The organism is Phormidium tenue FACHB-1050, from assembly GCF_014696925.1.
Taxonomy (GTDB): Bacteria; Cyanobacteriota; Cyanobacteriia; order Pseudanabaenales; family Pseudanabaenaceae; genus Pseudanabaena.
This window is the reverse complement of sequence record NZ_JACJQY010000036.1, coordinates 1-57,671: the sequence shown is the minus strand read 5'-3', so window position 1 is coordinate 57,671 and position 57,671 is coordinate 1. Positions and strand designations below refer to the sequence as shown.

Here is a 57,671-nt window from a genome sequence, read left to right as displayed (position 1 = left end):
TTCAATTTTACCGATCGCAAATGATGAACGATCTTTCTCATTAAAGAAATCAGATTGCTCTTTTGGGAAAAAATCATAGACTGATTTGCCAAGTGCTTGCTCTTTACTACAGCCGAATATGAGTTCGCAGGTATTATTCCACAGCAAAAATTCACCAAATCTTTCTTTTCTGCCATTTTTAACGAATAGAGCTACTGGTAAATTTTCAATAATTGCTTCTAAAAAGTTACGTGCTTTTGTCAGTTCCTGTGTTCGTTCCCGTACACGTTGCTCTAGCTCTGTATTCAATATTTGTAAATCTTCAAACACCTGCATTCTCTCTAGTTCGGCAGAAGCCCGTGCTCCAAAGATACGAAGTAATAGTTCGGCTCGTTTTGGATTAGCTAAAGGCTCGTGATTTAATACGCAAATCACCCCAATCTTCTTACCTGCTGAATTTTGTAGGGCCATTCCCATATAATTATCAGCATCCATTTTTACTAAATCCTCGTCAAGAGGAAATAGCTGTTTTAATCTGGAAGAGCAGGTGTAGATTCCATTTTGAAAAGCAGAGCCGCATGGAGTATATGCAATTGGATAGGTAAGATTAGGCTGAATCTGTTTGTCAGCATACCACGCTACAGTTTCTAGATTTTCTCCACACACCTTGGTAATGAAGACATGGGAAACATCAAGGGCGATCGCAATATGCTTAACTAATTCTGGGAAAAATTCTTGCCCAGTAACCGCCGCCGTACCTTCCAATAAACTTTGGAGTGCTAATTCTGATTGTTTGCGATCGCTAATATCTCTAACTAACAGTAAAACTTCATCATCTGTATAAGGAACAATTCTCACTTCTTCAGTTTGGTTTTTACCATCTACTAATACCTCTTGCTCATAAATTTGAATATCCCCAGTTTCCAGAGACTCATTGATCATCTTCATTCTTTGTTCTACTACGTTAGGAGATAGATTCTTATCTAGATGTTTCCCAACAAAGTCTTCTGCTTCCCCAAAGACTTTAAAGCTATCTGTACTATGGAATTCAAGATAAGTTCCATCTTTATGGATTCGCATGATTAGATCGGGCAAAGCTCGAATTAAGGCGGCTTTATGGGATTCACTTTCTCGTAAAGCTATTTCAGCAAATTTGCGATCGCTGATATCACGACCCACGATCAAAACTTCCTCCTCGCCACAAGCTACCACCCGACATTCTTCAATTTGTAAGAGTCCCCCCACTAAAATCTCTTGCTCGTATATTTGTATTTTCTTTGTTGTTAAAGCATTATGAATTGCATTCATACGTCTTGAGGCTAATTCAGGAGGGAGAGTATCATTTATATGAGTACCGACAAAGCCTCCAGCTTTTCCAATTACTTTGAAAGTACTAGTCGAGTAGAAATCAAGATATATCCCTTCTCGACTAACCCGCATCACTAGATCGGGCAAAGCTTCGATCAAGGCTCGTTGTTTTTGTTCGCTTAGCCTTATTAATTCTTCATTCTTCTTGCGATCGCTAATATCAGAGACTGAGCCAACAAATCCGACGACATCACCATTAAGATTGCGTTCAGGAACGGCTTGTACAAAGCCCCATTTGATTGAACCATCAGGATTGAGATATCGATGTTCGATGCAATATTCGACATTATGTCCCAGATTTGACTGTTCGACAAAGTTTGTCCAAGCTTCATGCATCCAGACGCGATCGTCGGGATGTAAGTTTTTACCCAAGCCATCACCTAAATTTTCTTCGCTATTAAGTCCAGTGATTTGGAGGGTTTTGGCATTGGCATATGTGCAATTTCCTTTAGCATCGTTGCTAAAAATCCCTACGGGACTAATTTCAGAAATTATACGATAGCGTTCTTCGCTAATCTGTAGTTGTTGAGTGCGATCTTGTACCTGCTTTTCCAAACTGGTATTTAGATCTTCTAGCTCTAACTTGGCTTGTTCGAGATCTAAGTATTGTTGCTCGATTTTGCGAGCTTGCTGATAACTCCGTAATGCCTCAGATACCGTTAGTTGCAGATCTTGTTTATTCCATGGCTTTGACATAAACCGATATAGACTACCCCGATTGACTGCATTCCCAACTTCTTCGGCGCTCGCTTGCCCAGTGAGCATAACTTTGAGGATTTTAGGATAGCGATCGTTCAGTTCAATCAAGAACTGATCGCCTTTCATTCTAGGCATTATCTGATCCGCGATCACAAGTGGCATCTCTATCCCATTGCTTAGAAGATCTTCTACAACCTCTATAGCTTCTTCTGCACTTTCCGCAATTTCAATCATAAAATCAGGAAAATCTTGCATTAATTGATTTCTAAGGGTCAAGAGAACATTACGTTCATCATCAACACAAAGGATGGTTGGTTTGCTCATTGCTAATCTCCAAAATCAAAATTGACGAAAATCTAAGCCTGCTGTCTCCACAAAAACATATAGGACTTACGAAAAAGGACGAAATGTAGGGGCAATTCATGAATTGCCCCTACGAAAAAATGTGGGTTTTAAGGCTTTTTTGCGTAAGTCCTAACATAGTGATTCATTGACTTTGACTTTTTATAAAAATGTTTTTTCTTCGTTGCACAGCACTGTAATTAGATAGTAATACCAAAATACAAAATGGCGTAGCCATTTTGCGAATTAAAAATCCTTACTAGGTTTGTTTTTTAATTCACAAAAGTTTAGCCACACTTTTGTGAATTGGTATAACTCAAGACCTCAATGGTATGCTCACAGTAAAGCAACTGCCCTGACCAAGCTGACTGCTTAGATCAACATAACCATTATGTAGTTCGACGATTTGCTTTACTATTGCAAGCCCTATTCCTATGCCTTCATAATTACGGTTAAGCCCACTGTCAATCTGTAAAAATGGTTGAAATAGCCTGTTGTGATCGCTAGGGGCGATGCCCAGCCCAGTATCAGTAATTGCAAAATAAATCCAAGAGTTAACATTCAATACTTCCTGATTATCAGCTACCTGCTCTAACGAATCTGATGTCTTAGTAGCATTAGAAGAGGATACAAGCTTACTTGGTGCTCGGTCTATCTTTACATTCAAACTGACCTTGCCACCAGTGGGGGTGAATTTAATTGCATTATTAAGTAAGTTGATTAATACTTGCCTGATCTGAATCGGATCGGCTTCAAAGAATTTTATGTCTGTGGATATGTTTAGCGTGATTTGAATTTGCTTTTTGAGCGCCTGTTGATTTACATAGTCTAAACTGGAATTACATAAATCGGCGATCGCTACAGATTCGATATCAAGTTTCACTAAATCTGTTGTAAGTTTTGATAAATATAGAATGTCATTAATCAATTTCAGAAGATGGTTACCACTACTTTCAATGATGGAGATCGCCTCCTTTTGACGAGGGTTGATCTGACCATAAATTTCTTCAAGCAAACATTCTGACACGCCTAAAATCGAGTTAAATGGTGTCCGTAATTCATGACTCATCATGGCAAGAAACTCGTCTTTTAATTTAGAAATGCTCTTGAGTTCTACATAAGCTCTCTCAAGATTTGCATTTAACTCTATTAGTTCTAGATTAGTTTGCTCAAGGGCTAACTGATGTTTGACAAGTTGTTTCTCTTGCTCATATCTCCGCAAAGCTTCGGCTACTGTTAGCCTCAAATCTGTTTCGTTCCAAGGTTTAGATATAAAACGATAGAGTTTTCCTCGATTGACGACATTGCCAATATCTTCAACATTGGCTTGCCCTGTTAACATTACCTTGAGGATTTCAGGATGGCGATGATGGAGTTCGATCAAAAACTCATCTCCTTTCATCTTTGGCATAATCTGATCAGCAATTACTAGAGCCACGTCACCCCCATTAGATAATATTTCCTCAATAACTTCTAACGCTTCATCTCCACTTTCTGCGATTTCAATCTTGCAATCTGAGAAAAAATGCATTAACTGGTTTCTCAGCATCAGCAGAATATTACGTTCATCGTCAACACAAAGAATAGTCAGTTTATTCATCATATGTTTCTAAAGTCGGAGTTGATAAAATAGATAATTTTAAATGCAGTAGTTATTTAATTTAAGAAATCATTTAAGAATTACTCCTTAGAAACTATTTAAGAATTACTTCCTGCGGTCAAAAACTCTAAGAGATCCCCCTCAATCCCCCTTAAAAAGGGGGAGGAATTTGATTCTCCCCCCTTTTTAAGGGGGGCTGTGGGCGGATCTGTACAAGTCTTAAATGGCTTCTCAATCTTGAGTGGAACTAATTTCTAATCGCTGGTTTGTGCTTTCAGGTAAAGGAATAATAACCAAAAACGCGACCCCTCCGCAATGATTTCTGGCATGAATATTACCATCATGTTTCTGCACAATTTGGCGCACAATATCTAAGCCCAGTCCACTGCCTTCACCTCTGGGCTTGGTTGTAAAAAATGGCTCAAATAGTCGCGGCATTACTTCATCAGGAATAGCCGCACCTGAATTAGTAATTTCAACCACTATTTGCCCTGCTTGGGTTGCGATCGCTATTTCTAAAGTACCCGTTTTATCGATCGCATAAATAGCATTGTCGATTAAATTAACCCACACCTGTGTAAGTGCATCTGGGTCACAGAGAAGATCTGGTACTGGCTCATATTTACGAATTACCTCTATTCCTTGCTTCAGACGATTTTGATATAGGGTTAAGGCAATTTCGATGCCATCGCTAATTTGGATCAGGCTTTTCTCCCCAGCTTCACTGCTGCGATGGCTGTAGGTTTTGAGTGCAAAAACTATCTTTGCGGCGCGATCGACTTCCTGTTGAATGCTAATGGCATTCTGGCTTTGTTGTACCAGCCTATAAGCTACCTGTAAAATTTCATCGCAATCAGGCGCTTCCAGAAGGGGCTGATAGGCTTCTAGAGATGTTTCTATCCGCAGGAGGGTAAGTTGAATGGCGATCTCTTGGGACTCAACCAGCCCCAAAGCATCCAGTTCTGTTTGCAATCTTCGTCGCAGTTGTCGTTCTTCTTTGGTTGAGAGAGACTGCTGTTGCTGAAGTGAAGTATTTACCAAAGCGATAAAAGCAGCTTGTTGTATAGGATTTAGGCGTTGCATTAATATTGGCAACTGTGGCAGTAAAATGTTCAAAGTAGCGATAATATTGCCTGTGGCACTGCGAATTACTCCCAAAGGCGTGTTGACTTCATGGGCTACGCTCGCAGTAAGCTGTCCTAATGCAGCCATTTTTTCCGATTGAATCAGTTCAGCTTGGGTAGCTTGAAGATTCACTAAAGTCTGGGAGAGTTCCTGGGTGCGTTCTTCCACTTTCTGCTCTAAGGTTTGGGAATATTCTTCCAGTTTGAGAAATGAGCTTTCCAGTTGTTGCGCCATATCATTAAAAGACTTGGCTAACTCTCCCAATTCATCATCACTTTCAGTTGATAAAGATTGATGCCATTCTCCATTGGCAATCTTCTTAGCAGCTTCATTTAAGCGCAGAGTCCGCTTGACAATGAGCCATTGCGCTAACCAACGCACGATGATGATCGTTGAGGCTAAAATGATCAGGAAAATTCCTAAGGCGATCGCTCTGCCAAGGTTTTTAGCTTGAACGATCGAACTGGCATCTAATTCGATCGCTAAAATTCCCTCTAAGCGACCAAATTGATCTTTGATGGGTGCATACCCATACAACACAGGTTTATCATCTCCATTCTTTAACAAATCATTCTCAACTTTGGGTTGAGATAGGGTTGCACCTTCCTTTAAGAGGATTGGCGTTAATTCTTTGAGACTTTCTCCCACTGATACTGATTGTTTAGAGTCGGGATCGTAATGTAACACAATGTTGAATTTCCCCTTACCTTGCGGACGTAGAGTATAAATGCGTTCGACCCCTTTAGTAGTAGCTTGAACTGTTTGGATTCGTTTGAGATTAATTGTATAGTAGGGCTTATCCGTATCCTTGGAGCTTAAGGTGAGTGAATGATAGTCGCTGTCAATTAGCGGTACTGTTAAACTCAGCAAATCTAATAGGCGATCGTGCATTGCTTGCTGATGGGCTGTCCGAAATTGCCAGTAAAGAGTGGTAGTGAGTGCCCCAGCCATCAGGGCAATTAAGCCTGAGTAAGCCACAACAACTTTAGTACTGAGATTCCAACGAAACATCACTATTCTCCCTGTGATTATTCAGCTCCTAAGCTGGATCGGTAAGCTTTTAGTTGAGACGCTCGACCGACGCGATCTGTTGTTTTCTCCCATTCTTGCTCAATTTGTTGCATTGTTTCCTGACGAGTTATTTTCCCTGCAAGAAATTTCGTTAGAGCCTTATCCAAAATTTCTCGCTGGTAAAGAGCGTTTTCAGGAACGCGCAGATCTAGTACCATGTTCGGATTTTTCAAACTCACTGAAATCCCACCCAAGTATTTACTAACAGCCGCCTCTTGCATACCCGCCTTCAACCAATTTTCGCGGTTCGTAAACTGCGAAATGCGGTATGGATTAAAGCCTGTAATGCCAATCGTGACATCAACATTTGCTTGTGCAGGTTGACTAATGTAGGAAATCAGCGCATAGCCAGCTTCTTTAACGGCGGGTTTGACAGCAGCATTAATCCCTCCAACCCATCCCCCGACCGCCCCATAGGGAGCATGGTTGACTCCATCAATTGCATAGGGACAAAGAAATTTGTCACAAGCTGCTAATTTGCCCGTTTTGCGATCGAGAACTTGTTGGCTACCTGGCAATACTAATGCACCGAATTTATCAGGGATTTTCGAGATGGCTGGATCGATCGCCAACGTCCCCGTATCCCCCCAATCTAGGGTCAGCGCACAGCGTCCATCCATAAACAGCTTTCTTGCACCATCGAGATTCAAAGTTAATTCGTCTAGTGGTGCGTATTGAGTCGTTTCTTTATAAATATCAAGCGCTTTAGCAAAAGCCTCGTTATTCACTAATGGCTTCATGGTTTCACGGTCAAAAAATCCGCCCTGTTGCGTTCCTTGAGTTTGGAGAAACGAACTAGCGACTGACCAAAAAAGTTGATGGTTGACATGCTTTGGCTGTTTAGCCATGCAGGAACCATAGTCTGGTTGCCCATCAGCATTGAGGTCTTTCCCATGAAATTTTTTGGCAACAGCTACATAATCATCCCAAGTTCTTGGGGGGGTTACTCCTGCTTTTTCTAATAAATCCGTGCGATAGTAAACCATGTGAAAGTCTCCATCCACTGGAACAGCATAAATTTGTCCCTGATAAGTAGCGGTAAAATCTCGAAAAAAGGGTGCTATATCATCCCATTGCAGTTGGCGATCGGCTTTTACTAGAGGTGTTAAATTTTCTAGGTATCCTGGTACGACAAAGTCAGCCATCCATTGAGGTGAGAAAACTACGACATCGTACTGATTAGTTTTGTTAGCAAACTCTCGCTGCATGGACGGAAAGACATCTTTGAGCGGCAGCTTTACCATATTGACTTTAGCACCCGTCAATTTTTCAAATTCCCTTGCTCGGCGCTCGACTCCTACGCCAATTGGTTTATCAAAGGTAGCAACTGTGATCGTAATTCCGTCAAATCTTTGCTGTTTTGCTAGAGTTTCTATTTGATTTTCAGTTTGAGTTGTTTTAGAAGTTGGATTATTGGAATTACAACCAACTCCATTGAACAGTAAAAAGCTAGTCACAAGCGAGGTAAAGATTCTACGATAATTAGCATTGATGCTACCAAACATTTTTATAAGCCTATATGATGAGTTGATTCCAGAAGTGTTGCAAGATAGCTTCAAGTTCTCAAAAAGGTATGCGAAGGTTAAATTCTCACCTAAAAACAGGGCTTACTCGCTACGGAAGTGAAAATTAATTATATATCAATGCAAGAGATAGCTAGGACAAATCAAAAACCAAAAGATGAGTGGCGGCGCGAAGCGCCGCCACTCATCTTTTGGTTTTTATGTCCTAAGCAAGGCTTACATTGAAAGACAGAGATTCAGGTGTCAAGGAAGAAGTCAAAAGGTAAACTTATATTGAATTTAGTCTTTCCTATTTGGCTACTTGCTTGAATATCACCGCCATGTTTCTGCACAATTTGGCGCACTATGTCTAAGCCCAGTCCACTGCCTTCACCTCTCGGTTTAGTTGTAAAAAATGGCTCAAATAATCGCGGCATTATTTCATCAGGAATAGCCGCACCTGAATTAGTAATTTCAACCACTATTTGCCCTGCTTGTGAGGCGATCGCAATTTCTAGAGTCCCCTCTTTCCCGATCGCATAAATAGCATTGTCAATTAAATTAACCCAAACCTGTGTAAGCGCATCTGGGTCACAGAGAAGAGATGGGACTGGCTGATATTTACGAATCACCTCTATTCCTTGCTTCAATCGGCTTTGGTAGAGCGTTAAGGCGATTTCGATGCCATCACTAATTTGGATCAGACTTTTCTCCCCAGCTTCACTGCTGCGATGGCTGTACGTTTTGAGCGCAAAAACAATCTTTGCGGCGCGATCGACTTCCTGTTGAATGCTAATGGCATTCTGGCTTTGTTGTACCAGCCTATAAGCTACCTGTAAAATTTCATCGCAATCAGGCGCTTCCAGAAGGGGCTGATAGGCTTCTAGAGATGTTTCTATCCGTAGAAGGGCGAATTGGTCGGCGATCTCTTGGGCATTAGCAGTTCCCAAAGCATCCAGTTCTGTTTGCAATCGTCGTCGCAGTTGTCGTTCTTCTTTGGTTGAGAGAGACTGCTGTTGCTGAAGTGAAGTATTTACCAAAGCGATAAAAGCATCCTGTTGTTTAGGATTCAGGCGCTGCATTAATAAAGGCAATTGTGGCAGTAAAACATTCAAAGTAGCGATAATATTGCCTGTGGCACTACGAATCACTCCTAGAGGTGTGTTGACTTCATGAGCCACGCTAGCCGTAAGCTGTCCTAATGCTGCCATTTTTTCCGATTGAATCAATTCAGCTTGGGTAGTTTGCAGATGAGCTAAGGTCTGAGAGAGTTCCTGAGTGCGTTCTTCCACTTTCTGCTCTAGGGTTTGGGAATATTCTCCCAATTTGTGGAATGAGCTTTCTAGTTGTTTTGCCATTTTGTTAAAGGTTTGGGCAAGGACTCCCACCTCATCCTCAGTCATGATTGGTGCGGTTTGGTTTAGCTCTCCCTCAGCCAAACGTGCGGCAGTAGCATTAATCGCCAAAATCGGGCGGGTGATTTGGCGGGAAAACAGATAAATGGCGATGAGAAGTATGCCAGAAGATAAAAAGCCCAAGATCAGAATATTAATGGCTAAGCGATCGGCTGGCGCAAAGGCTTTATCTTGGTTGATTTCGGCGATTAATGCTAAGTTTTGGGAAGGCAACCACCAATAAACGCCGACTACAGGAATTCCTGCATAGTTGTTATACAAGCCAAATCCACTCTGTTGCTTGATCGCTTGATCGATACCATCGCTATTCACCGCTTTTGTTCGTGACGGATCTTTAGGTTCCACTTGATTGCCAGCCACAAAAATGGTTTTAGTCCCAGCTTTGCCAATTAGATAGGTTTCGCCCGTCTCCCCCAACCCCGTATTATCGCGAATCAATGCGTCAATGTAATCTAGATTAAAATCGGCAGTCACAGCTCCCATTTTGACATTATTTTCATCAAAAAGTGATGTGGTGACAGTTATGGAAACTTTGTTGGTGCGTGGGGAAATATAAAAATTAGGGACAACTGTATCAATGCGATCGCTTGTAAAGTAGGTGGCAGGATCGCCCAAGGGTAAATAGGTTCCTTCAAGTTTAGAATCAGTGGAAGAGAAGATCACAAAACCACTATTTCGAGTAACACGAATGCTGCCTAAGTTTGGCTTCACAATACCAATGCGCCCAATATTTTTTTTGAGATTAGCGTAAGCTTTCTGATAAGCAGGTTGACTGGGATCGGCAGCCAACATTTGACCTAGTAACTCTTGAATTTCTACATCTTGGCTGACTACCAGAATGTCTCGCAACTGATTTTCTACCCACTTTTGGAGTTGCAAGGATTTTAGTTGTGTTGCTAAAGTGAGGCGGTTGACGACTTCCGTTGATAGAGAACTGCGGGCGTGAAAATAAGAGCCAATAGCCACTACGCTTACGGTAATAACTGATAAGCCTGAGAAATAGCTAACCATTTGTCTGAGTAAACTGCGCTGCAACCATCGTTTCATCATATTCAAACTTTTTTCTCCGCTAACTGCAAGATATCTTGAATTTTGGTGATTGCCCAATCTGCCGATTCCACCACCGAGGCTTTGTCTTGCACCACCTTGAGAACTGTTTTTGCCCAAAGCTGTTGATTTTGCACCTCACTAAAGGCTGAATGCATCACCTCATAAGGAACATAGCTAGGACGGGCAAATATATTCAACGCTGATGCAAGATGGGGATCGTTCGGCTCATTCCAAAAAGGATCTGTAAATAGCTCAGGCATCACGGGGAAAACCCGTCCCTTAAAGCTTTTGAGTAAAGACATTAAGTTATCTGGACGCACTAGATAACTCAAAAACTCTTTGGCTAGCTGTGGATTCTTACTATTTTTAGGTACGATCGCTTGCTTCGTTCCCTTGCGCGTTAGCAATTCATCACCATCCACTTTTAGGGGGCGATCGAGCGTCACAATCTGACGATATCTAGCGATCGCATCGCGATCGTATTGAGGATGCCTTAACTTTTGGGTAAGGGGAATAGACATCGTCAGATTCTGAGTCATTAAGATTTCACTATTTAGGAAGCTGTTATTATTTCCTGCTCCTGTCCATCGCGCTGATTGAGGTGGCGTATATCCCTGCAAATAAAAGCTGGTAAATTCTTGCAGCGCGGTTATAAATTGCTGACGATTTTCTGGCTTTCTTAAGAGAAATTCTCCCGACTCACTAACCACATTAACGTTGTGAGCATCCATAAACATCTTCAGGGATGTATAGGTATCAAACCCGATCGCCGACATACATAATCCGACCCCATAAATCTGCGATCTCCCCTTGGATCGCAATTCCTTTTGAGACATCCGCCAAAATTGCCAAAACTGATTCCATTCTCGCGGAATATCCTGTTGGGACAAGCCAATCTCCTCAATCATACTTTCCCAATAGTGAAGGTAATCATCGGATTGCCACAATGGGAGCGCGTAGTAGCTGCGTTCTTTACGAACTTGATTGTGATAGAAAACATGGGAGAGGGCAATACTTGTATATTTCTTTTGAATGGGAGCGATCACATCCGTAAGATCGACTAATTGATCATGCCAAGCAAATTTGGGTGCGAGACTAGCATCTACGCCCACGGAGTAAACAATATCAGGAATTTGGTTAGATTCCGATTGACTTATAAAATTTGTTAACTGTTGATCGATAAGCGGAATGGGCAGTAATTTCAAATCAACAACTTTTCCCGATGTTTGTTCCCATCTGCGAATGAGTTGATTAATTTGTTCATTTTCCTCTGGTAGAAAGCCCTGTTCCCACCAAATCAACAGATCAGCATTGCTCAATGGCTGTCCAATACTGGTATTAGTCAGATGTTTTGACTGGTTACAGCTTGCCATTCCTAAGCCCAAAGCCCCTAGGGAAATCTGGTTAAAACGTCGTCTATTTAACATCAGCGACTCCCATTGACCTTGACAAAGGTATCATTACTGCAAAGGTAGTTCGTCCAGATTGGCTTTGCACTTGAATCTCTCCATCATGTTTCTGCACAATTTGGCGCACTATATCCAAGCCCAATCCACTGCCTTCACCTCTCGGCTTGGTTGTGAAAAATGGCTCAAACAGTCGTGGCATTATCTCATCGGGAATTTTTGTACCTGAATTAGTGATTTCAACCATTACTTGTCCTGCTTGGGTTGCGATCGCTATTTCTAAAGTACCCGCTTTGCCGATCGCATAGATGGCATTGTCAATTAAATTAACCCAAACCTGTGTAAGCGCATCTGGGTCACAGATGATATCGGGGACTGGCTCATATTTGCGAATCACCTCTATCCCTTGTTTCAGGCGGCTTTGGTAGAGCGTCAGGGCGATCTCAATGCCATCGCTAATTTGAGTCAGACTCTTCTCACCAGATTCACTGCGATGACTGTAGGTTTTGAGCGCGAAGACGATTTTGGCAGCGCGATCGACTTCCTGTTGAATGTTGTTGGTAAATTGATATTGCAATACCATGTTGTACGCTACCTCCAAGATTTCAGCGCTGTTGTCTACTTGCATGATTGATTCATAAACTGGCAAGTCATCTCCTGTCTGCATTAGGGTAAGCTGCATGGCTATGTTCTCAGAATTGACAATCCCTTGAGATTCTAAAAACGCTTCAATCTGTCGGCGAAGTTTGCGTTCCTCTTTAGTTGAGAGTGTCTGCTGATTTTGGAGGGATGTATTTACTAATTTGAGAAATACTGCTTGCTGTTGGGGTGAAAGGCTTTGGATCAACTCTGGAAACTTTTGGAGAGAACTCTGAAAGGCTGAGATAATACTACTAGCTGCGGCGCGGATTACTCCTAATGGTGTATTAATTTCATGGGCTATACTAGCGGTGAGTTGTCCTAGGGCTGCCATTTTTTCCGATTGGATTAATTCGGCTTGGGCAGTTTGAAGGTCAGCTAAAGTCTGAGAGAGTTCCTGAGTGCGTTCTTCCACTTTCTGCTCTAGAGTTTGGTAAAGTTGGGCATTTTCTATGGAAATCGTAGCTTGAGAACAAATAAGGTTTAATACTTCAAGCCGATCGCTAGTGAATGCACCTACAGTTAAATTATTCTCTAAATATAAAACGCCTAGCAACTTTCCCTGCTTCAAAATGGGCGTGCATAGAATGCTTTTGGGTTGGTGTTGGATGATGTAGCGATCGCTCGCAAACTGCTTGTTTTCCCTCGCATCGGCTAAGACTAGAGGCTCTAAACTGCGTTTAACCCAATTTACCAAACTCCTTGCCACATCTTGACTTAGTTCTAGAGATATCGGTGTGGATAGGATTTGCGGCTGCTGTCCAGATGTGCCGAGAGCGGCGATCTGTAACTCCTCTTCGACTTGTAGCAGTAAGACACACTTTTCTGCGCCCGCATTGACGATCGCAATATTAAGAAGCTTCCCCAAAAGCTTATCAAGTTCTATTTCACTAGAAATCGATTGAGAAGCATTAAGGATTGTGGCTAAATCGAGTGTAGCTAAAACTCCACTGGTGGTATGGCTAGAAGACTTTGCCAAAAAGTCAGGGACAGGAGCATTTTGCCGAATAGAAGCCAGTAATTTTGGATATCGAGTCGCTAAATCGTTAACCTTAGCAGTTGCGCCCCATCGGATGTAGCAATAATAAGCTTCAACCATATAGACTTGAGCGATTTTGTCTCTACCAAGATCGAGGTAAAACTTGGCGGCAAGTTCGTTCGCAAGTGCTTCTTCTTGGGTGTAGTCGTTCTCTTTAGCACCAGCGATCGCGCGATCGTAAAGTTCTCCCGCTTGGTTGGGCTTACCCAAAACGCGCAGATTTTCCGCTTCCACTAAAAGCAGCTTGTGTTGATAATTCATGGGAGCCGATTTTGCCAGCTTTGCCAGAAGTTTGATATCGGTCTTGACTTTAGTAAGAGCTTCTCTCTGTTCGGCTTTCCCTAGATTAGGATAAAGTGCTAACCTGACCAAAGCATCATAAAAATAGAGCAGCGTTTTGATAAACGTTCCATCAATTGATTCTAGTCGCGCCTCAATTATGGCGATCTGTTCCAGTGCTAGCCTAGGTTGATCGAACAAGAAGGCTAGATGGAGTTTGCGAAAACTGTTTTGCACCTGTAGCTGGCGATCTTTTGAGGCGATCGCAGTTTCATCAAAGAACTGACCAACGAGTTGGCAAACATCCTCAGTTTCGGTGATGAGATTTTCTAAGCCCTGACAGTTGAGCGCGAATACATCGGTCATGGCGCGTTGCTTGAGCTTTTGCAAATCTGCACGACTAGCGATCGCATCCCTTTGCAAATCCATGAGATTCTGCCCCGTCCAATAGGCTTGGGTAAAATAGACACAGAGACTATAGGCGGCATATTCAATATCCCCAACTTCCAAACTCACTTGATAGGCTTCCAATAATATTGGCGATAAGTCGCGAAGGGGTTCCTTACGATAGGCAATAAACCTCTGCCACAGAAATAGGGTCGGAGCTAAAGCTGCTCTTGAGGAGGTCTGGTGGCATAGGGCGATCGCGGCTTTACCAATGGCATAGCCTTGATCGATGCGTCCCAGACGCTCACAGAGCAAATAACCATAAATCGTATAAGCCATCGAAGATTTTGGGATATTGCCATAACGCAGATAGAGAAAGAGTCCAATAAATGTCATAAATGGCAGAATCTCTGGCATTCCACTTGCGGAAGCTGCACCCATCGCATTTAGCAGGTTACAGGCTGTTAATTTATAGGGATCGGACATGGCAGGCAATTTGAGCAAATCCTGTGGCGATTTACCAGCCATGCGATAGAGCGTCGCCAAGAATCCTAGAATCGTTCGCAGTTTGGATAGATTTTTGGGAAAGCGCACACCAAAAATGGATAGAATCTTACGGGCATAATCCACCGCCGCCCTTACTTGATTTTGGGCTACTAACGCCAAAATCTGAATTTCGTAAAATTTCGCCCGATCTAGGTGATTCCTAGCATTTTGCAAGCCGATCGCCATTACCATTGCCATGCGATCATATTTATGGGCAAGATAGGCGACTTCGACGGTGAGTTGATGCAGTCCGAGACTGAGGGCATACTGGTTTTGCCAAGATTGCGCTGATAAAAGTTGTAAACCCACATCGAGATAACTCATCGCCGCTTCGTAAGCGGTGGCGCTCCTTGCTTTTGCCCCAGCCCGCCAGTTAAGATAAGCCAGTTCTTCACGCTCTCCTGAGTCACTAATCAGAGATATGCCCCGATTAAGTTGATTCACAATCTGGAATTGTGGCAACTCGCGATCGCTATGGGGTGTACGCGCCAAAAGCAATCGACCGATATTTAGGTGGACGACTTCTTTTTGAGAGTCTGGGATCAGAGAATAGGCTGCTTGCTGGACGCGATCGTGCAGGAATCGATAAGAGCAGGAACTAGAATCATCAATTTGGAATCCAGAAGGATTTTCTTGAACAACTTCGGAATCCATTTGAAAGAATTTGTAGATTTGATTGAGAGGAACGATCAAACCCTCGGCTAGTGCTCTCCATAATGCAGCAGCAGTCTCTATTGGCGATCGCTCAGACACAATTGCTAAGGTCTGCAAATCGAACTGTGACCCAATACAGGCAGCTAGCTTTAGCATGGCTTGCGTATTTTGAGGAAGCTTCTGTAACTGTTGCGCCATAAAGGCTACGACATCATCAGTTAAACTTTGAAGCTTGATCTGACTGAGATCGCATTGCCATCCACCTTGGCTGCTTTCATCAACTACATGGAACTGAATGAATCCTTCTTGATGTAGGCTTTTCAGAAATTGGGTGGTAAAAAAAGGATTGCCTTGGGTCTTGAGATATACCAAGTCGGTTAGCGGCTTTGCATAGGCGCGATCGCAACTTAAGGTGTCTGCCACTAATTGATTGATATCGGCTTGACTGAGGGGTTGCAAGGCGATCGTCTCAATCTTTATCCCTGCTTGTTTCAAGCTATTAACTGTCAGCATAAATGGATGTGCCAAAGATACTTCGTTATCTCGATAGGCTCCCAAAATCAAGAGATGTCCGACATCCTGCATCAACAATTGCAAGAGGCTTAGAGAAGCCGAATCCGCCCATTGAAGATCGTCTAGGAAGATGGTTAGTGGTTGGGATGTCGTAAAAACTTGAATAAACTTCTGAAACAGGTTATTAAATCGGTTCTGGGCGGCACTAGCAGACAATTCGAGAGCAGCAGGTTGATGTCCAATAATTAGTTCTAGCTCAGGAATTACCTTGATCGCCACTTGACCGTTCTCACCCACGGCTTCAAGAATTTTGGTTTTCCAATGGGCTAGTTGGCGATCGCTTTCATGCAACAATTGTCCAATCAAATCGCGAAAAGCTTGCACAAATCCTGAAAAGGGAATATTCCGATTGAACTGATCGAATTTACCTTTGATGAAATAGCCCCGTTGTTTGACAATGGGCTTATGAACTTCATTCACCACCGCAGTTTTGCCCACCCCTGAGAATCCCGCTACAAGCATCATTTCGGCTGCACTGGAACTAGAACTGACGCACTCAAAGGCAGCTAGCAAGGCTGATACTTCTGCTTCTCGTCCATATAGTTTTTCAGGAATTGTGAAGCGATCGCTTCGATCCCTTGTCGCAATTTCCAAGGATGAAATAGTTCCCGTTGCATTAAATTGATTGAGCAAAAATTCAAGGTCATACCTCAAGCCTAAAGCACTCTGATAGCGATCTTCAGCATTTTTTGCCATTAGCTTAAAGATGATTTGAGCGATCGCTAAAGGAATCTCTGGTTTCAATTCGCAGACTAAAGGCGCAGGCTTGGCTATATGGCAATGCAGCAGTTCTAGGGGATCGTCCGATGGGAATGGTAACTGCCCAGAAAATAGTTCAAATAAGGTCACACCCAAGGCGTAGAAGTCAGTACGGTAGTCGATTCCACGATTCATCCGTCCTGTTTGCTCTGGTGATATATAGGCTAATGTCCCTTCTAAAACGTTGGGGCTGACAATCTCTGCGGTTTCTTTGGGCAGTAGAGAGGCAAGGCTAAAGTCGATCAGCTTAATTTGTTTCGATTCAGGATGGAGCAGAATATTAGCGGGCTTGATGTCTTTATGAATGACACGCTGCTGGTGCAGATCGTGCAGAATTTCGGCTAGTTGAATGGCGATCGCTAAACAGTCCGCTAGGTTCAAAGAATGTAAGGCAATATATTCTGATAGAGCCGTACTGCGATCGTCAGGCATCACCAAGACAAAGCCATTGCCATAGGATTCTAAACTCAGGGGCGGGACAATCCCAGCCAAATCGAGATTTTTGGTAATTGTGTAGTGGTTACGCAGGTGAAGCAGATCTTGCATTGAGGGGCGATCGCTTCTCATTAGTTTCAATACCACGGGTAGAGTATCTTTAAGCTGAATCCCTCGGTAGACTAAGGTTTTAGCACTAGTATGAAGTTCTTCAGTCAACAGGTAGCCGTCAATCCGAGGGAAGCGATCGCTAGAGTTCATGTTTTGTGGATTCACAGCAGTTCTTCCTTCCTGTCCTTGAGATCGCTAGGCAATGGAAAGCAAAGGCTAAAAGTCGTTCGTCCCGATTGACTACTTACTTGAATCTCTCCATCATGTTTCTGTACGATTTGACGCACAATATCTAAGCCCAGTCCACTGCCTTCGCCTCTAGGTTTGGTTGTAAAAAATGGCTCAAATAGTCTCGGTATTATTTCGTCAGGAATTGCCGCACCTGAATTAGTAATTTCAACGATTACTTGTCCTGCTTGCGGCGCGATCGCTATTTCTAAAGTACCAGCTTTACCAATAGCATAGATGGCATTGTCAATTAAATTAACCCAAACCTGTGTAAGTTCATCTGGATTGCAGAGAAGCTCGGGGACTGGCTCATATTTGCGAATTACCTCTATTCCTTGCTTCAATCGGCTTTGGTAGAGCGTTAAGGCGATTTCGATACCATCACTAATTTGAATCAGGCTTTTCTCTCCAGCGTCACTACTGCGATGGCTGTATGTTTTGAGCGCAAAAACAATTTTGGCGGCGCGGTCTACTTCTTGTTGAATGCTGCGAATACTCTGATGTTGTAAAAACAGTTTGTAAGCCACCTGTAAAATTTCGTAACAGTTCGGAGCTTGCAGAATAGATTGATAAAGATGTAGATCGGAATCTAATTGCATCTGACTAAGTTGATTGGCGATGCCACTAGCATCAGCAATACCTTGGCTGTCTAGTTCGCTTTGCAGTTGTCGTCGCAGTTGTCGTTCTTCTTTAGTAGATAGGGATTGCGGTTTCTGAATTGCGACATTCACTAGAGCGTTAAATTCTGCTTGCTGTTGAGAAGTTAAGCTTTGCATAATTTGGGGCAGTTGCTGAAGAGAGAAATTGCTTGCCGCGTTGATATTGCCTGTAGCTGCACGAATTACGCCTAGAGGGGTATTGATCTCGTGGGCGACGCTGGCAGTGATTTGTCCCAAGGCTGCCATCTTTTCAGATTGAATTAGTCCTGCTTGGGTGGACTGGAGATTGGATAGAGCTTGCGAAAGCTCTTGGGTACGCTCTTCTACCTTCTGTTCTAGCGTCTGGGTATATTCTTCAAGTTGTTTGGCTTGTTGTTGGAGTTGGGCTTCCGCAGCTTTGCGATCGCTGATATCTGTGTGAGTTCCCAACATCCGTAAGGGTTGATTTGACTCATCCCATTCAACAATCTTGCCTAGGGAGAGAACCCATTTCCAGTCACCGTTTTTGGTGCGTTGTCGAAATTCTACGATGTAATTAGCAATTTCTCCATTCACATAGGCTAGATAAGTACCTGCAACTCGCTCTAGATCTTCTGGGTGCAGCCGCTCGATCCACTTGGCATTTGTTTCATGAAATTCGGCTGGATCGTACCCTAGCATGGTGGCATATTCAGTGCTGACGATCGCTTCGCCAGTTTGCAGATTGAGATCGTATAGTCCTTGATTCGCCGCCATTAGTGCTAGACGCAGGCGTTCTTCGCTATCTCGCACATCTTCCTCAGCTTTTTTGCGATCGCTGATATCACGCATAATCGTTGAGAGGTATTCCAGTTCGCCTGTTGGGGCTTTATGCGCCATCAAGACTTGCGATACAGGAATCTCTTGTCCTTCTGGAGTCAATATTGCTGTTTCTCCAGTCCAATAACCTTGTTGAACTGCTTGAGGGATTGCTTTTTGGTAGAGTAGATCTAAAGCCCATTGAGAATGAAAATCCTGTATCTGATGACCTGCCAGTGATGCGCTTTGCTCAATATTTAGAAGTTGGCGTAATCTTTGATTTGTCCAAGTAATTTCACCATCTGGACTAGCAGTACCAATATAGTCTGAAGACGCTTCTAGAATTTTTAACAAACGAGTTTGTTCTTTTTCTAGATTTTTGCGATCGCTGATATCACGCAAAATCCCTTGTAACCCGATCGCACTTCCATTGACATCAAAGATGGGGGTCATATTTAGTGTTACCCATAGATAACTACCATCTTGGCATAGGTGACGAAATTCTATGTTTTGATGCTTCTCTCCTTGCTCTAGAGCCAATCTAGCAGGCGCAATAGCCTCTTCTAAGTCGTCAGGATGAATCAATTTTGCCAAGGATTGTCCAACCCATTCATCAACGGGAAACCCAAACATGGTCTGAAATTGGGGAGAGAGATAAGTAAATATGCCGTCGGAATTTGCAGCCCAGATCATGTCATTGGCTCCTTCCACTAGCCTTCTAAATTTATTTTCACTCTCACACAGTGTTTGATAGAGTTGGGCATTTTCTAAGGAAATCGCAGCTTGAGAACAAATTAGGTTTAAGACTTCAAGGCGATCGCTAGTAAATGCTCCTATGGTCAAGCTGTTTTCTAGATATAAAATCCCAATTAATTTGCCTTGTTTCAGTATGGGCATACATAGAACGCTTTTAGGTCGATATTTGAGGATGTAGCGATCGCTTCCAAACATTGCATCTTGTCGTGCATCATTCAAAACTAAGGGTTCTAAACTACGCTTGACCTGATTGACGATACCAATCGCCATATCTTCACTGTGTTCTATGGATATGGGAGAGGAGAAGATTTGCGAAGGTTGTCCAGATTCTACGAGCGCGACAATTTGCAACTCTGGTTCTGAATGCAACAGTAAGACGCATTTATCAGCTCCAGAATTAATATTGGCAATATTTAGGAGCGCCTCTAAGAGCTTTGAAAGCTCTATCTCTTCAGAAATTGCTTGCGATGCTTTTAGCAGAGTCGTTAAATCGATTGTTTCAGAGGTTCTACTAGAGGAGTGAGTAGATTTTTTTTGGAAAGAGCCAAAGGAGTCTCGAAGAGTAGGCGCAAGTAGTTGGGGATAGCGGTTTTCGAGGTCGGTGATTTTAGCGGCTGCCCCCCAGCGCACATAGCCATAATAGGCTTCAGTCATATAGACTTGAGCGATTTTTTCTTTACCCCAATCCAGATAAAACTTCGCGGCGAGTTCGTTGGCAAGCGCTTCTTCTTGGATATAACTGTTTTCCTTTGCACCTGCGATCGCGCGATCGTAAAGTTCGATTGCTTCTAGTTTATTCCCTAATATATGTTGTCGTTCTGCTTCTACTAAGTGAAACTTGTGTAAATGATTCTTCGGAGAATTTTCTGCCCATAGCTTCAGTTTCTCTTGATTGGTTTCGATTCTTTCAAGACATCGAGTACGCTCTATCTCATTCAATGAGGGATATAACTGTAAAAAAGTCAGAGAACTATAGAAGCAATTAATCGTAACAACAATTGTCCCAACCATACTGCCTGCATAGGACTCCAATATCACGATATACTCTGCGGCTAAATGATATTCACCAAATAAATAGCAGAGAATCATTTTATTGCTATATAAGTAGCAAAGGGCTGCATAGTTATTAGCCTCTCGAAGCAGTGGCAGTTCATACACTTCAGCAAAAACTTCACCTTCTAACTGATAGGGGCGAGCAGACTGTCCGAGCAAGTTCAGCACAGTTTGATAATAGATAGCATGGAAGCCCAGTGTCGTTCGTTGTTTAAGCTGCGAGATTGACTGAAAATAGGTTTTCATCTCTACAACGAGGGATGATAATTCTTGTCCTGCGTAGTATGCCGAGGAACAATAGAGTGCAGCATTTAACGCACTACTCTCTAAATCCCCTGTTTCTAGTCCTATTAGATAAGCTTCTCTGCAATAGGGTAGCGATATCCAAAGTGGTTCAGTCCAATGACTAATAAAACTATGCACAATAAAATAGGTGCGACTTTTACCGCCCTTTAACTGGAATCTCTCAAGAGCGTTTAAGGCAAGTTTTCCAAACTGGTATCCTGCTTTAAAATCACCCATAACTCCACAAAGCAGTATTCCATACTCAGCATAAGAGAAGGGAGAAATCTCACAATTACCAACGGTAATTAACAACTCGATCTGCTTAAAAATCAATAATGACAACAACATTGGATCTGATTGGAAAGCAGAGGGTGTCATTTGCGTGAGGATTCGCATTTTAGTTAGCTGCTCTGGATCATTCATCAGAGGGGAATCTAACAAACCCAAGATGTCACTATTCATCCATAAACTTTTAGTATTCTCTGCAACTTGTTGAATATAGGCAGGAGTTGGTTTCTCTGGAAAATATACTCCTAATAAAGCAAGTAATTGCAATCCAAGATTGAGCGAGTCCCATAATTTACCCTGCGCTTTTATCCCCAATATTTTGAATTCGTACACTCGCATTCTATCGATTAGATTTTGAGTCTGAGAAAGTACGATCGCAACATATTGCTCCATTTGCTCGTAATTAGTACTCAAATAAGCAACTTCTGCGGACAACTCATAGATCGTTCTAGTTAATTCTGGTCTAGTGTTCCAGCTATCTTCTGACAAAAGTTCGATGCAGATTCCTAAATACTGAATTGCAGCATCATAAGCAGTTGATGTTTTAGCCTTTTGAGCCGCTATTAAATTCAATTGAAACAGTTGTTCTCTCTCTGCGCCTTGGGGCATGAGACTGCAACCAATATTCAAATGGCTGATAATGACAAAAATTCGATCTTGTATTTCTTCTGCTAAAGCATTTCTCAGTAGCAGTTGACCAATCGTTAAGTGAGTGAACTTCTTTTGTGCTTCAGGGATCAAAGAATAGGCAGCTTGTTGAACGCGATCGTGCAGGAATTTATAAGTTGCATTCGCATCAGTTGGCACAATAGCATTCGTATCAGTCTGCGTAAAGAACTTATAGGCTTCCGTCATAGGAATAACAAACCCTTCTTCTAATGCTTGCCATAGTGCCATTGCTGCACTTTCTGGAGACTGTTGCGAGGCGATCGCTAAGGTCTGCAAATCAAACTGTGCGCCAATACAAGCCGCCACTTTGAGAACATCCTGAGTTTCTAAAGACAACTTCTGTAATTGGCTTGCCATAAACTCCACCACATCATCAGCATGAGTCAATCTCGCTTTTGCGATATCGCAATGCCAATTATGCAAATCCCAATTAAAAGTAATGCTCTTTTCTTCATACAGAGCCTTAAGCAACTGCACCGAGAAAAAGGGATTTCCTGCGGTCTTTTGATACACCAATTCTGTCAAAGGTAAAGCGCTGGGCAAGTCGCAAATCAAGGTGTCGGAAATCCATTGATGTATGTCGGCTTGGCTCAATGCTTTTAGGGTAATTGTGTTCACCGTTAAGCCAGTCTTGATCATTTCTGATATTGTCATCATCAATGGATGAACTGGCGACACTTCGTTATCTCGATAGGCTCCCAACATCAATAGATATCTTGCATCTTGCATTAACAGTTGCATTAATTTTAATGAAGACAAATCAGCCCATTGCAGGTCATCCAAAAACATGACAAGGGGATGTTCGGGCGTGGCGAAAACTTGAATGAATTTTTGCAGTAGTAAGTTGAATCGATTTTGGGCTGCATTTCCAGATAGTTCAATTACGTTAGGTTGACTGCCAATAATTCCTTCTAGCTCTGGGATAACCTCAACGATGACTTGTCCGTTCTCTCCCACCGCGTCAAGGATTTTGGTTTTCCATACCTTGATTTGAGCATCACTCTCACTCATCAGTTGTCCGATCAAGTTGCGAAAAGCTTGGACAAAAGCTGAGAAAGGGATATTGCGATTGTATTGATCAAATTTACCTTTGATGAAGTAACCATGTTTCTGGACTATTGGTTTATGGACTTCATTAATGACGACGGTTTTGCCGATACCTGATAATCCCGCCACGAGCATTAGTTCAGAATGACCTTGAGAGACTCGATCAAAAGCACTCAATAAAGTTTTAACTTCTGCTTCGCGTCCATAGAGTTTTTCGGAGATTGTGAAGCGATCGCAAAGATCCCTTGTGCCAATAGCAAACTCAGTGATGCTTCCAGTCTGGTTAAGCTGATTCAGACAGACTTCTAGATCATGCTTTAAACCCAATGCGCTCTGGTAACGATCCTCGGCATTTTTTGCCATTAGCTTAAAGACAATTTGGGCGATCGCCTCTGGGATCTCTGGTTTTAATTCGCTTACAAATGGTGCAGGCTTAGCAAGATGACAATGCACTATTTCCAAGGGATCGTCTGACTTAAATGGCAATTCTCCTGTCAATAGCTCAAACAAAGTTACGCCTAGAGCATAAAAGTCACAGCGATAGTCGATCCCCCGATTTATCCGTCCTGTTTGACAGGGAGCTATGTAAGCGAGTGTACCTTCTAAGACATTTGTACTAACTAGCATCTGCGTCTGGTGCGGCAGTAATGTCGCTAGTCCAAAATCAGTTAACTTAATCTGTTTCGTAATCGGTTCAATCAGAATATTGCTGGGGTTAAGATCTTTGTGGATCACACACTGACAGTAGAGATCGTCCAAAATTGTTGCCAGTTGGATCGCGATCGCTAAAACTTCGGTCAGATTAAGAGGATTACCTGAAATGTAATCTGAAAGAGCGATATATCCCTCATCAGGCATTACCAATACATAGCCATTGCCACAGTTTTCTAAGTCAATAGGTTTGACTATGCCTTGGGAGTTGAGATTCTTGGCGATTGTGTAATGATTTCGCAGCCGTAGCAAATCTTGATGTGTGGGGCGATCGCTTCTCAATATTTTCAGCATGACAGGCTGACTATCAGCTATACATATGCCTCGATAGACAATTGTTCTGCTACCAGCATAAATTTGCTGCTCTAGTTGATAGCCTTGAATTGGGAGAAAGCGATCGCTACTAGCCATAATTGATTGAAGTGTCCTAATCTGCCTTCTTGTATATTAACGTGAGTTCGATATAGCCATTTGCGTCGTACGAAGCACAATGCAAATGGAAAATGATAAGAATCGCTTATTCTTACCATTTTCCATTTGCGTCGAACTGACGTTATATTAGTACTTACGCAAAAAACGAGATGTAGAGGCAATTCATGAATTGACCCTACAGTAAAATTAGGCTTTCAGGGCATTTTTTCGTAAGTACTATAGCAACGATGGTTTCCATATCGTTATTTAAATTAGTACTACACTCCTTTTTTCACATCTCTTGTCTTTTCGCAACCCCTTTTTAGAATGGTACAAGATCTCAGTTACCTCGACAATTATTTATCTTTATCTCTTTAATATCAAGTCATGACTCAATCCTCACAATATTCCAGCGATCGCTATGCAGAATTCATTCAGCCAGTGGATGAATATAACCGTGATCTAATTGCGAATGTGCATCCTTTAGATTGGGTAAATCCTCAACCTGCGGGGATGTATGATCTGGTAGTAATTGGGGCTGGGACGGCGGGATTAGTTGTGGCAGCAGGGGCGGCGGGGTTAGGTTTAGGCTTGAAGGTGGCGCTAATTGAGAAGAACCTCATGGGAGGTGATTGTCTGAATGTTGGTTGTGTTCCTTCTAAATGCGTGATTCGTTCATCGCGAGTAGTTGCCGACATCCTTGATGCTGCGAGATTTGGCATTAATTCACCCCAAAATATTGATATCGATTTTGCCGCTGTAATGGAGAGGATGCGAAAAATCCGTGCTGGCATTAGTCACCACGACTCGGCGGAGCGATTTCGGAATCTCGGTGTCGATGTATTTCTCGGTTCGGCAAGTTTTATTGATCAAAATGCGATCGCTGTTAATAACACCAAATCAAACATCAAATTAAACTTTAAAAAAGCGGTAATTGCCACAGGCGCAAGGGCCTCAGATCCACAAATAGCGGGACTTGCCGAAGCAGGATATTTAACCAATGAAACTGTATTTTCACTCATTGAGCGACCCAAAAGATTAGCCGTCATTGGTGGCGGAGCAATTGGTTGTGAGTTAGCTCAGGCTTTTCAGCGTTTAGGTTGCGAAGTGTCATTACTGCACAAAAATTCGCATTTACTCGATCGCGAAGATGCAGATGCGGCGGAAATTGTGCAACAGGTATTTCTGCGTGAAGGTGTGAATTTGATTCTGGATTGTGCGATCGCTCAAGTCACCAAAACTAGCAATGGCAAAATCATCCATTATCAACAAAATGGAATTAGTCACCAAATAGAAGTCGATGAAATTCTTGTCGGTGCAGGGCGATCGCCAAATGTTGAAGGACTAAATCTAGAAACTATAGGTGTGGAATATGACCAGCGCAAAGGAGTAATCGTGAATGATTATCTCCAAACTACAAACCCACGGATTTTCGCCGCAGGGGACATCTGTATGAATTGGAAGTTTACCCATGCTGCGGATGCTGCGGCGCGGATTGTGATTAAAAACACGCTCTTTTCTCCTTTTGGTTTGGGTAAAAGTAAACTCAGTGATTTAGTCATGCCTTGGGTGACCTACACCGATCCTGAAATTGCCCATGTGGGTTTAAGTGCCAAGGCAGCCAAAGCTCAAGGCTTAGAAACCGACGAAATTAAGATTCCTTTCAGTTCTGTTGATCGCGCAATTTATGATGGTGAAACGGAAGGCTTTGTCAAAATTTTGCATCAACGCGGCAGCGATCGCATTCTTGGGGCAACAATTGTAGCACGTCATGCGGGGGAAATGATTAGCGAAATTACTTTAGCGATCGCCTCTAAACAGGGACTAAATGCACTATCTGGAGTGATTCATTCCTATCCTACTCAAGCCGATGCGATCAAAAAAGCCGCCGATGCCTATCGGAAAACTTTGCTCACACCACGAACACAGTCGCTCTTGAAGTTTTTAACTAAATTCAGCTAGAAACTAAGGTCAGGATGAAGAATAGCAATATCCAAAAAGGGCGCGGAATATTTGGAATATGCGAAGTTTTTATCTCATCTACCGCACGAAAGAAAAACTGCAACCATTGGTTGCAGAAATTGGCTGGACTCATAATCTGGTGATCTTGGAGAAGTGTAAAGACGATTTGCAGAGAGAGTGTTACATTCGTATGACCCAAAAAATTGTAGTATAGTAGTTGGGCTAGTAGTGGAGGCAAAAATGGCAGAGTTACTTACATCTCAAAGCTAAGGCAGGGCAAACTAGACCAGTTTCTGAAATGTGGGACGGAATCGATGCCGAGTAATATTCCTTCTAAAATGCTGAGAAAGTAAACATTTAATTTATGAGTGACTTAATCGATTCCTATCAGCAATTAATCGATCGCATTGGTGAATGCTTGGTACAGGGGCAGCAACGCGCCTTTGAGCAGGTTAATACACTTTTGGTAGAAACTTATTGGCAAATTGGGCAGTACATTGTGGAGTTTGAGCAGAAGGGGAATGAGAGGGCACAATATGGTTCGAGGTTGTTAACTCAATTATCGCGGGATTTGAAATCTGCTTATGGCAAAGGATTTAGTCGTTCTAATTTGCAGTATATGCGTCTATTTTACTTGTCCTATAAGAATTGCCAAACACTGTCTGGCAAATTGAGTTGGTCGCATTACACGGAGCTTTTGGCGATTTCGGATGATTTAGCGAGATCGTTTTATGAACAGCAATGCATACGCGATCGCTGGAGTGTGAGGGAACTAAAGCGCCAGAAGGATTCGGCTTTGTTTGAGCGGGTGGCGCTGAGTAAGGATCGAGCAGAGATTTTGGCTTTGGCTCAAGAAGGACAGATTATCGAGTCAGCGCGGGATGTGGTGAAAGATCCCTATGTGTTTGAGTTTTTTGATTTACCAGACCGCAATTACCTTGAGAGTGAATTAGAAAATCGGTTGATTGTGCAGTTAGAGAAGTTTTTATTAGAACTGGGAAAGGGATTTGCATTTATTGGGCAACAGTACCGAATTACGTTAAACAATACGCATTTTTATGTGGATTTAGTGTTTTATCATCGTATTTTGAAATGTTTTGTCTTAATTGATTTGAAAACAAGGGCAGTGCGGCATGAAGATATAGGACAGATGAATATGTATCTAAACTATTTTCGTGCTGAAGAGAATATGGAAGACGATAATCAGCCGATTGGAATTGTGTTGGCGAGAGATAAGGATGAGATTTTGGTTGAGTATGCGACTGGGGGGATTTCTAATCAGCTTTTTGTATCGAGATATCAGCTTTATCTGCCCGATGTAGAGGCTTTAAAGCAGGAGTTAAGGAGGCTTTTGGATGAGAGCGATCGCTGACACTATGATGATGTCTGTTGATAGTTTGGGTAAAAATTATGTTGCAGTTAAGGTCAGTATATTGTGCTGACGACTTACTCGAAGGGCGATCGCGATGATATTAGCTCTGCTGAAATTTTGAATATTTTGGCTTCTATTGCTGGGGATGATGAGTAATTATAGGTCTAGGTTTGACAACGATGTTAGATATTCGTTTTGATAGTAGTATAGTAATAATCATGAATAGATGAGGAAATAACTATGACTCTCACTCTTGACCTTCCACCAAATTTAGAAAGCTCGTTATTTCAAGCAGCTAATCAGCAAAGTCTTACTGTTGAGGAGTTTGTGATTCAAATGTTGACTTCTGCTTTTACTCAGAAAGAGAGGCAAAAGAAAGCTGTAAGTTTATTAGAGTCTTGGTTAAGTGATGCTGATATTGAAGAACAAAAAACAACGGGTGCATACTTGATTGAGGCGTTGGATCAAGATAGGCTGTCCGATCGCTTGTTATTTCCTGATGAAATGAAGGGTAAGTCTTGGTGAAAAAGTCTATATCTAAATGACTAGGCTATATTAGATTTACAGTATATTTTATTTCTAATTATTTAGTGAGGTCATCTAAATGAGAGCAGTGGAAGCTACGGGGACAATCGATCGCGAAGGGCATTTATTGCTGGATCAGCCTTTTGGTGAGGACATATCTAGTCGTGTCCGTGTGATTGTGTTGTTTTCTGAACCAGTTCAAGAGTTGGACGATGATCCTGATGATACGCCTATTGAGGAAGTAAAGGCGAGTTTGAAAAGGGCTTTTCAGCAAGCTAAGGCGGGACAACGTATTCCTTTTGAAAAAATGTGGGACGGAATCGATGCCGAGTGATATTCCTTTAGTGCAAATTGATTTGTCGCCTGAGTACAAGCAGAACCTACGCACTTTATCAAAGCGGTATCGCAATATTCGTTCGGACACTCAAGATGTTTTTGAGCAAATTCAAGCTGGTAATTTTGTGGGCGATCGCATTGCTGGTCTGGGTGAAAACTATATTGTGATTAAGGTCAGGGTAAGGAATAGCAATATCCAAAAGGGGAAAAGCGCGGGTTATCGTTTGGTTTATCAGGTGGAGTCGCCGACTAATGTACTGTTGTTAACTATCTATTCAAAGAGCGATCGCGATGATATTAGTTCTGCTGAAATTTTGAATATTTTGGCTTCTATTGCTGGGGATGACGAGTAATTTTTGATGAAATTCAGCTTTTTAGAGAACAGCGATCGCTAATCACATCACTTTTCAGGCAAATATTAGATTGCTACTTGCTATTTATTAAATCGCGTGATTTCGTTGGCGGCGATCGCTGAGTATTACGGAAGTCTGTAGTAATGGTTAAGAAAGTCAAGCAGCCCAAACAGGCTAGAGAGGTTCCATCTCCCAGTAAGCAACCTCGAATAGCGGTAGATCCTAATAGTTATTATCAGAAAAGCCCTAGTTGGCGAGTTGCGAAGATGGAGTTTGTCGATCCTTTTGGTTGGCATATTCTAGATGCAAATGGAGTTAATGCGATTCGGGAGAAGCTGGCAAATTTTGAGACGATGACTTGGAAGGAGATATTGCTGGATGCGAAGAAACAAAATCACAATATTTCGGTGGATGATTTAGTCAAAGAGGCTCAAGACTGTCTTGCTGAGATTTTTCCTGAGCAGTTGGATGAGCTTACTTCTTTGCGTTTAACGGGCAAGGGAAGAGTTTGGGGAATAATTGACAGAGGTGTGATGGATTTACTTTGGTGGGATGCTGGGCATAGGGTTTGTCCATCGCATAAGAAGCATACTTAGAAGCAAAGAGATGAGGTGCGTTACATTTCATGAACGCACCCTACGAGATCAGCGATCGCACTTGATCTCTTTCATGCATCAGTATTGAGAGCTATCCCAAGGATCAGGACCAAACCTATTATCGCCTTTTGTCCCCTCGTAGAACAAGAATATAAAGCTCACGATGGGAACAATTTGCCACCAACCACTACGATCAATATCATGCATTCGACGACAGCCTAGCGCAATGCTTGGGATCAGCACAGCTAAACTATATATATTTCCAAGTACACGCTGATCTGTCTTAGTAACAGAACTCAGGATTCCCACAAGAACCCCCAACAACAAGGAAAAAATAATGTGGAAAAGAAAAAACATCCAATATTCTGTTCGAGAAGCTCGTCCACTGAAGACTGCATAGTTCTTCAAGACTTTGATATACCATTTCATCTTTTTTTATTCTCCGATGCACATAAATAACTCTGTTGTGATAATTATCATAATAGAAAGCCATTTGTTTGTCTAACGGCTTAGGCTTCATTCGACATTCGACGACAATGCATTTTGAAGCCCATTCATAGCATAATGCTGCATTTTTCATCAAAAGATGCGATCAGAGATATCTGTTCCTACAGCACATTCTAGTTTGCCATCGCCCACAATAACTGGAAGTGGTGGTTGTGATGTAGTTGAAGTATCCGTCTCACAAACAATCGATATTGGAATAGTGTCACTATCCTGTTGAGTGACTTTAACTGCACTAACATAACTTTTCAGGTCTTTTTGCTTTGCCTGTCCTACTTGGTAGGTAACATTGGAAGAAGAGTTTAGACCATTTACCGAAAAAATTTTATAGCTATAGCTATCAGTTTCTAATTTTATTAATCGACTACCGAAAGAATCTGATATTTCATCAAAAGATGCGAATCGTCTTTGCTCTAAATAAAAAGCTTGTTGCATTCTAGTCATAGATCGAACATAAGACTTGGCTATGGCTTGTTGCGTTCTAGTTTTAGCAGACAAATTTTCAAAATATAATACACAAACAATAACTAATATTGCTAAAGAAATCCAAAGTATAGTTTGAGGAGTTGAGGATCTATTATTTTTAGAACTTGGTGATGTCGTAGCTGATGGGTTAGATAAATTAGATATTTGCGAACGTGATAATGGGGTTGTATGTTGCCCCGAACTAATCACACCCAACGCAGGAAACGGATCGCGTCCCCTCAACTTCACAGCCCTCTCACACCAAGGACAAACACCCAAATGTCCACTGTAATGATGCTGACCATTTACCCCACACCTCACCAAACCATCCTCAGCCTCACCCAACGCCTTACTCCAAACCTCTGCCGTAGGACGCGCCGTAGGATTGCCATGTCCCTCCTCAAAACAAAACAAAAAAAGCTCCTGCAAAGCCACAGGTAACATCTGAAAAGCAGGAGCCAAAGGCATCGGCTTGTAAGGAACCCTGCGCCGACCATGCGGGAAATGTCCCGCCTTAATCCGATCCTTTAACTCAGGCGCTTCACCTTGCCCCGTAAACACCCCACCAAAAGGATGCGTCCCCTCCATCAACAACTGATAAATCAACACCCCCAACCCAAACAGATCATGCTCCACCGAGCGATCGACATCCCGAAAACTCACACCCTGTAACTCAGGCGGCGTATACTCAGGCTTACCCACCGTACAGCGATAAACCGTAGTACCATCATTCACCTGAAACGAATCCGTATCCACCAAAGTCACGATCGCATCATCAGCAACCAACACATTCGACTCATTCACATCCCCAATCACATATCCCCGCGAATGCACCGATCGCACCGCCCGCGCCAAATTTCTCGCAGTCCGCAACAATGAGACATAGCTAAATGTAGGACTTTCCTTGCGGCGCTCAGAAGGATTGTAATATTGAAAAATTGGCTTAGCCTTGCTCGTATCCAGCTTAGGCATCAAAAAGCCCACCACCAGACCCAAATCCGTCACCAACTCAGTCGCCCAAGCGATGGATACCCGTCCCTCTTTTGCCAAAGGATCGACAGGCGGATTCGCAACCATAAACGCCAACTTTCGCGCATAGTCCCCATGCGGCTGATGATAAACCTTCGCCACCAGTTCAGAATTAATCTGCACCGTATAGATATTCGCCTCGCCACCCGATCCAATCTTTAAGAAAATGTAACTTTTATCCATGAATTTTTGTGCTGTTTAGTAGACAGCCTAAATGTTTAAATCAGCCAATTCTCCACAGCCAAATTCGGCACACGCGAAAACTCTCGAACATTTGCCGTAACGACCGTTAAATCTAACGCTAAACCATGCGACGCAATCAACAAATCATTGGCTCCAATGGATGTTCCCTCCCGTTCTAAATACGACCGAATCTCAGCATAATGAAACTCAATCGGAGACTCAAGAGGCAACACCGCAATCAACTCAAGAATCTGATCTACTTGCTGTTTTAAACGCAGCGAACCATTCTTTTCTGACCCAAACCGCAACTCACAAGCAACAACGATACTTGTACATATACAAATCTCGCCAACTTCAGCAATTCGTTGAGCAATTTTCCCATTGGGATGTTTCACCAAATCTGAGATGATATTTGTATCCAACAGATAGAGATAAGTCATAGCTAAAATTGAATATCATCAAGTGGTAGTAAACCATCGTCAACATTAGGAAAATCTTCATCAATATCTTCTAGAGTTGCCAATAATTGCAGTAAAGACCCCTTCTTGAATGGCTCAATAATTAGCCTTTCACCATCTTTGCGAATTACCACATCATTACTTGGCATTTCAAAAGCATGAGGGATATTCAGCGTTTGGTTGCGCCCATTATGAAACAGCCGAACTTGATATTGAGTAACCATAGTTTTCACCTCATCTACTTACAGTAAAAGCTCGTTTTTAGTATAGCGCTATTAACTTGTCAATGCAGCCAATAGCAAAGTCAAATCATCATCAGTGCGATCGCAAACTCTAGGCGATCGCAAAAATCCTGTTAACTCCTGATGCGCCACATCTAAATCCTTCGCCTCAACAATGAACTTAAATAGCGGGGCAAAAAATGGGGCATGAGCCACACCTTGAGGCATTTGCAGAGCCAACATTTGCAACCCATCGGAAAACATCGCTAACTGAGCAGGTTTCCCTTCCCATAAACAAATCTGAGCCGAATCAATGCCATTTGATGAAGTTAAAAACGTAGCTAAATCGAGAGATTCCTCAATGGGAGGACTAGTTAAAGCGATCGCCGTTCCCTTCTGATTAGCAACCACAATCGCCCCATCACCCACCTGAATCGCCGCCACAATCTCAGGAGTCGCGATCGCAATTAACAAGGTCGTTGATAGCTCACGCACATTCACCTGACGCGATTCTGCTTCAGTTTGAATAGCCACTAAAGCATCTTCTAAACCACTGTTAAGCAGCAGTTTCCATCCTTCATCATTATCAGGAATTGATGACTCCGCTATTTTAGAAGCAATTCCCTTCACCGCAGTTTGCACCGCTAGCAAAGATCCCACTTCCGAGAGCGAGACAGATCCCGCCCCATCCGCAACACCCGCCACCAAAATGCGATCGCCTACCACTTGCCAAAAATGAGCATCCTGACAGGGCAAATCGCGCTTTTGATGACTAGTTCCTTCTAGGGAAACTGCCACAACTGACCATTGATCAGGATTTTCTGAATTACAGGAATTATCAAGGTTCATCAAACTGACATCCAATCGGTAGGTGGTGCTAAAGGAACTTGCTCATCGGGCTTAGAATGAGAAACACGCTGCATACTTGCCGATAGCCACACAAACATCTCGCGGAAACTTAATCCTTTGAGTTTAATTGGCGATCGCAATGACATCGTTTGCAACTGATTCATATCCGCACCTTCCACACCCACCGCAAAAAAGGCAACCCGTTTATTAGTCTCCTCCTCCTTCACCCGTTGCGCCGCCTGAGTCAAAAGATAGGCATCCTCGCCATAGGGCGCACCATCGGTAATCAAAAACACCCAAGGACGATAGTAAGTAATGCCATTATCCTTATACTCGCGCTTACGCGCTTGCAACAAATCAAGGGCTTTGTTAATACCCGCAGCCGTATAGGTGAAACCCTGCGCTGTCAAAGTTGGAGCTTGAAAGTGCTCAGCCGTAGCAAACTCATGCTCTACGCGCACCGTCGAATCAAAAGCAACGATCGCCACTTCCACCCGTTTACTCGCCAAATTGTCCTGCAACAGATCATCCCGAAAAGTTTGCAACCCTGTATTCAAAGCTGCAATTTTTTCCCCACCCATCGATCCAGAAGTGTCTAAAAGCAACACACAAGGGCAACGTGGCTCTGGATTTTCCGCAAATTCGATTGCATCAAGAGTCATAGCACCGAAATAAAGCTAAAGTATTTATCATTAAACCATGTATAAGACATCAAGCCCTAAAAAGAGTGTCAGGGTTTTAACCCTGACACTCTTTTTAGGGCTTAGCTATCAGAACGGCAGAATTCTTATACCTAGGTATGAGTCATTAAATATTGACCATTGCCATTGTACTCACCATCGCAAGTTGCAAAAATTGTTCCTAAAAGCAACAAATAAAAACGCCAGATCCGTCGAAATTTGGCATAGTCCATGCCATAGTCTAGAGACTTCGCAATGTCTTGAGAGTCATCAAATCTCTCTAACCATGCTGTCAAAGTCTTATGGTAGTTGATGCCATTCATGTACCAGCGATCAATGGTTTTAAGATCGTGATTATGATTGGGGACTGCATCATAATTCCAGTAGCGACCGTGAGGGAAAATGTACTTGTGCGTGAAGCCAGACGACATATGATTTGGAGTACGCACCGTAATGATGTGAATGAATACTTTTCCATCTTTTTTAAGAAATGAAGCCAGCTTTTGGAAGGCATTGGTGAGATTGCCAACATGACAAAAAACTCCAATGGAGAGAATCTTGTCGAATTTTTCGGTAAATTGAGCTTCATTCAAATCACCTTCATGCAGAGTGAAGCGATCTGAACTCAAGAAACTAGATGGATCTTGCATCTTGCTACGCATGTACTCGCATTGTTGGTGACTCAAGTTTAATCCTGTAAATCGCACATTCGGGAACTTCGACATGATGTAATTAGGCACACAGCCCCAACCACAGCCAAAATCTAAAATATTATCACCATCAACAAGCTCTAGCCGCTCAATCACCTGATCGAGCATATGCTTTTGAGATTCTTCTAAATCCACCGCTCCATTTTCCCAAAATCCAGTGCTGTATTTGGGATAGATAACTTGCCAATCGCCAAGCATCCTATTCAACATGGCTTGAGGCAAGTCATACTGCACTTTCATCAGTTCTCGCGAAGATTCGGCGAGTCGATCTGATTCTTGTAACACCCATTCGTAGGGAGCGAGTAGGCTCGGAAAATGCTTAAACAAAATCGGCATGGATGTATGGAGTAGCGATCGAAAAACAGAATCTGGTATTTCCATCCCATTAACATAGGCTTCCGCCATTGCCATTTGGGTTGCATTAAAAGCGCTTGCCATCAATCGCGTTGTTTTGTATGCGATCGGACTTTTTTGAGTTGCATCTCCCACAAGAGGGATATGAGTTTGTATGTTGGGGAATGAATTCGTAGAAGTCATGGTGGTTCCTCTCAGTTTAGAAGATTGCTCAGACAGGAAATCATGCAAGATATCAACTTGAGAACATTTTGTTTTTTGATGTAGCAGTTAACGAAAGAACTCTAAGTTATTGATTTGAAATGTAGTATAGCTACCTATGAGATTTTTGATCGTTAAAATTTTATTTAAGTTAACGCAAGTTCATTCTAATGAGAAAATACTTGCAGATTTGAATATAGCAATGTAAATTTTGCTCGGGACATAAAACCCAAAGGATGAGTGGCAGCGCGGAGCGCTGCCACTCATCCTTTGGGTTTTGATTTTCCTATATATCTTTTGCAGATTTGAATACAAAAAAGCCTTGCTTAGCAAGGCTTTTTTGTATTCAAATCTGCAAGTATCGATGTTGTACTAATTCACGAAAGTGGGGCAACACTTTTGTGCTTTGGTATTAAGATTTTGCTGATCTAGCTGATCTATCTGAAGCGATCGCTAATTCTAAATTCTGTACCTTCTGGGTTCTCGCTTTTGCTAGCAAATCTTTTTCGCTAGGCAATCTCAACTTTGTGGCTAACTTCAAGAACTCCAGTAGTTTAATGAAGCTAAAAGTAGGATCTGGTAAGTAGGTAACTTGACCATCGCGAATAGTAATACCATGACGACTCGATGACTGAAAAGCATGGTGGAGATTATGCCAACCTTCGCCCAAAGTCAAAAAAGCAACCAGCCCACTATTGCGACTATGGTCGTCAGTGATAAATGGCTGTTCCCCTACAAGATGGCTAAGAGAGTTGACCGTTTGTACACCATGAAAAAGCAATGTTGTGCTGAGAAAAAAAGCACCCAGATATTCCAGCCCACCGATGAAATACGAGATAGCTCCCAGTGCGACTAAAGGGATGAAATGCAACCGATCAATCACTTTTAAGACCAGATCGCTTTCTACGTCAGAGGGGAGTTTGTCGGGAAAAAAATGAGGAGATAATAGCCACCCACCCTGTGACCAATAAAATCCCTTTAGCCCTTGATTAGGATGATAGGGAGAATGTGTGTCGATGGTTTGGTCGGAATGTTGATGATGGTGCATGTGGTGTGCTTTCCACCAACTTGGTCCCATCTGTCCCGCCGATGCGGTCACAATACAGCCTATCCATAATAGGGGCGCAGGAGCTTGATAGCTTTTATGCGTAAGTAATCGATGATAAATGCCCGTTGTCCCAAGCATACGAACGAAATATAGTAGCAAGATCCAAGCGATCGCCCCCCATGACAAACCAGTTACGAAAACAAGTAACGAACCAATATGACTGACAATAATCAGCGCTGGACCAATTAGATAAGAGATAGTTGTGAGTAGAGAATATTGCCTCATGTGCGATCCAAAAAATGTAAAGAAAATGTATTTAACGTTTGAGCTATGGCTGTATTTAGTAACTACCCCAACCAATCACAGTAACATATATAGCAATCCTAAATGGTTTGTGGAAGCGCACCCCGAAGGGGTGCGCTTCCACAAACCCCAAAAATCTACAAATGAATTTAGGACTGCTATAGCAATCCTAATTCATCTGTCAGAAAGGCAAAGGGCTGCTATAGGTTTGAGATTCTCACGACTCATTGAGGACTGCTACATATATCTACGGTTATCTAAAGTTACTTGTCTTAGCCCGAATAAAACCCAATAACTGATTGGCGGCGCGGAGCGCCGCCAATCAGTTATTGGGTTTTATTCGGCGATAGCGCTTTACAAGCAAACTAGGTATAAAGGTTTGTTTCCCCGCCGAAGGCGGGGAAACAAACCCGTACTTCACTAGACTGATAAACGCTATATCTATAACTGTGTTTATATGGTGTAGCGGTTTGCAAATCGCAATATACTTATCTAGATATCACAACTGTTGCCTTCGCTACGGAACTAATGTTGCTTTTGAAGTCAGATCAGAATTTGTAGAAAGCCCCAAGCTTTGCTAAATTATCCGCCTATTCACCCGTCTAAATACCCTATGCCTAGCTTACCAAGCACGATTTATCCCATTGGCGCTTATAACCTTCACGGTTTAGTGTGGCAAACTGATGTAACTGATGTAAATAATGGCAAACCCTACGCGCTTTGTGTCGATGCCTATCAAGGACATCTGCTCAAAATCGATCCTCTTTCTGAAGGCGCAACCGTACTGAATAACTATACAGCGTTGCAATTTCGAGATGCCACGGGCTTAGCGATCGCGGGAGATACGCTTTGGATTACTAAGGACAATGGAATTTATTACTGCAATATGGTTGACTTTGATTTGCAGCCATTTATGGAACTGCCTAATCGAGTTGATGGTATTGCCGTATCCGAGGGTGGCGTGTATGTAAGCTCTAGCGAAGTTGGCAAGATTTTTGTGTTTGGACGTGCTACCCGTACTTTGCTACGTATCATGGATGCACCTGGGGCAGGATTTGAAGCGCTAACCTTAGTCGGTGAAGAATTATGGGTGAGCGATCGCACTGAAGAGACTATTTATCGCCTCAATTCCAAAACAGGTGAAATTTTGCACCGTGGTTTAACTCCATTTCCCAATCCGATGGGATTGGGATTTTTGGGAGATGATTTGTATGTGGTTTACTCAGGTGACGAAAACTATATTCGTGATAATCCTAACGACTTAGATCAGCCATTTTCAGTTTCTACCCGTGAAAAGACCTTTATCCATCGTCTTAAATTTAATCAATACCAAGATGGCAAGTTAAACTATACCCTCACTAGTGGCTATAAAGTGGAGATGATCTATCTTGAAGAACTCTCTTCTGAAGAACCAACTTCCGTCTATAACCTCACATGGCGAGTTGCCTATCCCACTGATAACTATCGCCAAAAATTATTAGCGATCGAGCCAATTGGGATTCCTTTTGAAGAAGAAATTGTTGATGGTCAGCGTGTCGCCGCCTTTAAACTCGGCAATCTAAAACCTGAAGAATCTCGCATGTTTGGCTGGAAAGCAACCCTAGAACTGCATGGAATCAAATATGAACTTAAGGATAGTGAGGTGGAATTTGTGCCTGAACTATCTCCCGAAATGCAGAAGCTCTATTTGGTGGATGACGATGGATTGAGCATGGATCATCCGATCATTCAAGCTGCGGCTAGGGAGGCAGTAGGTGATGAAACTAATATTTTGCGAAAGATGTTGTTGATTCGCGATTATGTTTACGACAAGCTCTCCTATCGTGTCACACCTTACATTGCGGCTCCTGAGGAAGTTCTAGTCAGAGGTACTGGGTCTTGTGGTGAATATGTAGGTTTATTGCTAGCTCTAACGCGACTCAATGGAATTGCTTGTCGTACAGTGGGACGTTATAAATGTCCTCATGAAAATGATTTGGTGATGAATATCCCTCTGCATCAGTATTACAACCATGTTTGGATTGAGTTCTATATTCCCAGTATTGGATGGTTGCCAATGGAGTCAAATCCTGATGATACTGGCTCCCGTCCCTACCCTACTCGCTGGTTTATGGGATTGCCTTGGTATCATGTAGAAATTGGGAAAGGAATATTTTTTGAGACCATTCAACCTCAACCTTATTCCATTGGTGAGCTTGCTCTTAATCATGTTCGCTTTAAAGTTTTGGAAGAAATCTAAACTTTTTAAAAAAGCAAACTCACTTTGTGAGTTTGCTTTTTTGATTAACTGTAAACGATTACTAAGTTTAATAAATTTAACTTAAGAAGAATTTTTTGATGTCTAGATACCTCTTAGGATTATGGAAATTAAAAAATTTATAGGTAATTAGACTTAGGAAAACAAATTTATGACACATCTAGCTTTTAACTTACTTGCCGCAGTTCCCACTACTCCTACTTGGTCAGCAAGTGTCGGATTGGTCATGATCACAGCTAACGTATTTGCGTTGGTAGTTGCTCGCTATGGCATTCAAGTCAAAGGTGTTGGTCCTAGCTTACCTGTGCAATTACCAGGTTTATTTTCAGGCTTTGGGTTGCCCGAATTTCTAGCCGTTACTAGCTTTGGTCATGTTCTTGGCGCAGGGCTAATTTTGGGCTTAGCTCAAGCAGGCTTGCTATAACAAAAATAGAGAGTGCGTTTCGCGCACTCTCTATCCACGGGAAAACATTTGAAAGCGTTGCTTTGCAACGCTTTCAAATGTTTTCCTGTTTTGGGATTGATCGCAAAGTGCTATAAATCTAAACAAATGAAGCTGAATTGCCCCATTCACCTGTAAACACAAAGCTGGATAGGGGATGACGATTGCGAGGAGCAGTTTCGCGCTCTTGCAAATCTGTGGGCAAGTTGCTAGTTTCTCCTGCATACCCGATCGCGATCGCCGCTACAGGTTTCGCTGTTTCAGGAATATTAAAGGCAGCGATCGCCTTAGCTGCATCAAAGCCACCCATCTGGTGCGCGACTAAATCTAAAGCAGTCGCTTGTAATACTAGGGTTGCAGCCGATTGCCCTGCATCGTATTCAGACCACGCATTAGGTTTGCCATTATGTTTAAAGTTTTTTTGAGCAATGATTAGCCCTAATACGGGAGCAACTTGTGCCCAGACAACGTTAGCTGGGACAAGACAATCGAGTAGTTTTTGATAATTTACGGTGTCGTCTTTAGTCGCGACGATGAATGTCCAAGGTTGGTCATTAAAACAAGAGGATGTCCATCTAGCTGCTTCAAACAACTGAGCTAGTTTTGCGGTTTCCACAGGCTTGTTATCAAAGGCGCGGGGACTCCATCGCTGAGCAATCAAAGGATGAATTGCGTAATCGGTAATTGCAGGATTTTCCATATTTAATTAATAGTCCTAGACAAATTTTGAGACGATGACAACTCATAATTATTTTATAGCTGTCGCCATTCTTGTTAGGACATAAAACCCAAATAGTGTGAGGCGGCGCTTCGCGCCGCCTCACACTATTTGGGTTTTATTTTGTCCTGATACAGGTGGCTATAGCTATATAGTCGCACATTAACAATTCTCATTTTGAAACCAACTTTGATAATGAGAATTTCTGATCGCCCATTACTTTAGATTTACAGGAAGTGAAAATCATGGCTAGCTCAAGTAAATTTAAAATTCTCGCTTGTGATGGTGGTGGTATTCGCGGACTGATCACGGCTGTGATCTTAGAGCGCTTAGAGCAGAAATTGGATAAGCCTCTAAAAAATTATTTTGATTTGTTTGCAGGAACTTCAACAGGTAGCATTATTGCTTGTGCGATCGCTAAGGGAATACCTGCTTCTGAAATTCGTCAATTTTATATAGACAAAGGCATTAATATCTTTCCGAATATGAACTTAGGCTTTTGGTGGAATACTCTGCTCACGAGAATTCAGAAATTTGATCTTTCATTACCCCTATTTCCAATGCTTGATGTGTTTTCTGACGGTTCCGCAGATTCGATTGACTATATAGCCACGCAGTTGATTGACGGAGGATATGATCGGTATCAGCCTCTAGTTCCCGTCAACAAAAAGATTTCTACCTTTCAAGCCGATCCCAAAAACTTAGGGAATTTGGTGGCTGTGGCTAATGAGTTTCTAGCTCGCAAGGATGTGGATGATCAGCTAAATAGGCTTGTCACAGCCATTAGTCCGTAATTCTGCAAGGTCAATTTTTACGCTAGCCCGTTATAATACTTTCAGCACAATTACCTAGGATTAATCTAAGCGCATGGACAATACGCTCGATACTCAAGCTATGCGGAGGGCTTTGCATAAGTCGCCTAATTATTTTCGGCAAGGCTTTGGACATGGAGAAGAAGCCGAATCAACCATGCGATCGCAATATCATAGTGACTTGATCCAAACCATTCGTGAGCATGACTATGTGTATACGCAAGGTGATGTGACGATTTATTTGGCAAAGTCCTTTGGCTTTTGTTGGGGAGTGGAACGAGCTGTAGCGATGGCATATGAAACTCGCACTCAGTTCCCTACAGAACGAATTTGGATTACTAATGAAATTATTCATAATCCTTCCGTAAATGCAAAACTTAAGGAAATGGAAGTTCAGTTTGTACCTGTGAATAACGACGGGAATAAGGATTTCTCAGGTGTTGAACAGGGTGATGTGGTGATTTTGCCAGCCTTTGGCGCTAGTGTGCAGGAAACTCAGTTACTAGATAAACTTGGCAGTAAAATTGTTGATACAACTTGTCCTTGGGTATCGAAGGTTTGGAATCGCGTCGAGAAGCACAAAAAAGCTGACTTTACTTCCATCGTGCATGGTAAATACAATCACGAAGAGACGATCGCTACAAGTTCTTATGCCAAGCGCTATCTGGTAGTGCTGAATATGCAAGAAGCCGAATATGTGGCTAATTACATGCTCAATGGTGGCGATTGCCAAGAGTTCCTCACTAAGTTCAGTAAAGCGATGTCAGAAGGATTTGATCCCGATCGCGATCTTGAAAGAGTCGGCGTTGCTAATCAAACCACGATGCTTAAGGGTGAAACTGAAGCGATCGGTAAGTTGTTTGAAAAGACGATGATGCAAAAGTATGGTGTGGAACATGTTAATGAGCATTTCCTTTCCTTTAATACAATTTGCGATGCCACTCAAGAACGTCAAGATGCCATGTTTGAGATTGTGGAAGAGGATCTCGATTTGATGATCGTGATCGGTGGTTACAACTCCTCAAATACAACCCATTTACAAGAAATTGCGATCGAGCGTAATCTTCCTTCCTATCACATTGATGACGTGCATCGGATTTTATCGGCTGAGGCGATCGAACATAAGCCCCTAGGTAAGGTGATCGAGCAAGCTACCAATTGGCTACCCACGGGCAAAATCAAAGTCGGTGTAACTTCTGGAGCATCAACGCCCGATCGCGTTGTCGAAGATGTCATCAACAGGATTTTCGCGTTAAAAAATTAATATCAAATTTTTACAGACAAGGCGCTTAAGCGCCTTGTTCTCTATTTAGACGTGGCGTTTACTTTTTAATTCATAAAAGTGTCACTACACTTTCGTAAATTAGTATATTTAGTTTGCTTGGCATATAATGAAGTTAAATTTTGTAAAAATTTCAACTTATACATGTCCACAACCATTGCACCTGAAACCGTGACCGTTAAGCACGAGATTAAGGACATTACACTTGCACCACTAGGCAAACAACGCATCGAATGGGCTAGCCGCGAAATGCCCGTATTGCGTCAAATCCGCGATCGCTTTGCTGCTGAAAAGCCCCTTGCAGGTATCCGCATCGCTGCTTGTTGCCACGTCACGACTGAAACCGCAAACCTCGCGATCGCCCTCAAAGCGGCTGGAGCCGATGCAGTTTTGATCGCTAGTAATCCCCTCTCGACCCAAGATGACGTTGCTGCATCGTTGGTTTACGATCACGGGATTTCAGTATTTGCAATCAAAGGTGAAGACAACGCTACATACCATCGCCACGTTGAAATGGCTTTGGCTCACCGTCCCCACATCATCGTTGATGACGGTAGCGATGTAACCACAACTTTGGTACTACACCACGCTGACCAAATCCCTGAAATCATCGGTACTACCGAAGAAACCACCACAGGGCTAGTGCGTCTCAATGCCATGTTCCGTGATGGCAAGCTGACTTTCCCTGCGATCGCTGTTAACGATGCCGAAACGAAGCATTTCTTCGATAACCGCTACGGTACTGGTCAATCAACTCTTGACGGCATTATCCGCGCTACCAATATTTTGTTGGCAGGCAAAGTCATCGTTGTAGCTGGTTATGGCTGGTGCGGTAAGGGTGTGGCTCTTCGCGCACGCGGCATGGGCGCAAACGTAGTTGTCACCGAAATTAATCCTGTTGCGGCGATCGAAGCTGCCATGGATGGATTTAGTGTCATGCCTATGGATGATGCAGCCAAAATCGGCGATATCTTTATCACCGTTACTGGTAACAAGCATGTGATCCGTCGCGAACACTTTGAAACCATGAAAGATGGCGCGATCGTGGCTAACTCTGGTCACTTTGATCTAGAAATTGACCTAGTTGCTCTCAACGATCTCAGCGAATCTGCTAGCTTTGTTCGTAACTTCACTCAAGAGTATCAACTTAAGTCTGGCAAGTCCGTCATTGTCATCGGTGAAGGTCGTCTAGTTAACCTTGCGGCGGCTGAAGGTCACCCTGCTAGTGTTATGGACATGAGCTTTGCTAACCAAGCGCTTGCCTGTGAATTTCTGGTTAAGAACAAGGGTAACTTGCCTGCGGGTGTTGTGCCAATTCCGAAGGATATTGATCAAGAGATTGCTCGTTTGAAGCTACAAGCAATGGGTATCAAGATTGATACTCTTACTCCTGAGCAAGTCCACTATCTCAATTCTTGGACAGAAGGAACATAAAACTTCTTAAAAAAGAGGGAGCGCTTAGCGCTCTCTCTTTTTTTGTGAGATCTCATCCTACCAAGATAAAAAAGCAGCCTCGACACCTTGTTCTCGTTTAACTTTGGCATCGCGTTCTACCCAAGTAAGAATTTGGGCTACGGTCAAATCTTCAATGTGAGTGCTGTAATCTTTTGCGATCGCCACTAATGCTTGCATTGCCGAAATGACCATGCGAGTGAGAAATTTTTCATGGCTAGAAAGCTTCGCAGTCGTAACTTCATCCTGTCGCGTATCTTCAAAGTCTAGATCAGGATGCGGCGAAGTCCATTTCAAAAAGGCAGCATCTTCACCTTGCTCTTGCCGAATTTGCGAATCCATTTCAATCCAATGCACAATTTGGCTAGAAGCCAGATCTTCAGCATGAATATGTAGGTCTTCAGCAACTTTAGTAATAATCCGCATCGATGAAACTGTGATGCGGGTCATAAATTTTTCCATTGTCGATAGCATTGCGCCATCGATCGCATGGGCTTCGGCAAGCGTTAAAAACTGAATTGGGTCTTGGGGAATTGTCATAGCCTATAATTCTAGGAGCAAATCCAAGCTTTGCCCCCATTTTAGAAACCGATAATTTGTAAAGTTCTTTTCTTACTCCCTTCCCAGTAAAAGAATAGCGTTGCGCCGCAACGCTATTCTTTTACTGGGAAGGGAGTAGTAGTCACCTAAGCGATAGCAACTAAGGTAATCCCAATCATTGCCAAGACGAGTAAGGTAATCCCAATAAGTGGCAAGCGTCCTTTTAAGAGTTCAGCATATTCTGTAGGGCCACCTTGCTCTTCGCCTTTTTCCTCAGCTTTCTTATCGATCTTGTCATCAAAATACATCTTTGGTTCGATCGCCCAATTATTTAAAATCCCACGATCATCTTTGGTAAAGGCTGTGCGGACTTTGGTTTTTGGTTCAGTCATTGATATTTCCTTTTTATAATATTTTTTAAATTTTCGTTTAGGTTAACTGTGCAAATAGCGATTTTACCTAAACCTGAAATTGATATATTGAGCGATCTAGAACATATTCAAAGTGTTTATCTGAAAAATAAAATTTTTGAAACAGCTTAGTATTGCTACATGAATCTTAATGTTCCTTCGATCTTATCCCTAATGTTAAATTTCGGCAAATATTAGTCACAAAAAGAGTTACGTCACGGAACGACGTAACTCTTTTTGTGACTAATGTCTTAGTACCAATTCCCGAAAGTATAGCTGCCGCCGATTGTCTTAAGACAAAAGCAAAACCCAAGAAGAGAATGGCGGCGCGAAGCGCCGCCATTCTCTTCTTGGGTTTTATGTCCTCATACACTTGGCGACAGCTATATAGACATACTTCTGGGAATTAAAAACCAAACCCAGTAAGGGTTAATACCAAAACACAAAACGGCTACGCCGTTTTGTGTTTTGGTATAAAGTAGAGATCGCGCAAAGCGCAATGTTTACTTCATGTTTTTTATGCCCCACTTTTCCCATCTATGCGAGCATTGGCTATCTACGCTCAACTGGTCACCAAACCCTGACCAAATAGCCCAATTTGAAAAGCTGTACGAATTAGTCTTAGAGGGCAATAGCAAACAAAATCTGACTCGAATTACGGCTGCGGATCATTTTTGGGAAAAACATTTATGGGATTCGTTGCGGGGGGTATTAGCTTTTTGGGATCGGGAAGATATTAAGGTGATTGATATTGGTACAGGGGCAGGGTTTCCAGGATTGCCGATCGCGATCGCTAAACCGACATGGCAAGTCACCCTAGTAGATAGCAAACAAAAAAAGGTTGCCTTTGTCGAAGAGACAATCCAAACTTTAGGATTATCTAATGCGATCGCCCAATGGGGGCGTAGCGAAGACATTAATAAATTAGGTCAATACAAAAAGAAGTACGATTTGGCAGTAGTGAGAGCTGTAGGCAAGCCAGATATTTGTGCAGACTATGCATTGCCTTTTCTCAAAAAAAGCGGCACAGCAGTCCTATATCGTGGTCAATGGCTCCCCGAAGAAAGTGAGCAGCTTGATATATTTTGTGAGCAGCAAGAGCTGCAAGTCGTCAAGCAAGATCGCTTTCAGACTCCGCTTACCGCAGGGGTTCGGCATAGTGTTTACCTTTCTCCGCGCTCAACTTCCATCTCAAATTCATAGGGAGATGCAAAGTTAGAAGAATCATATAAAAATCGGATTACTTCTTCTTCGAGACGATGGATATGATGGACTTCTACAGCATTAGTTGCTCGCAGAGCCGATAAGTAACCGTCTAAAAATAGCCTCATCTCGTCGGTCGAACGATAACCACGTTCTGACATTTCGACAAGGGAGTCGGTAATCTTTTGATAATGACGAATGGCGATCGCGTCTTGAAGCATAGGTCAAGCTGGGAATAACTACCGTCTTAGGTGGATTTTGCTTTGGTAATAAAATGGTTCCCCCTTAGATCTAACGAGCGATCGCTAGTTAAGAAAATTCAACTTTTATATACTTTCAGCACCATGATTCTACCACTTTGCTAACCAGAGAGGGGGATATAGTGCTGATTATCCACAAAAAAAGGCGCATTGCGCCTTTTTTTGTTACTGCTCATAAATTGGCAAAACATCTTGCCAATTTGGATAAACTCCTGTTTGCCATTGAGCTTGCCATTGATCGTGGGCGATCGCTAGCAAGCTTTCGCCTAGGGATAAAGGTGGATCAGATTGTTGCGCTTTAGTGACTATTGACTCACAGTCAATTCCATATACAGGAATCTGTAACTGCTCACCAATCGTCCTTGCTACCACGACACCGATCCTTGTGCCAGTAAAGCTCCCGATACCCGTGGCGATCGCTAAAAAAGCCAAGTCAGTCCATGCAAGATCACCCATAAACACATTTAAACAGTCATGTAACTGTACAGATAGCTCTCTGCCTAGTTCCCATGACTGCTGTTTATGGATGATATAAATTTGAGAATTGCGATCAGAGTTTGGGTTAATTTCCGCGATCGCAAGCTCTAATTTTGTAGTTGTTGTATGTAAGGCAAGGGCAAAACTTGTGGTCATGATCTGTAGAATACTGGAAGGCGATCGCCAGAATTCAGATTAGAATTTATTGCCACCAGAGCCAGTATCAGCAGCGCCAGTATCGGCTGCACCTGTATCAGCAGCTCCATTGGATTCAGAATCTTCTGGATCGTTATAGCTGCCCATTGGTCTTCTACGTCCAAAGCGACCCATAGGGGTGCGCTTACGAAACTTACGCGCATACGCTTGGTTGCGAAGAGCTTTTTCTTTTTTCTGATTGCGGCGCTTAGCCATTTTAACCTACTGTACCCCTTAGAGATTGAGTCTATTTAAGCTAACACAAAACGAGAAATAGACAAAGCCCAATTATTTTTTCCCAGCAATTCTCATTATAAAAATCGGTTTTTTAAAAGCCCGCCGTTGGCGGGCTTTCAAAAAACCGATTTTGGTATTTCCAGCGCCGAAGGCGCTGGAAATACCAAAATCGGTTTCATAACGAGAATTGCTGATTTTTTCCTAGCAATTCTCATTATCAAAATCGTTTTTTGCAAGCAAACCTTAGGTTTGCTTGCAAAAAACGATTTTGGAGCTGGAAACACCAAAATTTGGTTTCACAATTAAAGCTATTGGGATTTAAAATCTATATGCAATACTTTGAAGATAGATAGGTTAGTATATAGATACCTTTAAGTATATAAATCCGATATATTTACGTTTGACCTTGTATCTTTGTCTCGTAAAGTTGAGGGATATAAGTGAATAGGGGTGTTCATATGACATTTCAACCAAGTTATTTTAAAGCTGATTTATTTAAGGTTTTATCCAATCCCGTAAGGATTCAGATATTAGATTCTTTACGGATTGGTGAACAAAGCGTTAATTCGATCGCGCAGGGGATTGAAGCCGAGCCATCAGCAGTTTCGCAACAGTTGGCAGTAATGCGGCGATACAACCTAGTGCGATCGAGGAAACAAGGAAACTTTGCTTACTATTCCGTCGGTGATCCCACGATTTTTAAGGTATTGGATGCGGCGCTAGAGCTTTTTAACAATCACGTTATTGAAATGCGGGAATCTCTACAAAAATTGGAGTAATTAGAATCTCATGGCACAAGCAGGAAGCTTAGCTAGCAACAATCAAAGTCCGAAAAATCATCCATTCAAGGGATTATTTAGTAATTTTCGTGGCGACCTGACGGGAGGACTTACTGCCGCAGTCGTCGCGTTACCCTTAGCGCTTGCCTTTGCAGTCGCCAGTGGTGTCGAACCGAAGGCAGGGCTTTATACAGCGATCGTGGCTGGAGTCGTTGCCGCTGTATTTGGTGGCTCACCTGTGCAGATTACAGGCCCCACGGGAGCGATGGCTGTTGTTTTAGTGGGAATTGTCGCTAAATATGGCATTGAGAAAGTTTGGATTGCTGGCGTAATGGCGGGAATTATCCAAATCGCCCTCGGCGTGGCAAAGTTAGGGCGTTTAGTGAAATTCATTCCCTATCCTGTCACCGCAGGATTCACCAATGGTATTGCCGTAATTATTTTTTGCGGACAGTTAAATAATTTCTTCGGGTTACACCTGCCAAATCAAGAGCATTTCCTCCAAGCACTTTGGCAAACTGTCACCAATTTAGAAGGCTATAACTGGTTAGCGATCGCCTTAGCCCTATTGACCATTGGCACAAAATTATTATGGAATCGAATCAACCACTCGATTCCAGGGTCTTTAGTTGGTTTAGTCGTCGCTACCATAGCCGCAGTCATCGCCAAATCACAATGGCATCTAGAAGTACCCACTATTGGGCTAATTCCTCAATCTTTACCCATCCCCCAAGGCATTCCCCATTGGAATGATTTCAAATTAATTAGAGAGCTGATTAATCCCGCGATCGCCCTTGCCGCATTAGGCAGCATCGAATCTTTACTAGCAGCCGTGGTTGCCGATGGTATGAGTGTTAGCGATCGCCACAATAGCGATCGGGAGCTAATTGGACAGGGTTTAGCGAATATGATCGTGCCATTTTTTGGTGGTATTCCTGCGACTGGGGCGATCGCCCGTACAGCGGTAAATGTGCGGGCTGGTGGTAAAACTCGCTTATCAGGAGTAATTCACGGTGTCGCGCTTGCTGCGATCGTCTTAGCCTTTGCACCTCTGGCTTCACAAGTACCTCTCGCGGCTCTCGCTGGTATCCTAATGATTACCAGTATTCGCATGATGGAATGGGAAGCGATCGGCTTATTGATCCATACTACCTATGCTGATTTTGGAGTCATGCTGTTGACATGGCTAGTTACGGTCTGTTTTGACCTAGTTTTAGCAGTGGAAGTTGGTCTAATTGCCGCAGGGATTCTCTTTATCAAGCGCATGAGTGAACTCAGTCTAGTCAAAATGCCTGAAGATAATGTCTTCCTTGCTGGCGTACCCCTAGACTTTGGCAAACAAATTGCTATCTATCGGATTGATGGGCCGATGTTCTTTGGTGCAGCCGAGAGATTTGTCAGCTTCCTTCGTGATGCACCTGAAGTTAAGTATTTGATTTTGAGAATGCGCTATGTACCGAGTATGGATACGACTGGACTAGTTGCTCTAGAAGAGATTTATCACGATTTACAACGCCACAATTGCCAATTGTTTTTGAGTGGTTTGCGTCCTGAAGTCGAGCAACTTTTAGATCGCAGTGGCTTACTCAAGGAAATTGGACATGAAAATTGTTTTGATTCTACGGAAGATGCACTGCATCAGATTATGCCTGTTGGTTAACGTCAGTTCGACGAAAACGAAAAATGGTAAGAATCGCTAAGCGATTTTTACCATTTTTAGCCATTTGCGTCGTGCTTCGCACGACGCAAATGGCTATATCGAACTCACGTTTGGTTAAAACGCACTCTCTCAAAATGTTGAAAAAGTAAAAGAATTGTGTCACCCGTTACGCGGGTGACACAATTCTTTTGCATAGGCTCAAAAGCCCAAAAGCAAGATACTTAACTTTTAGCCAAACTTACCAGAGACATATTCCTGAGTTTGTTGCTTGCTTGCTGAGTTAAATATGATTTTTGTGTTATTAAACTCCACCAACTCTCCCAAATACATAAAGGCAGTAAAGTCAGAAATACGAGAAGCCTGCTGCATATTGTGAGTCACGATTAGCACTGTTACTTTATTTCTTAGTTGGGTGATCAACTCTTCAATACTAGAAGTAGCGATCGGGTCTAGTGCTGAAGTTGGTTCATCAAATAGCAATATCTCAGGATCAGTTGCCAAAGCTCTGGCTATACAAAGTCTTTGTTGTTGTCCCCCCGACAGATTAAAAGCAAGATCATTCAGTCGATCTTTCACCTCATTCCACAGCGCGGCTTCTCGCAAAGCCTTTTCCACCTTATCAGTAATCAATTGCTTTTGATGAATCCCCCTGACGCGCAACCCATAGGCAACATTCTCAAAAATCGTCTTAGGAAAAGGATTAGGCTTTTGAAAAACCATGCCAATTCGCATTCTTACTTCAATCGGATCAATATTTTTATCGAGAATATTTTGTTTCTCAACAAGGATCTCTCCCACATAGCGATTCCCTGAATAAAGGTCGTGCATACGGTTAAAGCAACGTAGAAGCGTAGTTTTACCACAGCCTGAAGGTCCAATCAATGCTGTAATTCGGTTCTCGGCTATTTTTAGATTAATGTTTTTAAGAGCTTGGACAGAGCCATAAAAAAAGCTAAAATCCTTGATCTGAGCCTTGAGTCTTACTTTTTTAGTTGTAGTTGGGGAGGTAGTTTCCATTTATTTCAATTAGCCAATTAGTTAATTACTCAACAAAAATTTGTCTTTAAATTTTCTCTGTTTCTACCATTTGATTCGCTTGCGGAAGTAATAGCGGAGGTAAATGGCTAAGCCATTCATAGTAATTGTCATTAGAATCAAAATCACTCCCGCCGCCGCCGCATTTACCTGAAACTCTGGCTCTGGTCGAGATACCCAGTTAAACATCTGAATCGGCATCACTGTAAATGGAGCTTCTAGCCACGTAAACACTTTATTAGGGAAGTCCACAAATGGAGAATCTGGCAAAAAGGCAATAAATGTCAATGCGCCAATCGTCACCAATGGCGCAGTCTCTCCGATCGCTCTAGATAGTCCCACAATAATGCCTGTTAATATACCACCTGCGGAAGATGGTAAAAGGTGATCCCAGATCATCTGCCATTTGCTTGCACCCATTGCATAGGCTGCTTCTCGGAGCGAATTCGGCACTGACTTGAGAGCTTCTCTCGTAGTCACGATCACTACAGGCAAAATCAGCAAAGATAATGTTAAGCCTGCGGTGAGAATACTCTCCCCCAGCTTAAACTGCTGCACAAACACACCTAGTGCTAATAATCCATATATGATTGAAGGAATACCAGCTAGATTGGCAATGTTGATCTCAATAATATTAGCGACCCAATTTTTGCGAGCATATTCTTCTAGATATATGCCTGAGGCAATACCAATCGGAACCGTCATTATGATCGTCACTAGCATGGTGAGACAACTGCCAACCCAAGCTGTCAAAATGCCTGCAATCTCTGGAGCGGGGTCAGCAAAGGAAGTGAGAAATTCCCAATTTATACGTGGGATTCCTGTAATGGATAGTTGAAGTATAAGCGCGATCAAAGTCAAGATGCTGACTAAAAGAGAGAGAATAGCAACGATTATAAATATGTAATCCCACAGTTTGCGACGGCTAATGTTTTCCTTGAGCTTTTGGATGTTATGTGATTGCATGACTCTAATAAACCTCTCGAAAACGCTTAGTCAAAAAGAAGCCAATAATATTCAACAACAGCGTAATCATTACTAGGGTTAGCCCTGCTGCAAAAATTGTTTGATATTCTATAGTGCCCCTAGCAATGTCGCCCTGTGAGACTTGGACGATATAAGTAGATATGGTTGCGGCTCCTTCGAGGGGATTCCATGTGTATATTGGCTGTAATCCTGCGGCGATCGCCACAATCATCGTCTGTCCGATCGCCCTAGAAATACCTAAGATATAAGCCGCCATAATTCCTGAGATCGCTGAAGGTAAGACCACATTTAGGGCTGTTTGTAATCTTGTTGCGCCCATCGCATAGGAACCTTCACGAATTTGCAAAGGGACAGCCCGCATCGCATCTTCGCTAATTGAGCTGATAAATGGCACGATTGCAATTCCCATTACCAGCCCTGCACTGAGCATATTAAAACCAGGAAGGACAAAATAATCAAACTCTTCTAGTCCAGGGATCAAAAACTTGTGGACAGCTAATATTGATTCTTTAAGCAAAGGCGTAACAAAAAGCAGCGCAAAGTAACCATATACGACCGTGGGAATACCTGCCAAAACCTCTAAAATTGGTTTGACTATTTCCCGCACTCGATCTGATGCAAATTCACTTAAATAGATAGCAATGATTGTGCCAAGGGGAATTGCTAAAACTAGGGCAACACCAGTAGTAACTAACGTGCCTGAGATGAGTGGCAAAATGCCATATTTAGGTTCACTGAATAATGGAGTCCATTCAGTAGCTGTCAAAAATTCAACTATTGAAACTGTTTGAAAGAACTTCCAAGCCTCTCCTATCAAAATTTCCATAATCCCAAAGGTTGTTAAGACTGAGGAGGAAGCTGCTAAAAAAAGTACTACTTCAATTACTTTTTCAATGATTAAGCGCTTTTGAGTGCGACTAGGTTTAAAAGTTGTCAGGCTGGCGATTTTCGCTTCTTTAGTCATGAGATTGTGCGTATTTCTAGAAATGTGGCATCATCGCCAACATGCAGGTCAGGTAAATGCTTAAAATCCCAAAAATGTAATTTTCAACATTTTTGGGATTAAAGGGAATTAAATTTTGAAGAATGTACTAATGGCAACTACAACTTCGGAAATGAATCTTAGCGAGTTTCGCGAGAAATCAATTCGTTAATAGTCAGACCAATTTGTGCTTCACCTCCAAAAATAGTGCCAAGTTTGCCCTTGTTATAATTGGCAAGAATCTTACCGTAGGCAGGCTGAGGGAATGGTGTGTATTTAGCCTGTTTGACGATCCTATTACCGTTGTTAAAGACGTAGGTTACAAACCGCTTGACCTCAGGACGAGCAGCAGCCTTAGTGCTGACGTAAATAAACATTGGGCGAGAAAGTGGCTGATAGGACGCATTTTGGACAGTGGCATCAGAAGCCATCACCGCATTGCGACCGCCTCTGGGAATAATACCAACTGCGCGAATACGGCTCTTGTTTGACTCCAGATAGGACTTGCCAAAGTAGCCGAGAGCGCCGCGATCGCCTGCTACACCTCTGACCAATACATTGTCATCTTCGCTGGGGGTATAGTCGGTGCGGCTAGACTTAGACTTGCCATTAATTGCTTCTGTGAAATAATCAAAAGTACCCGAATCAGGACCGGGACCAAATAATTTTAAGGGAACGTTGGGAAAACCTTTACGAACTTGGCTCCAGTTTCTAATTTGGGAACCTGGCTCCCAAATCCTCTTGAGTTCATCAACGGACAAATTCTTAGCCCATGTATTTTGGGGATTGACCACCACAACTAGACCATCGTAAGCAATAGGAAGTTCATAGAAACTAATTCCTTTGGCTCTGCAAGCATCAATTTCTTTTTTGCTGATTGGTCGAGAAGCGTTAGAAATATCGGTGTCACCGTTACAGAATTTCTTGAAACCACCACCAGTACCAGAAACACCAACGGTTACTCTGGAACCACCTGATTTTTGAAAGTCGCTAGCTGCTCTTTCCATAATTGGGAATACAGTACTAGAACCATCTGCTCTGATCACACTCTGAGCATTTGCCTGAGATCCGAATGATGCGATTAAGGCAGTGCTAACAGCAACAGCAGAAGCTGCCTTAAAAAATAGACCTTTAAACATTACAGATGAATCCATGACTTTGTCTGTATCAATCCAAAATTGTTATACAAACTTAAATCTACACAAGGATCTATTGCATTTTGTAAAGGATAGAGAAAGCTTTTATTAAGTAAAGATTATTAAAAAGATAAAGTTTATTTAACTTCTTTTTAAGGGATGAATAAAATCTTTTGCAGTTAAGAGTATTTAACCTCAGTTCTGCTTAATTCCAAACTAGCTCCTAGAAGGAGGCAAAACAGTAAAAGCCTCGCTTTGCGAGGCTTTTACTGTTTTGCCTTTTAAAATTTTGTAGCTTATCCCGAACTCACGCTATTTAAACTTTCTGATATTGTTAGTGCTTTGAAATTACGTTTTTTCGCTGATATTGATAATTATACCAAAACACAAAATGGCTATGCCATTTTGTGTTTTGAAAACCCTTACTGGGTTTGGATTTTAATTCATAAAAATGTAGTCACACTTTCGTGAATTGGTATTTATAGTTGTTGCCATTCTTGCTAGGACATAAAATCCAGATAGTGTGAGGCGGCGAGAAGCGCCGCCTCACACTATCTGGGTTTTGATTTGTCCTGATACAGATGGCTATAGCTATATAGCCACCTGTATCAGGGAGATGCGGCGCTTCACACCGCTTATCTCTGTTGAGCTTGACAGCAATTGTGGTTCGTTTGATCTCAAAACTGGGAAGGGAGTAAAAATAATCCACCACTTAGTCAATCCATTCATTGTCTAATTTTTGATCTCGCAACAAGATGCGATCAAAGCCTTCGCTGAGAGTCGGTGGGTTATAGGAAAGGGTGCGATACATTTCGATGACTACATCTTCAGGAACAACGCGATCGCGTACCTCATTACGGGATAGGCAAATCCAGAGTGGCACATCTAGCCAAATACCCGTAATTGGCTTGAACCCATGAGCCTTAGCAAGGTCAATAACATCTTTGCGATACTCACGTTTATAATTTGTGGCATCATATATTACAGATTGTTGCGATTTCGCTGCATTGGCAAATGACTGTTGTACCTGCTCCCAAATCTCCGCCCAATCTCCCTGCGTAGCAGCTGATCCATACAGTGAAGCTCGAATGCGATCGGGGCTGATTAGTTGAGTTGCCCCATAAGTTAGGCTACTACTATTCTGACTAGAAGCATACAGCATCTTCTCAGCAAGGCTAGATTTGCCACTAGCGGGTACACCAATTAGGATAATTACACTTGCCATGCGATCGCTGCAAATTGCTAAATAGTTATGAAATCAGTCTTTACTAACTATAGCAACCTCAAAAACAACTCCCATATAAACCCTAATAATCCGAAATATGTCCACACTTTACGATTTCAAGCTCACCAACATTGATGGTCAACCAGTTGATCTTGCTCAGTACAAAGGCAAAGTTGCTTTAGTTGTCAACGTAGCTTCTAAATGTGGCTACACCAAGCAGTACAAAGGGCTAGAATCTCTTTATCGTGAATACAAAGACAAGGGTTTCGAGATTCTTGGCTTTCCTAGTAACGACTTTGGCGCACAGGAGCCAGGGACTGAAGCAGAAATCAAGAGCTTCTGCTCTCTCACTTACGATGTCACCTTCGACATGTTTAGTAAGGTAAAAGTAAGCGGTAGTGACATGTCGGATGCTTACAAATATCTCACCGAAACTACAGGTAGCCAAGTGAAATGGAACTTCAATAAGTTTCTAGTTGATAAAGAAGGTAAAGTCGTGAAGTACTACCCTTCTAGTGTCTCCCCCGAAGATGCAGAGTTGCGTAAAGATATTGATGCTCTCTTGGGCTAGAGTTTACAGCGCTTTGCGTTCAAACTTTGTCCCCAGATTAAAGTCCCCCAGAATTGGGGGATTTAGGGGGCTTAGACATTAGCAAGCCTTTTAAAAAACTTTCTTGTATAGCTGTCGCCAAATGTATGAGGACATAAAACCCAAGAAGAGAATGGCGGCGCTTCGCGCCGCCATTCTCTTCTTGGGTTTTGCTTTTGTCCTAACACAATCGACGGCATCCATAGTTCGTTTGAGCTGTAAATAATCAAGGGTGATGCAAAACATCACCCTTGATTATTTATTTGGGGTTATTTTTGAGAAGTGTTTAAGCTCACATAGCAATGACCGATACTTCGGTAATCTAGTAAGTAACTGATTTTAAGCAAGATGATAGATTGGCTCCTATGACCAGAACCAAAAAAGATTTAGTTAAGAAAGATGTAGATATTTCTTCAAAAGAAGCTGACATAATCGAAACGACTATGGACTTAGTAGAAATTTCAGAATCTTTGCCAGAGAATTCAGAGACAATTGGTAAGCAACATGCAAAGTCTGATGCTGATTCTGTTGATCGCTCCATGTATTTTTTTAATCGCGAACTAAGCTGGGTTGCATTTAATAAAAGAGTTTTAAGTGAAGGTATTGACTCGCGCACCCCACTACTAGAACGCGCTAAATTTTTCGCAATTTTCAGTACTAACCTTGATGAGTTTTTCATGGTTAGAGTTGCAAGGGTGAAGAAAAAGTTTGCGGAGCAGATGGACATTGTTTCCGATGATGGGCTGAGTCCAGAAAAGCAGTTACAAGTAATTCGGGAAGCGCTTGTGCCATTGATCACGATGCAACATGAGTTTTTTGAGAATACCCTGCGTCCAGAATTACACAGACATGGAGTAAAGCTCTTAGACTACAAGGATATCGATAAGAAACATCAGCGATATCTCAAAACCTATTTTCAAGAAAAGTTATTTCCCGTACTCACGCCCTTAGCTGTCGATCCTGCTCACCCATTCCCTTACATCTCTAACTTGAGTCTAAATTTAGTCGTGATTGTGCGCGATCGCGAAACTAAGGAAAAGAACTTTGCGCGAGTGAAAGTACCTAATGTATTACCAAGGTTTGTCAAAATTCCTGAGACCGATGATCATACCTTTGTGCCTTTGGAACAGGTTATTGCCCATAACCTTGACGCTTTATTTCCAGGAATGGAAATTCTCAGTTATTATCCATTTCGGATTACCCGTGATGCGGAACTAGATATCGAAGAAGAAGAAGCTGATGACTTGATTTCGGCTTTACAAGAAGAGCTACGCAAGCAGAAGTTTGGCTCAGTTGTGAGAATGGAAATTGCGAGGGATATCCCTCCAGAAATCCGCAAAGAGCTAATTGAGCAATTGGGGATTACTGAGGCTGACGTATACGACATCCCTGGACTCATTGGATTAGGCGGTCTGATGTCCCTCGCTTTTTTGCCCATGTCAGAATATCAAGATAAGCCTTGGAAATCAGTCACCCATCCACGATTGAAGGAAGGATATGAGCAGGGTAAAAGTTTTTTTGAAATTATTCAAGAGGGCGATTTTCTAGTTCATCATCCCTATCAATCCTTTACAACTACCGTACAGCGATTTATTGAAGCGGCGGCTAACGATCCTGACGTTCTAGCAATTAAGCAGACCCTGTATCGCACTTCTGGCGATTCACCGATTGTTCATGCTTTGGTACGAGCTGCGGAAAATGGCAAACAAGTCGCGGTGTTAGTGGAGCTAAAAGCAAGATTTGATGAGGCGAATAACATTCTCTGGGCGAAGAAGTTAGAGAATGCTGGGGTGCATGTCGTCTATGGGCTGAAAAATCTCAAGACTCACACCAAAACAGCTTTGGTGGTCAGACAAGAAGGCGATCGCCTAGTGCGTTATGTTCATATCGGTACTGGCAATTACAACCCGAAAACAGCGAGATTTTACAGTGATCTAGGTATTTTTAGCTGTAATGATGATTTGGGTGCAGATTTGACGGATTTATTTAACTATCTCACGGGTTATTCCCGTCAGCGCGATTATCGAAAATTGCTAGTTGCTCCTGTAAATATGCGAGAGAAGTTTTTGAAGTTAATTCAACGCGAAATTGAACATCAAAAGCAGGGCTATCCTTCCTATATCATTGCCAAGATGAACTCACTAGTAGATCCTGAGATAATCTCGGCTCTATATGAGGCTTCACAAGTTGGGGTGAATATTGATCTAATCATTCGAGGGATCTGTTGTATTCGTCCTAAGGTCAAAGGTTTAAGCGATCGCATCAGGGTAATTAGTGTCATTGGGCGCTTTCTCGAACATTCACGCATCTTCTACTTCAGTAATGGAGGAGAAGAAGAGGTCTACATCGGCAGTGCTGACTGGATGCCACGAAATCTTGATGCGCGTGTTGAGGTGATTACCCCTATTGTGGAAGGCTCTCTAGTTAAAGAACTCAAGCAGATTCTGGAGATCATCCTTGCTGACAATCGTCAAGCTTGGGATCTCAAGGCAGATGGAACTTATATCCAGAGAGTCCCTAATGATGGAGAACCTGAAATGAGTTCACAAAAGCATTTCATGTCACAGGGGAGACCAGAATTTGCATAATAAAAAATGCTCCCTTTGGGAGCATTTTTTATTATGCAAATTTGTTTTGAAATAGGATTTGGAGACCAAATCCCTACAACATTTCGTACAGGTAGGGGCTTGGTCTCCAAGCCCAAATCCTTATATTTCGCACTATAGCTAGTACAAACCAAAACCCAAGAATTGAGTGGCGGCGCTTCGCGCCGCCACTCAATTCTTGGGTTTGATGTCCTAAGCAAAACTTACTTTGCTATAAATCCAGTCAGGGTTTTAAAACCACAAAATGGCGTAGCCATTTTGTGGTTTGGTATTAAGGAATGAAAAATAAATAACTTATGCATTTCAGTTATTTTGAGGAATAGCTCTATAATTCCATTTAGGAAGATATTCATCAAAAATGATAGGTAGATTTTC

Annotated in this window: 44 protein-coding genes (1 of these 44 running past the window's edge); 17 read left to right on the top strand and 27 right to left on the bottom strand. The window is 42.4% G+C overall.

What is annotated here, in order from left to right; genetic code table 11:
- The 8 genes from H6G05_RS18730 to H6G05_RS18695 all read right to left on the bottom strand — a co-directional run.
- Positions 1 to 2,370, bottom strand: partial view of a PAS domain S-box protein gene (locus H6G05_RS18730; protein ID WP_190580277.1) — the 5' portion only. It extends 1,059 nt beyond the left edge of the window; 2,370 of the gene's 3,429 nt are visible here — the first part of the coding sequence; its start codon is at positions 2,368 to 2,370; the stop codon falls past the left edge of the window.
- A 334-nt stretch (positions 2,371 to 2,704) separates the two neighbouring features.
- Complete coding sequence (locus H6G05_RS18725; protein WP_190580274.1) at positions 2,705 to 3,991, bottom strand: hybrid sensor histidine kinase/response regulator; 1,287 nt, start codon at positions 3,989 to 3,991, stop codon at positions 2,705 to 2,707.
- A gap of 228 nt (positions 3,992 to 4,219) precedes the next feature.
- Positions 4,220 to 6,124: an ATP-binding protein gene (locus H6G05_RS18720; protein WP_190580272.1), complete on the bottom strand. Its 1,905-nt coding sequence runs from the start codon at positions 6,122 to 6,124 to the stop codon at positions 4,220 to 4,222.
- A gap of 17 nt (positions 6,125 to 6,141) precedes the next feature.
- Positions 6,142 to 7,689: an ABC transporter substrate-binding protein gene (locus H6G05_RS18715; RefSeq protein ID WP_190580270.1), complete on the bottom strand. Its 1,548-nt coding sequence runs from the start codon at positions 7,687 to 7,689 to the stop codon at positions 6,142 to 6,144.
- 254 nt (positions 7,690 to 7,943) lie between these two features.
- On the bottom strand, positions 7,944 to 10,151 hold the full coding sequence (locus tag H6G05_RS18710; protein ID WP_190580268.1) for an ATP-binding protein: 2,208 nt from the start codon (positions 10,149 to 10,151) through the stop codon (positions 7,944 to 7,946).
- A 2-nt stretch (positions 10,152 to 10,153) separates the two neighbouring features.
- Complete coding sequence (locus H6G05_RS18705; RefSeq protein WP_190580266.1) at positions 10,154 to 11,578, bottom strand: ABC transporter substrate-binding protein; 1,425 nt, start codon at positions 11,576 to 11,578, stop codon at positions 10,154 to 10,156.
- Positions 11,568 to 17,144: a trifunctional serine/threonine-protein kinase/ATP-binding protein/sensor histidine kinase gene (locus H6G05_RS18700; protein ID WP_190580264.1), complete on the bottom strand. Its 5,577-nt coding sequence runs from the start codon at positions 17,142 to 17,144 to the stop codon at positions 11,568 to 11,570. The genes H6G05_RS18705 and H6G05_RS18700 overlap by 11 nt, the downstream gene beginning before the upstream one ends.
- A complete protein-coding gene (locus H6G05_RS18695) occupies positions 17,141 to 23,863 on the bottom strand; it encodes a PAS domain S-box protein (RefSeq protein WP_190580262.1) in 6,723 nt (2,240 codons plus the stop codon). The genes H6G05_RS18700 and H6G05_RS18695 overlap by 4 nt, the downstream gene beginning before the upstream one ends.
- Positions 23,864 to 24,250: 387 nt before the next feature.
- Between H6G05_RS18695 and H6G05_RS18690 the strand changes: the two genes are divergently transcribed.
- The 7 genes from H6G05_RS18690 to H6G05_RS18660 all read left to right on the top strand — a co-directional run bounded on the left by H6G05_RS18690 (position 24,251) and on the right by H6G05_RS18660 (position 29,007).
- Positions 24,251 to 25,825, top strand: coding sequence for a mercuric reductase (locus H6G05_RS18690; RefSeq protein ID WP_190580260.1), 1,575 nt, complete (start codon positions 24,251 to 24,253; stop codon positions 25,823 to 25,825).
- A 49-nt stretch (positions 25,826 to 25,874) separates the two neighbouring features.
- Positions 25,875 to 26,039, top strand: a complete 165-nt coding sequence (locus H6G05_RS25885) for a DUF1016 N-terminal domain-containing protein (RefSeq protein ID WP_322096397.1) — start codon at positions 25,875 to 25,877, stop codon at positions 26,037 to 26,039.
- A 150-nt stretch (positions 26,040 to 26,189) separates the two neighbouring features.
- Complete coding sequence (locus tag H6G05_RS18680; RefSeq protein ID WP_190580258.1) at positions 26,190 to 27,197, top strand: PDDEXK nuclease domain-containing protein; 1,008 nt, start codon at positions 26,190 to 26,192, stop codon at positions 27,195 to 27,197.
- 240 nt (positions 27,198 to 27,437) lie between these two features.
- Entirely contained in the window at positions 27,438 to 27,722 is a 285-nt protein-coding gene (locus H6G05_RS18675) for a hypothetical protein (protein ID WP_190580256.1), read from the top strand.
- Positions 27,723 to 27,801: 79 nt separating this feature from the next.
- Positions 27,802 to 28,056, top strand: a complete 255-nt coding sequence (locus tag H6G05_RS18670; RefSeq protein ID WP_190580254.1) for a type II toxin-antitoxin system RelN family antitoxin — start codon at positions 27,802 to 27,804, stop codon at positions 28,054 to 28,056.
- Positions 28,046 to 28,411, top strand: a complete 366-nt coding sequence (locus H6G05_RS18665) for a type II toxin-antitoxin system RelE family toxin (RefSeq protein WP_190580253.1) — start codon at positions 28,046 to 28,048, stop codon at positions 28,409 to 28,411. Before H6G05_RS18670 ends, H6G05_RS18665 begins: the two co-directional genes overlap by 11 nt.
- A gap of 143 nt (positions 28,412 to 28,554) precedes the next feature.
- Positions 28,555 to 29,007 carry a hypothetical protein gene (locus H6G05_RS18660; protein WP_190580251.1) on the top strand — a complete coding sequence of 151 codons (453 nt, stop codon included), beginning with the start codon at positions 28,555 to 28,557 and terminating at the stop codon, positions 29,005 to 29,007.
- A gap of 78 nt (positions 29,008 to 29,085) precedes the next feature.
- Here the strand turns inward: H6G05_RS18660 and H6G05_RS18655 are convergent, their stop codons facing one another.
- From H6G05_RS18655 to H6G05_RS18620, 8 genes are all read right to left on the bottom strand, one after another.
- Positions 29,086 to 29,436 carry a DUF805 domain-containing protein gene (locus H6G05_RS18655; protein ID WP_190580249.1) on the bottom strand — a complete coding sequence of 117 codons (351 nt, stop codon included), beginning with the start codon at positions 29,434 to 29,436 and terminating at the stop codon, positions 29,086 to 29,088.
- A gap of 150 nt (positions 29,437 to 29,586) precedes the next feature.
- Positions 29,587 to 31,188: a type IV pilin-like G/H family protein gene (locus tag H6G05_RS18650; protein WP_190580246.1), complete on the bottom strand. Its 1,602-nt coding sequence runs from the start codon at positions 31,186 to 31,188 to the stop codon at positions 29,587 to 29,589.
- 35 nt (positions 31,189 to 31,223) lie between these two features.
- The gene (locus H6G05_RS18645) at positions 31,224 to 31,628 is read right to left on the bottom strand and encodes a type II toxin-antitoxin system VapC family toxin (RefSeq protein WP_190580244.1); all 405 of its coding nucleotides are present in this window, start codon (positions 31,626 to 31,628) and stop codon (positions 31,224 to 31,226) included.
- Positions 31,629 to 31,630: 2 nt separating this feature from the next.
- The gene (locus tag H6G05_RS18640) at positions 31,631 to 31,870 is read right to left on the bottom strand and encodes an antitoxin (RefSeq protein ID WP_190580242.1); all 240 of its coding nucleotides are present in this window, start codon (positions 31,868 to 31,870) and stop codon (positions 31,631 to 31,633) included.
- Between the two features lie 51 nt (positions 31,871 to 31,921).
- The gene (locus H6G05_RS18635) at positions 31,922 to 32,716 is read right to left on the bottom strand and encodes a PP2C family serine/threonine-protein phosphatase (protein ID WP_190580240.1); all 795 of its coding nucleotides are present in this window, start codon (positions 32,714 to 32,716) and stop codon (positions 31,922 to 31,924) included.
- A complete protein-coding gene (locus H6G05_RS18630) occupies positions 32,716 to 33,378 on the bottom strand; it encodes a vWA domain-containing protein (protein WP_190580238.1) in 663 nt (220 codons plus the stop codon). The genes H6G05_RS18635 and H6G05_RS18630 overlap by 1 nt, the downstream gene beginning before the upstream one ends.
- 131 nt (positions 33,379 to 33,509) lie before the next feature.
- Complete coding sequence (locus H6G05_RS18625) at positions 33,510 to 34,643, bottom strand: SAM-dependent methyltransferase (RefSeq protein WP_190580236.1); 1,134 nt, start codon at positions 34,641 to 34,643, stop codon at positions 33,510 to 33,512.
- Between the two features lie 430 nt (positions 34,644 to 35,073).
- Positions 35,074 to 35,994, bottom strand: a complete 921-nt coding sequence (locus tag H6G05_RS18620; RefSeq protein WP_190580234.1) for an acyl-CoA desaturase — start codon at positions 35,992 to 35,994, stop codon at positions 35,074 to 35,076.
- Between the two features lie 631 nt (positions 35,995 to 36,625).
- On the opposite strand from H6G05_RS18620, the gene H6G05_RS18615 reads away from it, so the two are divergent.
- Together H6G05_RS18615 and psaK are read left to right on the top strand one after the other, a co-directional pair.
- A complete protein-coding gene (locus H6G05_RS18615; protein WP_190580232.1) occupies positions 36,626 to 38,251 on the top strand; it encodes a transglutaminase domain-containing protein in 1,626 nt (541 codons plus the stop codon).
- 169 nt (positions 38,252 to 38,420) lie between these two features.
- Entirely contained in the window at positions 38,421 to 38,693 is a 273-nt protein-coding gene (gene psaK, locus H6G05_RS18610; RefSeq protein ID WP_190580230.1) for a photosystem I reaction center subunit PsaK, read from the top strand.
- Between the two features lie 118 nt (positions 38,694 to 38,811).
- On the opposite strand, the gene H6G05_RS18605 is transcribed toward psaK, so the two are convergent.
- Positions 38,812 to 39,411, bottom strand: a complete 600-nt coding sequence (locus H6G05_RS18605; protein WP_190580228.1) for a nitroreductase family protein — start codon at positions 39,409 to 39,411, stop codon at positions 38,812 to 38,814.
- A gap of 263 nt (positions 39,412 to 39,674) precedes the next feature.
- Here H6G05_RS18605 and H6G05_RS18600 point away from each other — a divergent pair, with 263 nt between their 5' ends.
- From H6G05_RS18600 to ahcY, 3 genes are all read left to right on the top strand, one after another.
- A complete protein-coding gene (locus H6G05_RS18600; protein WP_190580226.1) occupies positions 39,675 to 40,223 on the top strand; it encodes a patatin-like phospholipase family protein in 549 nt (182 codons plus the stop codon).
- 73 nt (positions 40,224 to 40,296) lie between these two features.
- A complete protein-coding gene (locus H6G05_RS18595) occupies positions 40,297 to 41,505 on the top strand; it encodes a 4-hydroxy-3-methylbut-2-enyl diphosphate reductase (protein ID WP_190580224.1) in 1,209 nt (402 codons plus the stop codon).
- 162 nt (positions 41,506 to 41,667) lie between these two features.
- A complete protein-coding gene (ahcY, locus tag H6G05_RS18590) occupies positions 41,668 to 42,957 on the top strand; it encodes an adenosylhomocysteinase (RefSeq protein WP_190580222.1) in 1,290 nt (429 codons plus the stop codon).
- A 57-nt stretch (positions 42,958 to 43,014) separates the two neighbouring features.
- Here ahcY and H6G05_RS18585 read toward each other — a convergent pair whose 3' ends face one another.
- Entirely contained in the window at positions 43,015 to 43,515 is a 501-nt protein-coding gene (locus H6G05_RS18585) for a hypothetical protein (protein WP_190580220.1), read from the bottom strand.
- Between the two features lie 146 nt (positions 43,516 to 43,661).
- A complete protein-coding gene (locus H6G05_RS18580) occupies positions 43,662 to 43,907 on the bottom strand; it encodes a chlorophyll A-B-binding protein (RefSeq protein WP_190580219.1) in 246 nt (81 codons plus the stop codon).
- A 537-nt stretch (positions 43,908 to 44,444) separates the two neighbouring features.
- Between H6G05_RS18580 and rsmG the strand changes: the two genes are divergently transcribed.
- Complete coding sequence (gene rsmG / locus H6G05_RS18575; RefSeq protein ID WP_190580217.1) at positions 44,445 to 45,128, top strand: 16S rRNA (guanine(527)-N(7))-methyltransferase RsmG; 684 nt, start codon at positions 44,445 to 44,447, stop codon at positions 45,126 to 45,128.
- On the opposite strand, the gene H6G05_RS18570 is transcribed toward rsmG, so the two are convergent.
- The 3 genes from H6G05_RS18570 to H6G05_RS18560 all read right to left on the bottom strand — a co-directional run bounded on the left by H6G05_RS18570 (position 45,089) and on the right by H6G05_RS18560 (position 46,276).
- On the bottom strand, positions 45,089 to 45,349 hold the full coding sequence (locus H6G05_RS18570) for a DUF6761 family protein (RefSeq protein WP_190580215.1): 261 nt from the start codon (positions 45,347 to 45,349) through the stop codon (positions 45,089 to 45,091). The two genes, rsmG and H6G05_RS18570, sit on opposite strands and share 40 nt — an antisense overlap.
- Before the next feature lie 204 nt (positions 45,350 to 45,553).
- Positions 45,554 to 46,021, bottom strand: a complete 468-nt coding sequence (gene tsaB / locus H6G05_RS18565; protein WP_190580213.1) for a tRNA (adenosine(37)-N6)-threonylcarbamoyltransferase complex dimerization subunit type 1 TsaB — start codon at positions 46,019 to 46,021, stop codon at positions 45,554 to 45,556.
- 39 nt (positions 46,022 to 46,060) lie between these two features.
- Complete coding sequence (locus H6G05_RS18560) at positions 46,061 to 46,276, bottom strand: hypothetical protein (RefSeq protein WP_094530815.1); 216 nt, start codon at positions 46,274 to 46,276, stop codon at positions 46,061 to 46,063.
- 479 nt (positions 46,277 to 46,755) lie between these two features.
- Between H6G05_RS18560 and H6G05_RS18555 the strand changes: the two genes are divergently transcribed.
- Complete coding sequence (locus tag H6G05_RS18555) at positions 46,756 to 47,076, top strand: ArsR/SmtB family transcription factor (protein ID WP_094530813.1); 321 nt, start codon at positions 46,756 to 46,758, stop codon at positions 47,074 to 47,076.
- Positions 47,077 to 47,086: 10 nt separating this feature from the next.
- Positions 47,087 to 48,736 (top strand): SulP family inorganic anion transporter, encoded by a 1,650-nt coding sequence (locus H6G05_RS18550; protein ID WP_190580211.1) that lies wholly within the window; start codon positions 47,087 to 47,089, stop codon positions 48,734 to 48,736.
- Between the two features lie 228 nt (positions 48,737 to 48,964).
- Here the strand turns inward: H6G05_RS18550 and pstB are convergent, their stop codons facing one another.
- The 5 genes from pstB to H6G05_RS18525 all read right to left on the bottom strand — a co-directional run bounded on the left by pstB (position 48,965) and on the right by H6G05_RS18525 (position 54,101).
- Positions 48,965 to 49,753, bottom strand: a complete 789-nt coding sequence (gene pstB, locus H6G05_RS18545) for a phosphate ABC transporter ATP-binding protein PstB (protein ID WP_190580209.1) — start codon at positions 49,751 to 49,753, stop codon at positions 48,965 to 48,967.
- A 63-nt stretch (positions 49,754 to 49,816) separates the two neighbouring features.
- Positions 49,817 to 50,737, bottom strand: a complete 921-nt coding sequence (pstA, locus tag H6G05_RS18540; RefSeq protein WP_190580207.1) for a phosphate ABC transporter permease PstA — start codon at positions 50,735 to 50,737, stop codon at positions 49,817 to 49,819.
- 4 nt (positions 50,738 to 50,741) lie between these two features.
- Complete coding sequence (pstC, locus tag H6G05_RS18535) at positions 50,742 to 51,722, bottom strand: phosphate ABC transporter permease subunit PstC (protein ID WP_190580205.1); 981 nt, start codon at positions 51,720 to 51,722, stop codon at positions 50,742 to 50,744.
- A gap of 158 nt (positions 51,723 to 51,880) precedes the next feature.
- Positions 51,881 to 52,894, bottom strand: a complete 1,014-nt coding sequence (locus H6G05_RS18530) for a PstS family phosphate ABC transporter substrate-binding protein (RefSeq protein WP_190580203.1) — start codon at positions 52,892 to 52,894, stop codon at positions 51,881 to 51,883.
- 694 nt (positions 52,895 to 53,588) lie between these two features.
- Entirely contained in the window at positions 53,589 to 54,101 is a 513-nt protein-coding gene (locus H6G05_RS18525) for an AAA family ATPase (RefSeq protein ID WP_190580202.1), read from the bottom strand.
- A 97-nt stretch (positions 54,102 to 54,198) separates the two neighbouring features.
- Here H6G05_RS18525 and H6G05_RS18520 point away from each other — a divergent pair, with 97 nt between their 5' ends.
- On the top strand, positions 54,199 to 54,672 hold the full coding sequence (locus tag H6G05_RS18520; RefSeq protein WP_190580200.1) for a glutathione peroxidase: 474 nt from the start codon (positions 54,199 to 54,201) through the stop codon (positions 54,670 to 54,672).
- 461 nt (positions 54,673 to 55,133) lie between these two features.
- Positions 55,134 to 57,278 carry a polyphosphate kinase 1 gene (gene ppk1 / locus H6G05_RS18515; RefSeq protein WP_408962486.1) on the top strand — a complete coding sequence of 715 codons (2,145 nt, stop codon included), beginning with the start codon at positions 55,134 to 55,136 and terminating at the stop codon, positions 57,276 to 57,278.
- The last annotated feature ends 393 nt before the right edge of the window (positions 57,279 to 57,671 follow it).

Bases quoted from the DNA above. Each gene is read 5' to 3' on its own strand.
- H6G05_RS18725 (WP_190580274.1), bottom strand. From the start codon at position 3,991: ATGATGAATAAACTGACTATTCTTTGTGTTGACGATGAACGTAATATT.
- H6G05_RS18720 (WP_190580272.1), bottom strand. From the start codon at position 6,124: ATGTTTCGTTGGAATCTCAGTACTAAAGTTGTTGTGGCTTACTCAGGC.
- H6G05_RS18715 (WP_190580270.1), bottom strand. From the start codon at position 7,689: ATGTTTGGTAGCATCAATGCTAATTATCGTAGAATCTTTACCTCGCTT.
- H6G05_RS18710 (WP_190580268.1), bottom strand. From the start codon at position 10,151: ATGATGAAACGATGGTTGCAGCGCAGTTTACTCAGACAAATGGTTAGC.
- H6G05_RS18705 (WP_190580266.1), bottom strand. From the start codon at position 11,578: ATGTTAAATAGACGACGTTTTAACCAGATTTCCCTAGGGGCTTTGGGC.
- H6G05_RS18695 (WP_190580262.1), bottom strand. From the start codon at position 23,863: ATGGCTAGTAGCGATCGCTTTCTCCCAATTCAAGGCTATCAACTAGAG.
- H6G05_RS18690 (WP_190580260.1), top strand. From the start codon at position 24,251: ATGACTCAATCCTCACAATATTCCAGCGATCGCTATGCAGAATTCATT.
- H6G05_RS18680 (WP_190580258.1), top strand. From the start codon at position 26,190: ATGAGTGACTTAATCGATTCCTATCAGCAATTAATCGATCGCATTGGT.
- H6G05_RS18675 (WP_190580256.1), top strand. From the start codon at position 27,438: ATGACTCTCACTCTTGACCTTCCACCAAATTTAGAAAGCTCGTTATTT.
- H6G05_RS18670 (WP_190580254.1), top strand. From the start codon at position 27,802: ATGAGAGCAGTGGAAGCTACGGGGACAATCGATCGCGAAGGGCATTTA.
- H6G05_RS18665 (WP_190580253.1), top strand. From the start codon at position 28,046: ATGCCGAGTGATATTCCTTTAGTGCAAATTGATTTGTCGCCTGAGTAC.
- H6G05_RS18660 (WP_190580251.1), top strand. From the start codon at position 28,555: ATGGTTAAGAAAGTCAAGCAGCCCAAACAGGCTAGAGAGGTTCCATCT.
- H6G05_RS18655 (WP_190580249.1), bottom strand. From the start codon at position 29,436: ATGAAATGGTATATCAAAGTCTTGAAGAACTATGCAGTCTTCAGTGGA.
- H6G05_RS18650 (WP_190580246.1), bottom strand. From the start codon at position 31,188: ATGGATAAAAGTTACATTTTCTTAAAGATTGGATCGGGTGGCGAGGCG.
- H6G05_RS18645 (WP_190580244.1), bottom strand. From the start codon at position 31,628: ATGACTTATCTCTATCTGTTGGATACAAATATCATCTCAGATTTGGTG.
- H6G05_RS18640 (WP_190580242.1), bottom strand. From the start codon at position 31,870: ATGGTTACTCAATATCAAGTTCGGCTGTTTCATAATGGGCGCAACCAA.
- H6G05_RS18635 (WP_190580240.1), bottom strand. From the start codon at position 32,716: ATGAACCTTGATAATTCCTGTAATTCAGAAAATCCTGATCAATGGTCA.
- H6G05_RS18630 (WP_190580238.1), bottom strand. From the start codon at position 33,378: ATGACTCTTGATGCAATCGAATTTGCGGAAAATCCAGAGCCACGTTGC.
- H6G05_RS18625 (WP_190580236.1), bottom strand. From the start codon at position 34,643: ATGACTTCTACGAATTCATTCCCCAACATACAAACTCATATCCCTCTT.
- H6G05_RS18620 (WP_190580234.1), bottom strand. From the start codon at position 35,994: ATGAGGCAATATTCTCTACTCACAACTATCTCTTATCTAATTGGTCCA.
- H6G05_RS18615 (WP_190580232.1), top strand. From the start codon at position 36,626: ATGCCTAGCTTACCAAGCACGATTTATCCCATTGGCGCTTATAACCTT.
- psaK (WP_190580230.1), top strand. From the start codon at position 38,421: ATGACACATCTAGCTTTTAACTTACTTGCCGCAGTTCCCACTACTCCT.
- H6G05_RS18605 (WP_190580228.1), bottom strand. From the start codon at position 39,411: ATGGAAAATCCTGCAATTACCGATTACGCAATTCATCCTTTGATTGCT.
- H6G05_RS18600 (WP_190580226.1), top strand. From the start codon at position 39,675: ATGGCTAGCTCAAGTAAATTTAAAATTCTCGCTTGTGATGGTGGTGGT.
- H6G05_RS18595 (WP_190580224.1), top strand. From the start codon at position 40,297: ATGGACAATACGCTCGATACTCAAGCTATGCGGAGGGCTTTGCATAAG.
- ahcY (WP_190580222.1), top strand. From the start codon at position 41,668: ATGTCCACAACCATTGCACCTGAAACCGTGACCGTTAAGCACGAGATT.
- H6G05_RS18585 (WP_190580220.1), bottom strand. From the start codon at position 43,515: ATGACAATTCCCCAAGACCCAATTCAGTTTTTAACGCTTGCCGAAGCC.
- H6G05_RS18580 (WP_190580219.1), bottom strand. From the start codon at position 43,907: ATGACTGAACCAAAAACCAAAGTCCGCACAGCCTTTACCAAAGATGAT.
- rsmG (WP_190580217.1), top strand. From the start codon at position 44,445: ATGCCCCACTTTTCCCATCTATGCGAGCATTGGCTATCTACGCTCAAC.
- H6G05_RS18570 (WP_190580215.1), bottom strand. From the start codon at position 45,349: ATGCTTCAAGACGCGATCGCCATTCGTCATTATCAAAAGATTACCGAC.
- tsaB (WP_190580213.1), bottom strand. From the start codon at position 46,021: ATGACCACAAGTTTTGCCCTTGCCTTACATACAACAACTACAAAATTA.
- H6G05_RS18560 (WP_094530815.1), bottom strand. From the start codon at position 46,276: ATGGCTAAGCGCCGCAATCAGAAAAAAGAAAAAGCTCTTCGCAACCAA.
- H6G05_RS18555 (WP_094530813.1), top strand. From the start codon at position 46,756: ATGACATTTCAACCAAGTTATTTTAAAGCTGATTTATTTAAGGTTTTA.
- H6G05_RS18550 (WP_190580211.1), top strand. From the start codon at position 47,087: ATGGCACAAGCAGGAAGCTTAGCTAGCAACAATCAAAGTCCGAAAAAT.
- pstB (WP_190580209.1), bottom strand. From the start codon at position 49,753: ATGGAAACTACCTCCCCAACTACAACTAAAAAAGTAAGACTCAAGGCT.
- pstA (WP_190580207.1), bottom strand. From the start codon at position 50,737: ATGCAATCACATAACATCCAAAAGCTCAAGGAAAACATTAGCCGTCGC.
- pstC (WP_190580205.1), bottom strand. From the start codon at position 51,722: ATGACTAAAGAAGCGAAAATCGCCAGCCTGACAACTTTTAAACCTAGT.
- H6G05_RS18530 (WP_190580203.1), bottom strand. From the start codon at position 52,894: ATGGATTCATCTGTAATGTTTAAAGGTCTATTTTTTAAGGCAGCTTCT.
- H6G05_RS18525 (WP_190580202.1), bottom strand. From the start codon at position 54,101: ATGGCAAGTGTAATTATCCTAATTGGTGTACCCGCTAGTGGCAAATCT.
- H6G05_RS18520 (WP_190580200.1), top strand. From the start codon at position 54,199: ATGTCCACACTTTACGATTTCAAGCTCACCAACATTGATGGTCAACCA.
- ppk1 (WP_408962486.1), top strand. From the start codon at position 55,134: ATGGACTTAGTAGAAATTTCAGAATCTTTGCCAGAGAATTCAGAGACA.